The following is a 57,671-nucleotide window of genomic DNA, read 5'->3' as shown; positions in this document are numbered from 1 at the left end:
GTCAGGCCCACCGGCTTCATCGGGCCGTGGCGCAGGGTCTCGGGGCCGCGCTCGGCCATGACCTCGATCGGCAGGCAGCCGTCGAAATAGGGGGTCGAGGCCTCCCACTCCTTGAACCCGATCTTGTCCCCCTCGACGAGGGCCTGGATGAAGCGGTCGTACTGCGCGCGATCCATCGGGCAGTTGATGTAGTCGGCCCCGGTGCCGCCGGGCCCGACCTTGTCGTAGCGCGACTGGAACCAGGCCTTGCCCATGTCGATGGAGTCGCGGTGCACGATCGGCGCGATCGCGTCGAAGAAGGCCAGCGCCTCGGCGCCGGTCAATTCGCGGATCGCCTGCGCCAGCGTGGGGGCGGTGAGGGGGCCCGTGGCGATGATGGTCCGGCCCCAGGATTCCGGCGGCAGGCCCTCGACCTCTTCCCGCACGATCCGGATGCGCGGATGCGCCTCGATCGCGGCGGTGACGGCCTTGGCGAAGCCCTCGCGGTCGACCGCGAGGGCGCCGCCGGCGGGAACCTGATGCGCGTCGGCCGCGCGCAGGATCAGCGAACGTAAGGTCCGCATCTCCTGGTGCAGGAGACCGACGGCGTTGCCGTTGGCGTCGTCCGAGCGGAAGGAGTTCGAGCAGACCAGCTCGGCGAAGTCGCCCCCGTGATGGGCCTCGGTGCCGCGCACCGGGCGCATCTCGTGGAGCACCACGTCGTGGCCGCTCTCGGCGATCTGCCAGGCGGCTTCCGACCCGGCGAGGCCGCCGCCGACGATATGGATAGGGCTGTCCGTCATCGGCACGGGATAAACCCGCCGGGGACTTCGATCAATGGAGGCCGATCCGGGCAGGGTTCCGGACCCGGTCCGATGCGACGCAGCCGCGTGTTTCTCGCCGGTTCCGACAGTCACCCGGTCATTCCGGGGCGCCGCAGGCGAGCCCGGAATCCAGAGCCGCCGACGACAGCCAGGCCCGGCACGCCCTATGGGTCTGGATTCCGGGCTCCGCTGCGCGACCGTGGAATGACGGGGCCCGTGCAGGCCGGCCGAGGCGGCCCGGCGGACACCCGAGTTCGGAGCCCTGCCGATCCGGAATCCCTGCCGATCCGGAATCCCTGTCAATCCGGGAAGCCCCCGGGTCGAAGCCCCCGGGTCAATGCAGCTGGGGCGAGACCAGGAAGCGCTCGCGGTCCGAGGAGGTCACCGAGAGCTTGAGGGGCTTGCCGTCGCGCTGGATCGTCAGCGGCACCCGCACCCCGGCCTCGCCCAGCGCCCAGACCTGGCGGAAGAAGCCGGCCAGGTCGGCGACGGGCTCGCCCGCCACCGCCACGATGACGTCGCCCGGACGCAGGTCGGCCGCCTCGGCCGGGCCGTCATCCGCGAGTCCCATCACCACCACGGCGTCCTCGCCGTCGCTGGCGTAGAGGCCGAGCCAGGGGCGCACCGGCCGGTCGACGCGGCCCCGGGTGGTGAGGTCGTCGAGGATCGGGATCAGGAGGTCGATCGGCACGATCATGTTGATGGTCTTCGGGCCCCCGGTGCCGCCCTGCTGCAGCTGCAGCGAGCCGATGCCCAGCAGCGCCCCGTCCGGGCCGATCAGCGCGGCCCCGCCCCAGTGCGGGTGCGAGGGGGCGGTGAACAGGGCCTCGTCGAGGACGTATTCCCAGTAGCCGGCGAATTCCTGGCGGGCGACGATCTCCACGGCGAGGCTGCGAGCCCGGCCGCCGACCCCGGCCATCACCGCCCGGTCCCCGATCCGGACCGGGCCCGAGCGCCCGAGCTTGAGCGGCTTGATCTTCAGGTCGCCCAGGGCCTGGACGAGGCCGAAGCCGGTGACCGCGTCGAAGCCGACCACGTGCCCGGGCACCGAGCGTCCGTCATGGGTGGTGAGCCAGACCGAGTCCGCCTCGGTCACGAGGTAGCCGATGGTGAGGACGAGGCCGTCCTCGCCGATGACGACGCCGTTGCCGGCCCGCTCGGTGCCCAGGGTCTCGGCCGTGAAGGCCTCGGGCGGCACCCGCGTCGAGAGCGCCACGATGGCGGTCAGCGCCTGCTCGAGGTCGTAGCCGTAATCGGCGGCCCTGGGCTGGGCGGATGCGGGGATCTTCCAGTCTCCGGGCGAGGCCATGGGGGCGTCTTTCCTGCCGTCGTGTCGCGTCGTTGAGACGGGAGATAGGTCGCCGGCTCGGATTCCGACAGTCTCGTGGCCTTCGATCAGGGGCCGGCGCGCAGCACCTTGCCGGGGTTGAGCAGGCCCTGCGGGTCGAGGGCGTCCTTGATCCGGCGGGCGAGCGCCATCTCCTCCGGCCGGCGGTGGCGGACGAGCTCGTCGACCCGGTACTGGCCGATGCCGTGCTCGGCCGAGATGCTGCCCCCGAACCGCGCCACGGCGTCGTGGACGATGCGGTTGATGGCCTCCGATCCGTGCTCGGGACCGATCAGGACGTTGTAGTGGATGTTGCCGTCGCCCATGTGGCCGAAGATGTTCGGCCGGGTGCCCGGGGCGCCCGCGGCCAGGGCCTCGCCCGCCGCCGCCAGGAAATCGGGAATCGCCGGGATCGGCACCGAGACGTCGTGCTTGACGCTCTTGCCGGCCCGGGCCTCGGCCTCGGTGATGTGCTCGCGCAGGGCCCAGAGGGCGGCCGCCTGCTGGCCGGATTCGGCGAGCACGCCGTCGGTGGCGTCGCCCCGCTCCAGGGCCTCGCCGAGCAGCGTCTCCACCGCCTCGCGCAGGCCCTCGAGGCTCGAGCCCGCCTCCATCAGCACGGTCCAGGGGGCCGGCCCGATCGGGCTCGCGAGGCCGGCCTGCGCGGCCACCAGGGCGAGGGACTCGCCCGCGATCAGCTCGAAGGCCTGGATGGTGTCGCCCAGGGCGTCCTGGGCCGCCCGCAGGAGGCGCAGGGCCGCCGCCGGGTCGGGGACCGCGAGGAGGGCCGTGGCCGTGTGGCGCGGGCGCGGCACGAGGCGCAGGATGGCGGCGGTGACGATGCCGAGCGTGCCCTCGCTGCCGATGAAGAGCTGCTTCCAGTCGTAGCCGGCATTGTCCTTGCGCAGGGCCCGCAGGCCGTCGACCACGGTCCCGTCGGCGAGCACCACCTCGAGCCCGAGCACGAGGTTGCGGGTCATGCCGTAGCGCAGGACGTTGATGCCGCCCGCATTGGTGGCGATGACGCCGCCGAGCATGGCCGAGCCCTCCGCCGCCAGGCTGACGGGCAGGAGGCGCCCTTCCGCCTCCGCCGCGTCCTGCGCCACCTTGAGGATGCAGCCGGCCTCCGCCTCCAGGGTCAGTCCCAGGGGGTCGACCCGGCGGACCGCGTTCATGCGGGCGAGGGACAGCACGACCTGGGCCCCGGAGGCGTCCGGCGTTGCGCCGCCCGCAAGGCCGGTATGTCCGCCCTGGGGCACCACCGCGACGCCGGCGGCGTGGCAGGCCGCCATCACGGCCGCGACCTCGGCCGTGGTGCCCGGGCGTGCCACCGCGGCCGGCCGGCCGGGGAAGAGGCGGCGCCAGTCGATCGCGTAGGGGGCGCAATCGTCCGCGCCCGTGAGCAGGCCGCCCCGGCCGAGGCAGGATTCCAGGCGGCCGAGGAGGTCGGCGGACAGGGCGGTCTGGCTCATGGGCGGGGTCCTCGGCAGGGTCCTCGGAGGGGTCCTCGTGCGGGGGCTCGGGGGCGGGCCGCGGGCTCGAAAACGGGTCGCCTCGGCATCCCGGCGCCGGCCGCCCGGGTCAAGGGGGCGGCCTGACAATCGCCGCCGATGTTCAAGACCGGGCCTTGACCCGACCGGTGAACTGGCCTCTCACACGGCCTATTCGGGGACTCGCGCCGCGCGCCCGATGGCCGCGCGCAGCCCCAAGGCCCGCGCACGCAGCCCTCAAGGCCCGGCGCCGCATCCGCCCCGCCGGGCGCGACATCCAAGAAGAAGACGAACATGGCCGAAAGACTCTCCTTCCCGAAGGACAAGATCCGCGTCCTGCTGCTCGAAGGCATCAACGACAGCGCCGCCGAACTCTTCGCCGCCGCCGGCTACACCAACGTCGTGCGGGTGGCCAAGGCCCTCGATCGCGAGGCCCTGCACGAGGCCCTGAAGGGCACGCACATCCTCGGCATCCGCTCGCGCACGCAGCTCGACGCGGCGGCCCTGGCCCATGGCGAGCGCCTGCTGGCGGTGGGCTGCTTCTCGGTGGGCACCAACCAGGTCGACCTCGAGGCCGCCCGCCACCGCGGCATCCCGGTCTTCAACGCGCCCTACTCGAACACCCGCTCGGTGGCCGAGCTCGTCATCGGCGAGATCGTGATGCTGCTGCGCCGGATCGTGCCGCGCTCGGTGGGCGCCCATGCGGGCGAATGGGACAAGTCGGCCACCGGCTCGCAGGAGGTGCGCGGCAAGACGCTGGGCATCGTCGGCTACGGCAATATCGGCTCGCAGCTCTCGACGCTGGCGGAAGGCATGGGCATGCGGGTGGTGTTCTACGACCAGACCGACAAGCTGCGCCACGGCAACACCGAGCCCACCGACAGCCTGGAGACCCTGCTGGCCCAGAGCGACGTGGTCTCGCTCCACGTGCCGGAAACGCCCGAGACCCACAACATGATCGGCGAGGCCGAGATCCGGGCGATGAAGCCCGGCGCCTTCCTGATCAACAACGCCCGCGGCACCGTGGTCGACCTCGACGCCCTGGCCGCGGCGCTGCGCGACGGCCACCTGCGGGGGGCCGCCGTCGACGTGTTCCCGGTGGAGCCCGGCTCCAACCAGGAGCGCTTCGTCAGCCCCCTCCAGGGCCTGCCCAACGTGATCCTGACCCCGCATATCGGCGGTTCCACGGAAGAGGCGCAGGAGCGCATCGGCTCCGAGGTGGCGCGCAAGCTCGTGGATTATTCCGACATCGGCTCGACGGTCGGCACCGTGAACTTCCCGCAGGTGCAGCTGCCCGCCCGCCCCACCGGCACGCGCCTGATCCACGTCCAGCGCAACATCCCGGGCATGCTGGGACGCCTCAACGACACCTTCGCCCGGCGCGGGGTGAACATCGCGGCGCAGTTCTACCAGACCGACGGCGAGGTCGGCTACGTGGTGGTGGAGACCGACGTCACCGACGCGGATGCCGAGAGCCTGCTGGAGGAGATCCGGGCGCTGGACGGCACCATCCGCGCCCGCCTGCTCTACGAGCGCCGCTGACGGGGTGCCGGTGGCACGCCGGCGCCACCTCGGCTAACCTGCGTCGAGACGGTTCCACCCGAAGGACCGCAACCGGATCGAGCCGTCCTGGCGCCGGACACGGAGGAAGCCCAGCCGTTGCGTGCCAGTCCCCTGCGTAGCGATCCCCCGGCGGACGATTCCGCGCGCGCCGACGCCGCCCTCGCCGGGCTGATCGCGACCATCGCCCGGCGCGACGAATCCGCCCTGCGGACGCTGTACGAGCGGACGGCCCCGAAACTTCTCGGGGTGATCCTGCGTATCCAGCCGGATCGCGGCGCGGCCGAGGACGTTCTGCAGGACGTGTTCCTGCGCGTCTGGCAGAATGCCGCGTCCTACAGCCCGGCGGCCGGACGCCCCCTGGCCTGGCTCTGCGCCATCGCGCGCAACCGCGCGATCGACGGCCTGCGCCGGCGCCGCGAGGTCCAGGGGCCGATCACCGAGGACGGGGAGGATTGGGTGGAGCGGCTGGCCGACCCCCACGACAGCGAGGGCACGATCCTCGGGCGCAACGCCCTCCAGGCCTGCCTCGGCCGGCTCGAGGCGCTGCACCGCGACTGCATCGTGCTGGCCTATTGCGAGGGCCAGTCCCGGGAGGATCTCGCCCTGCGCTACGACCGCCCCGTCAGCACCATCAAGACCTGGCTGCATCGCGGCCTCGCGACCCTGCGCGGCTGCCTGGACGGTGCCCCATGACCCCCGATCCGGAGGAGCGCGACCTGCGCCTCGCCGAGTACGTGCTCGGCACCCTGCCGCAGCCCGAGCGGGCGGCGGTGGATCTCGAACTCGCCGTGGACCCCGCCGCCCGTGCGGCGCGCGACGCCTGGGAGCGCCGCCTGGCGCCCCTCGCCCTCGCGGCGCCCGAGGTGGCGCCGGGGCCGGATCTCTGGCCGGCGATCGCCCGTCGGCTCGGGACCGAAGCGCCGGCCGGCGCGCCGGCGGCACGCCCCGGTCCCGCCGCCAACGACGACCGCGTCGGGGCCCTGCAGGGGTCCCTGCGGCGCTGGCGCCTGGCCGCCGGCGCGGCGGCCGCCCTGGCGGCCGGGCTCGCCCTGTTCATCGCCGCCGGCGGGCCGCGCCCCGGCACCGGGTCCGCGGACGGGGAGGGGCGTTATCTCGCCGTGGTCAGCCGCGGCGGCGAGGCCCCGGCGCTCCTCGTCAGCATCGACACCCGGGCCGGGACCGCCCGGGTGCGCCCGGTCGCGGCGCAGGCCCCGGCGGGGCGCAGCCTGGAGCTCTGGTACGTCGGTGCCGGCCAGGCCCCGAAGACCCTCGGCCTCGTCGGCGGCGCCGCGAAGGCCCTGGTCCTGCCGGCCGCGGCCGATTCGCTCGCGGCCGGGACCTTCGCGGTCTCCGTCGAGCCGGAGGGCGGCTCGCCCACCGGCCAGCCGACCGGGCCGGTCGTCTATTCCGGCACGCTGGTCCGGGACTAGAGCCTCTTTCGGTGATCCCAGGATCACCGAACAGGCTGTCTCCTCTCGCGGGGTCACATCGTCCTCACGCGAGCCGCATCCGCCGCGCTGGAGAATGCCCTAGGCGCGCGGGGCGTCGACCGCCGCGGCGTCCCGTTCGGCGATGAGCCGCTCGGCGTAGCGCGCCGTCCGGTCCGCGAGGCTGCGGACCTCCGCGAGGCTGCGCTGGAAGGCCTCCGGGCCCTCCTGGGCGATCCGCTGCTCGTTGCAGCTCTCGAGGGCGCGCGCGGCCCGCGAGAGGGCGAAGAACCCCAGCGCCCCGGCCGAGGACACGCAGTGATGCGCCTCGAAGCGGAGCTGGTCGCGGTCCTCCCGCGTGCCGGAGGGGCCCGCGAAGCTGGCATCCAGCTCCTCGGCGAGGGTCCTCAGGGTGCCGGCGATCCGCCCGCCGCCGATCAGGCCGATCACGTCGTCGTAGGCGATCCGGTCGAGGAGGCTCGGATCGTCGCCGCCGGCCGCCCCCGGGCCGATCCCGGCCGGGCCCGGCTTCGGCGCATCCGTCTCCCGCTCCCGGCCCGGCTCCCGGCCTGGCTCCCGCGCGAGCCAGCGGTCGATGATCCGGTAGAGGTCCGCCCGCTCGAAGGGCTTGCCGACGTGGTCGTCCATGCCGGCCTCCCGCAACATCCGGATCTGGTCGGGCAGCACGTTGGCGGTCATGGCGAGGATCGGGATCGCGGCGGCGGCGCCGCCGAGCCGGCGGATCTGCCGGGCCGCCGTCAGGCCGTCCATGCCCGGCATCTGCACGTCCATCAGGACGAGGTCGTAGGCCCCCTCCGCCACGGCCCGGATGGCGGCGGCGCCGTCCGCGACCACGTCGACGGCATGGCCGCCGAGCTCCAGGACCGCCCGGGCGAGGTCCTGGTTGATCCGGTTGTCCTCGACGAGGAGCAGGCGCCCGGCCCGCCGGGCGACGGCGGCGCCGTCGGCCCGGGACGCCCGCTGCGCCGCGGCCCCGAGGGGCAGGGTCAGCGCGAACCAGAACGTGGCGCCGCTTCCCGCCTCGGACAGGACGCCGATCTCGCCGCCCATCAGGTCGATCAGCTGCTTGCAGATGGCGAGACCCAGGCCCGTGCCGCCGAAATCCCGCTCGATCGAGCCGTCGACCTGGGAGAAGCGCTGGAACAGCCGGCCCTGCTTGGCGCGCGCGATGCCGATGCCGGTATCCGTCACGCTGAAGCTCAGGCGCTCGCCGGTCTCGGTGGTCCCCACGCGCCGCACGTTGAGGGTCACGCAGCCGCGGGTCGTGAACTTGATGGCGTTGTTGAGGAGGTTCAGCAGCACCTGCCGCAGGCGGGTCTGGTCCCCGTACAGGCTGTGGGCCAGGGCCGGGTCGATCGTCGCCCGGACCTCCAGGCCCTTCTGCTCGGCCGAGCCGCGCACGATGCACAGGCTGGCGTCGACCAGGGCCCGCGGGTCGAAGGCCTGCCGGTCCAGCACCACGGCGCCGGCCTCGACCTTCGAGAAGTCGAGGATGTCGTTGACGATCGTCAGCAGCGCCGTCCCGGAGGTGCGCACGAGCTCGGCCTGGCGCAGCAGGTCGGGGGGCAGCCGGTCCGAGGCGATCATCAGGTCGGTGAAGCCCAGGATGGCGTTCAGCGGCGTCCGGATCTCGTGGCTCATGGAGGCCAGGAACTCGGTCTTGGCGAGGCTCGCGCGCTCGGCCTCCCGCTTGGCCGCCTCCGCGTCGCGGGTGCGGGCCTCCACCCGTGCGCTCAGGGTGGCGTTGAGCTCCCGCAGCTCCGCCTCGCTGGCGCGCAGGGCGCGCTCGGCCGCGTCGCGCGCGGTGTCGTCCCGCATGGTCAGGACGGCCCCGACCCGGTGCCCGTCGCCCCCGACCAGGGGGCGGGCGGAGCCGATCGCCAGGACCTCGACGCCGTCCGGGCGCCGGACCCGCCACCGGGCATCGAGGACCGTGGCGCCGGTCACCGCCCGCGCGAGCGGCAAATCCTCGGGCGGGTAGGGAACCCCGTCCTCGGTGTAGAGGTGGTAGGTCTCGCTGTAGGCGTCCGGCGCGACGTCGAGGCGCGCGACGCCGTGGATCGCGGCCGCCGCCTCGTTCACGAGGGTGATCCGGCCCGCCGTGTCGGTGACGATCACGCCCTCGGCGATCTGGCCCAGGATGGCGGCGTGCGTGGAGTCCAGCACGTCGCGGTAGCGGGCCTCGCTCTCGGCCGCCGCCGCCTCGGCCTGCCGGCGGCCGGCGATGTCGGCGGCGCGTTCCCGGGCCATGGCCTCGCCGGTCCGCAGGGATTCGTGCAGGCGCAGATGCGCGACGACGACCTGCGCCAGATCCTCGAGCCGGCCCGCCTCCGCGGCGCTGAGGTCGCGCGGCCGGGTGTCGATCAGGCAGAGGGTGCCGACCCGGATGCCCGGCCGCAGGATCAGGGGCGCGCCCGCGTAGAAGCGGATGCCGGGCGGGCCGGTGACGAGGGGGTTGTCCGAGAAGCGGGCATCCCGCGTCGCGTCCGGCACCACGAAGACCGCGTCGGACAGGATCGCGTGCGCGCAGAAGGAGACCGCGCGCGAGGTCCCCGACAGGTCCAGGCCGCAGCGGGCCTTGAACCATTGCTCGTGCTCCTCGACCAGCGAGATCAGGCAGACCGGGACCCCGAACAAGGCCTGGGCGGTCCGGCAGACGGCGTCGAAATGCGGCTCCGGCGCGGTCCCGACCAGGCAGAGGGCACGCAGGGCCTCGAGGCGGTCGCGCTCGATCTCGGATTGGGGCAGGGCTGACATGTCGCGCGCGCTTGAATCTGGACGGCCGGGACGGGGCTCAAGTCCGTCGTGGCGATCCTGATCTTACGTAGTTAACGACTCGCGCGTTTCAGGCCGTGGTCAAGCTTTCGTGACGGCGCCCGGACCGGGCGCCGCCGCGCGCTCCGGTCTCAGCCCAGCAGCCGGTCGAGGGTGATGGGGATGTCGCGCACCCGCACGCCGGTGGCGTGCCAGACCGCGTTGGCGATGGCGCCGGCGGTGCCGGTGATGCCGATCTCGCCGACGCCCTTGACGCCGAGCGGGTTCACGTGCGGATCGTGCTCCTCCACCAGGATCGCCTCCATCGCGGGCACGTCGGCATTCACCGGGATGTGGTACTCGGCCAGGTTCCCGTTCATCACCCGGCCCGAGCGCGGATCGAGCAGCGCGTGCTCGTGCAGGGCCAGGGACACGCCCCAGATCATGCCGCCGTAATACTGGCTGCGCACGAGGTGCGGGTTGATGATCCGCCCGGCCGCGAAGGCGCCGACGAGGCGCGTCACCCGGATCTGGCCGAGATCGGGATCGACCTTGACCTCCGCGTAGACCGCCCCGTGCGCGTGCATCGCGTAGGTCTTCTGCGCGGCCGGGTCGCCCTGGCCCTGTCCCTTCGCCTCGACGGAGACCTTTCCGGCGCGGGCCAGGATCTCGCCGAAGGATTCGGAGCGGGCGGGGTCGTCCCGGCGGGCGAGGCGGCCGTCGGCGGCGGTGACGCCGGCATTGCCGGCGCCGTAGAGGGGCGAGGCGCGGTCGTTGACGGCGAGCTCCGCCAGGGCCGCGATGGCGGCCTTGGCGGCGTTGTCCACCGCCGTGCCGCTGGTGGCGGTGCCGGTGGAGCCGCCGGCCAGGCCGCCGTTCGGCAGGTTGGAATCGCCGATGCGCAGCTCGACCCGCTCGATCGGGAGCCCGAGCCCGTCGGCGCCGATCTGGGCCAGCACCGTCCAGGCGCCCTGGCCCATGTCCTGGGCGGCGGTCTCGATCAGCGCGCTGCCGTCGGCCCGGATCGTGGCCCGGGCCTCGCCCTGCATCATCCCGGCCGGGTAGGTGGCGGTGCCGAGGCCCCAGCCGACCAGGAGCCCGTCGGCGTCGCGCATCTGGCGCGGCCGGCGCGGCCGGGCGGCCCAGCCGAAGCGCTCGGCCCCTTGCGCGTAGCATTCGCGCAGGGCCTTCGAGGAGAACGGCCGATGGCTGATCGGCTCGACCTCGGCGTAGTTGCGCAGGCGGATTTCCAGGGGGTCGAGGTCGAGCGCCAGGGCGAGCTCGTCGAGGGCGCTCTCCACCGCGACGCTGCCCGAGGCCTCGCCGGGGGCGCGCATGAAGATCGGGGTGCCGATATCGGCCCGGGAGACCGCGTGCGTGGTCGCGATCGCGCCGGCCGCGTAGAGGTGGCGCGAGAGGATGCCGGAGGGCTCGACGAAGTCGTCGTGCCGGCTCGTCAGGGTCAGGGTGTGGTGGTCCAGGGCCGTGAGGGTGCCGTCCCGGGAGGCGCCGAGCTTCAGGGTCTGGCGCGTGGCGGCGCGGTGGCCGACAGGACCGAACATCTGCTCGCGCCGGGTCACCAGCTTGACCGGGCGCCCGACGAGCTTCGCCGCCATGATCCCGAGGATCTGCGGCGCCGCGATGAAGCCCTTCGAGCCGAAGCCGCCGCCGAGATAGTGGCAGACCACGTGGATGTTCTCCGCCGGGATGCCGAACAGGCCGGCGAGCCGGCCCTTGGCGATCCAGAGCGCCTGGGTCGGCGTGTACAGGGTCAGGCGGTCGCCGTCCCACTGCGCCACGCTGGCATGGGGCTCCAGGGCGTTGTGGTACTGCGAGGCCGTGTCGTAGGTCGCCTCGATCCGGGTCTCGGCCGCCGCCATGCCGGCGGCGAGGTCGCCGGAGCCCTCGTCGGTGGCCGAGCCGGCCCCGATGCTCTCGGGGCGGAAGATCTCGCCGGCCCCGAGGGCGACGCTGACGGGCTCCGATTCGTAGCGGGGCGCCAGCAGGGCCGCCCCCTCGGTGGCGGCTTCCAGCGTCTCGGCGATCACCACCGCGATCGGCTGGTTGGCGTAGCGCACGCCGTCGTTCTGCAGGAGGTCGAGGCGGAACGCGAAGGGATTGTCCTTCAGGTCCGGCGACTTGGCGAGCGCCGGGGCGTTCTCCGGCGTCATCACCGCGACGACGCCGGGATGCGCTTCCGCCGCCGCGACGTCGAGGTGGGTGACCCGGCCGCGGGCGACCGAACTCACCGCCATCACCGCGTGGGCGAGGCCCTCGGGCCTGACATCCGCGCTGTAGCGGGCCGCTCCGGTGATCTTGGCGTGGCCGTCGCGCCGGGTCAGCGGCTGGCCGATGGAGGCGCCGTGGCGCTGACGCTCAGGCATGGGCGGGGGCTCCGGCCGGGGGGGTGAGGGGGGCGAAGGGGCTGGCCGCAAAGGGACTCGCGGGAAGCGCGGGGACGCGGTCCGGGGTGCCGGCGGCCGCCAGGGTGAGCGCGCGGACCACGATGCGGCGGGCGAGCTCGATCTTGTAGGCGTTGTCGCCCGAGGGCCTGGCCTCGACCAGGGCCGCCTCGGCCGCCTTCGCGAAGGCCTCGGGCGTGGGGGCGGCACCGGCCAGCAGATCCTCCGCCGCCCGGGCGCGCCAGGGCTTCAGGGCGACGCTGCCGAGCGCGATACGGGCCTGCCCGATCCGGTCCCCGTCCATCCGCAGACCCACGGCCGCCGAGACCACCGCGAAGGCGTAGGAGGTGCGCTCGCGGACCTTGAGGTAGCGGCTGTGGCCGGCGAAGGCTTCCGCTTCGGGCGGCAGGGTGACGGCGACGACGAGGTCGCCCGGCTCCAGCACGGTCTCGCGCTCAGGGTGGTCGCCCGGCAGGCGGTGGAAGGCCTCCAGGGGCACGGAGCGGGTGCCGCCGGGGCCCGCGATCTCGACGCTGGCGTCGAGGGCTGCCAGCGGCACGCAGAAGTCCGACGGATGGGTGGCGATGCAGTGCTCGCTCCAGCCGAGCACCGCGTGGCTCCGGGTGACGCCGCCCAGCGCCGCGCAGCCGGCGCCGGGGTCGCGCTTGTTGCAGGCGCTGGCGGTGTCGTAGAAATACTGGCAGCGCGTCCGCTGCAGCACGTTGCCGGCGGTGGTGGCGGCGTTGCGGAGCTGGCCCGAGGCCCCCGAGAGCAGGGCTTCGGCGAAGGCCGGGTAGCGCCGGGCGATGGTCGCGTCGTGCGCCAGGGCGGCGTTGCGCACCAGGGCGCCGATCCGGGTCGACCCGTCGGCGCCGTGCTCGATCCGGTCGAGGCCGGGCAGGCGGGTGATGTCCACCAGGATGTCCGGCCGGCTGATCCCGCCCTTCATCAGGTCGACGAGGTTGGTGCCGGCGGCGAGATAGGCGGCGCCGGGCCGGGCGGCAGCCGCCACCGCCTCGGCGACGCTGGTCGCGCGGATGTAGTCGAAGGCCTTCACGCCGCATCCTCCGCGAGCTGGCGGCCGGGCAGGACGTCCGGTCCCGTGATCGCCGTGTGGGCGGCGAGCACCGCCTGCGTGATGCCCGCATAGGCGCCGCAGCGGCAGAGATTCCCGCTCATGCCCTCGCGCACCCGCTCGGGGTCGCCCCCGGTCTGGCCCTCCTGGATCAGGCCGACCGCGCTGAGGATCTGGCCCGGGGTGCAGAAGCCGCACTGGAAGCCGTCATGCTCCAGGAAGGCGGCCTGGACCGGGTGCAGGGCGTCGCCCGCGGCGAGCCCCTCGATCGTGGTGATCGCGGCCCCGTCGTGGCTGACGGCCAGCGCCAGGCAGGAATTCACCCGGACCCCGTCGACCAGGATGGTGCAGGCGCCGCACTGGCCCCGGTCGCAGCCCTTCTTGGCCCCGGTGAGGTCGAGGCGCTCGCGCAGAAGATCGAGGAGGGTGACGCGCGCATCCTCCAGGACGACGCTGCGCGCTGCCCCGTTCACGGTCAGCGTGATGGAAAAGCTCATGCGGGGGACACCTCCGGCCGGCTTGTCTGGAAAGGCTCCAGATAGAACCGGCGCGGGGCCCGACCAGGGGGGCCCTCAGCGCCCGGCCGCCTTCGCCTCCGCCTCCTTGCGCGCCAGGATGGCCCGCATCTGCGCGATCTCGGTGTCCTGCGCCTTGACGATGCTCTCGGCCAGCGCCCGGACCTCCGGGTCCTTCGAGTATTGCAGGGCGACCCGCGCCATGGCGATGGCGCCCGCATGGTGCGGGATCATGCCGGCGGCGAAGTCGCGGTCGACGTCGCCGGAATAGCGGATCTCCATGTCGCCGTGCATGCGCATGGCGGCTTCCTGGAAGGCCCTGGTGGAGGGCGAGGCGGCCCCGGCCTTCGCCGCGTGCTGGTGGCCCGGCGTGCCGTGGCCGTGGTCGTGGCCGTCCCCCGCGGGGTGATCCTCATGGGCCGGGGCCGCGCCCGTCAGGGCGAGGAGGGCGAGGGCGGCGAGGAAGGCGGTCGCGGTCTTCATGGGGTCGCTCTTCATGGGGGTCATCTCCGTGGAATCAGAACAGGGCCGGGGCGGGGGCGCCCGCGGCAGGGGGCGGAGCCGGAATCTGCGCCGCCTGGAGGCGGGCGAAGGCGCCCCGGCCGAAGCGCAGGACGAGGACGGGGGTGAGCGCCGCGTCGAGGAGGGTGGCGCTGAACAGGCCGCCGAAGATGGTCACGGCGACCGGGTGGAGGATCTCCTTGCCGGGGGCGGTGCCGTCGACGAGGAGCGGCACCAGGGCGATGCCGGCGGCCAGCGCCGTCATCAGCACCGGCACCAGCCGCTCGTTGCTGGCCCGCAGCACCAGGGCCGGCCCGAAGGGCAGGCCCTCGGTCAGCCCCAGATTCAGGATGTGGCTGATCTTCAGGATGCCGTTGCGGGCGACGATGCCGGTGAGGGTCACGAACCCGATCATCGAGGCGACCGAGAGGGGCAGCCCCGCGACGAACAGCGCCGCGACGCTGCCGATCAGCGCCAGCGGCACGTTGCCCATGACGATGAGGGCGAGCACGCCGGAGCGGTAGCGGCTCGCCAGAAGCGCGAAGACCAGGGCCAGCGAGACGAGGCTGAGGAGCCCGATGGTGCGGGTCGCCTCCCCTTGCGCCTGGAACGCGCCCTCCAGGCTCGCGGTGATGCCCTGGGGCAGGGCGGTCCGCGCCAGGGTCCCGGCCATGGCGGCGGCCACGGCCGAGCCGTCCGCCCCCGCCTGGGTGTTGGCCTGCACGACCAGCCTGCGCCGGCCGTTCTCGCGAAGAATCTGGTTGGGGCCGTCGCGCTCGGTGATGTCGGCCAGCGCATGGGCCGGGACCCAGCCGGTGGGCGTCTCGATGAGGAGTTCGCGCAGGGCCGCCACCGAGCGGCCGGATTCCGGCAGCCGCAGGGTGACGTCGTAGCGGCGCAGGCCGTCGACCAGGGTGGAGACCACCCGCCCGTTGGCCAGCCGGCTCACCGCCTCGACCACGGCGCCGGGGGCGACGCCGTAGAGGGCGGCCCGGCCGGAATCGACCCGGACCTCGAGCTGCGGGATGCGGACCTGCTTCTCGATGGCGAGATCCGCGATGCCGGGGATCGTCTCGAACGCCGTCTTGAGGGCCTCCGCCGTGCGGCGCAGGCCGTCGAGGTCCTCGCCGAACAGCTTCAGGGCGATCTCGGCCCTGACCCCCGAGAGCATGTGGTCGAGGCGGTGCGAGATCGGCTGGCCGATATTGACCGAGACCGGCAGCACCCCGAGGCGGGCGCGCAAGTCCGCCACGATCGCCTCGCGCGGGCGCCCCTTCGGCTTCATGCCGATCTCGAGATCGGTGGAGTGGACGCCCTCGGCGTGCTCGTCGAGCTCGGCCCGGCCGGTGCGGCGCCCGACCCGGTCCACCTCCGGGATGTCGAGCACCAGACCCTCCGCGATGGCGCCGATCCGGCTCGACTCGGCGAGCGAGATGCCCGGCGTGAAGGCGAGGTTGACGGTGAAGGAGCCCTCGTTGAACTGCGGCAGGAAGGCCCGCGGCAGGGTGGTGGCGGCGAAGGCCGCGAGGGCGACGCCGGCCACGGCGCCGGCCATCACGAGACGCTGGTGGCCGAAGGCGAAGCCCACCAGCCGGGCGTTCCCGGCCTTGAGCCCGCGGATCAGCTGGCCCTCCGGCGCCTCGAGGCCCTTGAGGCCGGGCAGCAGCCAGGAGGCCAGGGCCGGGGTCAGGGTCAGGGACACGAGCAGGCTCGACAGGATCGCGATGATGTAGGCCTGCCCCAGCGGCGCGAAGAGCCGGCCCTCGATGCCCGAGAGGGCGAAGAGCGGCACGAAGACGAGGCAGATGATCACGGTCGCGTAGACGATGCCGGAGCGGACCTCGTTGGAGGCCGCCACGATCACCGCGAAGGCCGAGCGGGGCGCGCCCCCATTCAGGATCTCCTGCCGGTTCTCGCGCAGGCGCCGCAGGATGTTCTCGACATCCACCACCGCGTCGTCGACGAGCTCGCCGATGGCGATGGCGAGGCCGCCCAGCGTCATCGTGTTGATGGACAGCCCCAGGGCGGAGAAGATCGCCGCGGTGGCGAGGATCGAGACCGGGATCGCGGTGAGCGAGATCAGGGTGGTGCGCGCGTTCATCAGGAAGGCGAACAGCACCAAAGCCACCACGGCCACGGCCTCGAGCAGCACCTGCACCACGTTGTGCAGGGAGGTCTCGATGAAGTCCGCCTGCCGGAACAGGATCTTTTCCGCCGCGATGCCGGGGGGCAGGCTGGGGCCGAGCTGGGCCAGGGCGTCTTCCACGGTCTTCGTCAGCCGCACGGTGTCGACGCCCGGCTGCTTCTCCACCGAGACGATCACGGCGGACTTGCCCATGTAGCCGCCGTCGCCGCGCCGCGGGCGGGGGGCGAAGTCCACCTCGGCGACCTGGCGCAGGTAGACCGGCCCGGCCGGGGTGCCCACCACGAGGTTGCGCAGGTCGTCGAGGTCGATGGTCCGGCCGATGGCGCGGATCAGCACCTCGCGGGCGCCCGCATCGGTGAAGCCGCCGCCCGCATTGGTGCCGAAGCCTTCGAGCGCCTGGGTCAGGGCGGCGTGGCTGACGCCCAGCGCCCGCATGGCGGCTGGGTTCGGCGCCACCCGGAACTGGCGCACCTCGCCGCCGATGGGGATGACCTGCGCCACCCCCGGGATCGCCAGGAGGCGCGGCCGGATGGTGAAGTCGGCGGTCTCGCGCAGCTGCATCGGCGTCGCGGTCTCGGAGGTCACCGCCACCAGCAGGATGCCGCCCATGATGGAGGAGACCGGCCCCATCTGGGGCATCACGTTGGCGGGGAGTTCCGAGCGGGCCAGCGCCAGGCGCTCGGCCACGAACTGGCGGGCCCGGTACAGGTCGGCCTCCCAGGCGAACTCGACGGTGACGATGGACAGGCCGATGCCCGAGACCGAGCGCACCCGGGTGACGCCGGGCAGGCCGTTCATCCGGGTCTCGATCGGGTAGGTGACGCGCTGCTCGACCTCCGGGGGGGCGAGCCCCTCGGCCTCCGTCATCACCGTGACGGTGGGGCGGTTGAGGTCCGGCAGCACGTCCACGGGCAGGCGGGTGAGGGCGAGGAGCCCGGTCAGCACCAGGGCGGCGGCGAGCGCCAGCACGAGCAGGCGGTTGCGCAGGGACTGCGCGACGATGGTCTCGAACATCGGGGGCTCCTCTCAGCGGATCTGGTCGAGGAGCTCGGCGCCCTGGACGACGACGCGGTGCCCGGCCGCGATCCCGTCCTCCACCAGCATCCGGTCGGCATCGAGCGGCGCCACCCGCACCGGGCGGCCCATGAAGCGCTCGGCGCTGACATGCTCGTAGACGAGGCTGCCGCCCTCCGCCCGCACGACGCCGGAGCGCGCCACCGGCAGGCCGGGGCGGGCCTGGCCGATGGGGGCCAGCACGGTCACGAACTGGCCGAGACGCAGGCCGCGCCCGTCGCCCTCGATGGCGAACTGGACCGGGACCGCCTGGTTGCGGTCGGCGAGGCCCGTGCCGCGATAGGCGAGCCGCAGGGTGCCGCCGTCGCCGAGCCGGGCGGTGGCCCGGCTGCCCTCGGCCAGCGCCTCGAAGCTCAGGGCCTCGACCCAGAGCTTGGCCGGATCGACGATGCGGTAGACCACCGTGCCGGGGGCCGCCATGGCGCCCGCCACCGCGTTCGCCTCGGCGACGACGCCGTCGACGGGGGCGACGAGGGATTCGGGCTCGCGCCGGATGGCGTCGAGGGCGGCGCGGCGGTCCCGCAGGCCGCCGAGTTCCGAGCGGGCGTCGTCGAGCTGGGTCTGCGCCACCGCGCCAGTGGTGGAGAGCCGCTCGAAGCGCCCGACCCGGCGCTCCAGGATGGCGATCTGCTGGTCGAGCTCGCCCTGGCGCTGGCGCATGTCGGAGACGTCCACCGCCTGGACCGGCGGGGTCACGGTGGCGAGCACGTCGCCGCGGGCCACCCGCGTGCCGAGGCGGGGGAAGCCCCGCTCCGGCGGGGCGAGCCGGCCGCCCACGGAGGATTGCACCACGCCGCTGGCGTTCGGGTCGGGGATGATCCGGCCCGGCAGCTCGGCGCTGCGGGTGACGGAGGCCTCAGCGGTCAGGCCGGTGCGCAGGGCGAGCAGGCGCTGGAGCGATTTCGGCACGAAGACCGAGCCGTCGGGCAGGCGGCGCGCCCGCTCCATCAGGGTGCCGCCGGTCAGTGCCGCCGGGGTGACCGGCGGCTCCGTCGCGTCGGGCCCGTGGCCCTCGTGCGCCTGCGCGGCGCCGCCGAGGAAGAGGGCGAGCACCAGCGTCGCCCCGACCGCCAGGAGGGCGACCAGGACCGGCCCCCCCCGCCGTCGGCGCGCCAGGGCGAACGCCCCGAGCCCCATCAGGAAGCCCCCGGCCGCCAGCGCCGCCGGGTTCTGCCGGGCGAGGCGGTCGGCCAGGGTGGCGGCCCCCTGGGCCGAAGGCCCGGCGGCCGGGCCCTCCGCCGGCCCGGGCAGGTGGAGGTCGAGGTTGAGGAGGTCGGTCCGGCCCTCGGCCGAGACGCCGACCACGAGGTCGTGGTCGTCCCCGGTCGCGAGCCAGGGGGCCGCGAGCCGGTAGGTGCCGGGGGCCGTCTCGGCCGCCTTGCGCCGGCCCTCCGGCGTCATCACGGCGACGCCCGCCTCCGGGACGGGGGCGTTGGTGGCGAAGGCGTCGAGGTAGAGCACGAGGTCGGTGCCCTGCACCACGGCGACGAGCTCGAAGCGCTCGGAGACGGCCTCCGCCCGCGGGGCGGTCGCGGCCGGGGCCGGCGGCGCCTCCGCGCCGTGGTCGTGGCCCTCGTGGGCGAGGGCCGGTCCGGACAGGACGGGCAGGGCGGGGGACGCTAGGAACGCCGGGAGCGCGAGGGCGACCAAGAGGGCGAGCGCGCGCAGGGCGGCCGCGAGGAAACGGAACATGGACCGGGATTCTTTCGCCGAGGAGCACGGAACGGCGTCCCGGCCTCGAGCCTCCGTCGGGAGTCTCGAGCGCCTGCCGGACGCGGGGCAGCGTCAGGCGTCGAATCTGGGGGGTTCGGGGAGGGCTTCCGGGACGACGTCCGTCCGGGCGGGGAGGGCGCGCGCCAGGGCGCGGTCGCCGGGCCTGCGCGGACCGGCCGCGACGTCGCTGTCGGGGACGAGTCCGGCCCCGGTGCAGCAGGAATTCGGGCTGCGGCAGCCGGCATTGCAGCAGCCGCCCTCGCAGGCGCCGCTGCTCAGGGCCCGCACCGGAGCGGGCGCCAGCGCGACGACCGTCCGGACGGCGGCCTCGGGCAGGAGCATCCGCGCCGCGCCGCCGGTCCGGATCTCGGCGGCGGCGGCCGGGGGGAGGGCGGCCGCGGCGACGCCGGCGGCATGCGCGTGACCGCCATGGGCCTCGGCGGCGGACGGCACGAGGCCGACGGCGATCAGGAGGATCACCGCCGCGAGCCAGAGTGCCATGTGCCGGACGCGAGTCATGTCGGGGCGAGGCATAGCACGCGCGGCCGGGCGGCGACAGGCCGGTTTTCGCGCGCGGCGTGCCGGCGGACACCCCGGCGCGCCCTAAGGGACTGGGAACGCAGGGGGTTTCTCGCCGCCACGGTTCCCCTCGCCCGCCGCATGGTCTAAGCGGGCGGCCCGGGGCCCGCCCCGGGCGGAGCGGAGGACGGCGCGCGATGAGAACTCTCCTGGTGATCGGGATCGGCACCGGCAACCCCGAGCACATGACGATCCAGGCGATCCGCGCCCTGAACACCGCCGACGTGGTCTTCGCCCTCGACAAGGGCCGCGCCAAGGCCGACCTCGTCGACCTGCGCCGGGAGATCTGCGCCCGCTACCTCACCGAGAAGCCCTATCGCTTCGTGGAGGCGCAGGACCCCGAGCGCGACCGCAATCCGTCCGATTACGGGGCCACCGTCGAGGCCTGGCACGCCGCGCGGGCGGCCCTCTACGAGGCGATGATCGCGCGCGAGCTCGGCCCGGAGGGCTGCGGCGCCATCCTGGTCTGGGGCGACCCCTCCCTCTACGACAGCACCCTGCGGATCATCGACCGCATCCTGGCCCGCGGAGCCATGGACCTCGCCGTCCGGGTGATCCCGGGGATCACCAGCGTCCAGGCGCTCGCGGCCGGCCACCGCATCCCCCTCAACCGCATCGGCGGGCCGATCACCATCACCACCGGCCGGCAGATCGCCGGCGGCCTGCCCGCGGGCGCCGACGCCACCGTGGTGATGCTCGACGGCCGGCCCCGCTTCGACCACCTCGACCCGGACCTGACGATCTACTGGGGCGCCTTCCTGGGGACCGCCGACGAGATCCTGGTCTCGGGCCGCCTCGGCGACGTCGCCGCCGAGATCGGCGCCGTGCGCGAGGCCGCCCGCACCCGCCACGGGTGGATCATGGACACCTATCTCCTGCGTCCGCCCGAGCGGCCCGGCCCGGACTGACATCGCCTGCGACATGGTCGCCCATCCGCCGGAAGGATACTCCGGCCTCCGGCCCGCCCGACAGGGGATTCTCCCGCGTTGCGGCGGGGACACATCAACAAAAATCCCTTTCCTCCAATCCAGACGCGACCCGTGACTGTCCGAGAGCTGGCAGGGTGTTTGCGTGAGACTTCGCGGGGCCAATAATCGGCCGATCCTGCCGGGACGACGACTGTCGCCGGCCGGGATCGGGAGGGCTTGCGGATGGCGGTGCACGGGGTTCGGGCCGACGGGTTCGGGGGACGGGGTCTCGTGCGGCCGCTCGGCGCGATGCTGGTCGCGGGCGCCGCCGTCCTGGGAGTCGCGGTTCTGGGGGTCGCGGTCCTGGGCGTTGCCGGGGCGCTTCCCGCCCTCGGTTCGGCTTATGCCGCCCTGTCCCTGCGCCTGGAGGACCACTTCCGCACCCAGCTGCCCGGGCCTCCGGCGCGCATCGCCCTCGGGCCGTACGGGCGCGACATCCGGTTCGCCGGGGAGATCGGGACGGGAACGGCCGTGCGCCTGGCCGAGCTGCTCGCCGCCCATCCGGAGGTGACGCGCATCCATCTCACCAGCGAGGGCGGCCTCGTGGAGGAGGCGACGGCGATCGGCGATCTCATCGCCGCCCGCAGGCTTGACACCTACGTGCCCGATTACTGCGTCTCCGCCTGCACGCTCGCCTTCGTGCGGGGCGCCGAGCGCTACCTGGTGACGAGCGGCCGCCTCGGCTTCCATGCGCCCTACGATCCCGGCCTGTTCGGGCAGGTGGTCCAGGCCGACGCCTCGGCCGAGCGGGCGGCCTACGTGGCCGCCGGGGTCGACCCGGCCTTCGCCGCGCGGGCGCTGGGCGTCGCCTCCGACAGCCTCTGGATCCCGGAGCCCGCCAGCCTGGTCCAGGCCCGGGTCGCCACCGAGCTCGTCGACACCGACCGCTTCCCCGATTCCACCCTCGACGATGATCCGAGCCCCGCCGGCGCCCGGGCGGCGATCCTGCGCGCGCTGCCGCTCCTCGACGCCCTCGCGGGGCAGGGCGACGTCCTCGACGCCCTGGCGGCCGCCTATCTCGACGGCTACCGGGCCGGACTGCCCGAGGGCGCGGCCCTCGACCGTCTGCGGGCCCGGGCCAGACGCGCCGTCGCCCGCATCCTGCGCGGGGCCGACGACGCCACCTGGGTCGAGGCGGGCCGGGTCCTGCTGCGGGCGATGCGGCACGCCGGCCCGGAGGCCTGCCTCGCCATCGGCGGGGAGGGCGACCTGCTGGCGGCACAGGAGGTCCTGGCCGACGACGCGGCGGCCCGCGTCCTCGCCCGCGCCGCCGGGCAGGAGGCGGGCGACCGGAGCGCCCCGCCCCTCGCCCCAGCCCGGATCGCCCGCGACTGCGCCGGCCTGATCGCGGCCTACCGCGAGGCCCTGGCGCGGCCCGGGGCCGGAGCGGCCCTGCGCGCCCTCGCGAACCACCGGGTCCGCCCCGCGCAGGAGGCCGCGGCCCTGCCCCGCTGATCCTGCCTCGCAAATTCTGCCTCGCAAATTCTGCCTCGCGGCTCCGGGCGGCGGCTCAGTGCCGCTGGCCGTCCGGGGCGTCCCGGAGGTGGCGGGCGAGTTCGTGGCCGATCTCGACCATCAGGCGGTCGAGGAGCCGCGACAGGCCGGGCCGGGCGAGATCGTCGGCGAGGCCGCGCAGGGCGATGGCATGCTCGGCCATCCGGTTCACCGCGTGCTGATCCCGGGCGCCGTCGACCCGGTCCTCGGCCAGTTCGAGGACGATGCCGAGCGCCCGCGCCGGCCGCCCGGCGGCGTCGGGCTCGATGCGTCCGCGCAGGTTCAGCCAGCGCGGGGCCCGGGTGCGGAAGGCCACCGCGAAGGCCCCGCCCCGGGTGATCGCCGCCTGGAGGGCGTTGTCGAGGCGGGCGCGGTCCTCGTCATGGGTGCCGGAGAGGAGGGCGGACAGCGGCACGCCCCGCGCGCCCTCCTCCGGCGACCACCCGAGGGCCCGGGCCACCGGGGCCGAGACGACGAGACGGTCCGCCCAGATGTCGTGCATCCAGGCGCCGACCACGCCCGAGGCTGCGAGGGCCGCCCGCAGGCCGCCGGGGATGTCGGCCTCCGGATCCGGCGGCGGGGATCGCGTCATGGGCCTCCTCAACCGGCGGGACCGAATCCGTTATAACGACTTGAGGTTGCCGATCCGACAACGCGCGGTGCTCGGCACGCCGGCATCGTAGAGCGGAAAGCCGGATCGCGAAAGAGCATCGGGCCAATTTCACGGTAAAAAATCAACTTGAGATTGCTATCTCGCGGTTCGGCCGTCCGGTCGGGCTTAACCGTTGGTTAACCATGATCGGCGACATCCGGGATCGCAGCATCCTTGGGTCACAGGACGGAAGGCCCCCGCCCCGTCCGCCGGCGATCCAGACTGCCGGATCCGTCCGCCCCACCGTCACCCGAACTCGTCGACGCTCGCGAAGGGACGCCAGGATGAAAGCCATCACGTTCGTCACCCAGAAGGGGGGGAGCGGCAAGAGCACGCTGTGCATCTCCCTGGCGGTCGCCGCCCAGGAGCGGGGCCTCTCGGTCTGCATCCTCGAGATGGACCGCCAGGCCACGATCAGCGACTGGCTCGACCATCGCACCGCCGAGGGCCCGGAAGTGGCCCAGATCGACGCGACGCAGATCGAGGGCGTGATGGCCCAGCTGCGCGAGTCCGCCTACGACTACGTCTTCATCGACACGCCCGGCGTCGATTCCGCCGGCACCCTCTCGGCGATCCGCGCCGCCGACCTCTGCATCATCCCGTGCCGCCCGACGCCGGCGGACCTGCGCGCCTTCAAGCCGACCCTGGCGGCGATCTACCGCCTGGAGAAGAAGTTCGCCTTCGTGCTGAACCAGACCCCGCCGCGCTCCTACCGCATCCGCGACGCCGCCGACGGCCTCGCCGTGCTCGGCATCCTGCCGGACGTGAACATCGTCGCCCGGACCGACCACCAGGACGCCATCGGCGTCGGCCAGGGCGTCACCGAGTTCAACCCCAAGGGTCAGGCCGCCTCCGAGGTGCGCAAGCTCTGGGGCTGGATCGAGAAGCGCATGCAGGTGAGCAAGCATGCCAAAGCCGCCTAAGCTCAGCCTCGCCTCCATCGTTGCCGCCTCGACCCCGCCGGGCAAACCCCAGCAGACCGCCGAAATCGTCCAGCTCGACACCGGAGCGCCCCCGCTTCGCCGCCCCAACGCCACGCTGAAGCAGCGTGCCCGCCAGATGTCGGTCTACCTGGAGCCGCCGGTCTACGATCAGCTGCGCGACATCGCCCATGCGGAGCGCGCCAAGATGCACGGCCTGATGCTCGAGGCCCTCGACCTGCTGTTCAAGCAGCGCGGCGCCCGCTCGATCGACCAGCTCAACGAGCCGGACGGGCGCTGAGGCCGAAACCCGAGCCCCGGCAAGGGTTTGCCGGGAGTTCTCGATGTGTCGGATCGCGCCCTTTCCACGCGGACGACCGACTGGTCTCGAGCGTCGGTGAGACCGTTTCGCGTAGCTGGGCCAGGCACTTGCGGCCTTCGCCTCATCCAGGGCATGAACTCGATCCGGCGACCCGTCGCCGAGCCCGGGGCCTGCCGCGAAGACCGGCCGCGTTCAGCCTTCCTTTACGTCATCCGGACATTCCTGACCGTCTCGGAGGCGGCGCCCGGCGCCGCGTCCGAGGGGGTACGTCCGGTCCTGCTCTCGCCCGCCGGCGGTCCCTTCCAAGCGTAGCGTGTGGATCGGGGCGGGGGCTGGGGCGGATCATCGCGATGGCGCGTAAGACGAAGCCGGGACATCCGGGACCGGCCCCGCTGCCGCTCTGGCGGCTGCTGGCGGTCTCGGCCGTGGCGCTCACCACCGCCAATTGCGCGCAGAATCCCCAGAAGTTCGCCGGGCCCGCGGGGAGCGGCTCCGGGGTCGACCCGAAATACGGCGTCAAGGCCAGTCCGCGCCTCTACAACGAGGGCGACGTGATCCCGAAGGGGGGCGGGCGCCGCTTCTCGGGCAAGCCCTACGTGGTGGCCGGGCGCACCTACGTCCCGCGCGAGGACGCCAAGGGGTATGTGCGCGAGGGCCTGGCCTCCTGGTACGGCTCGGCCTTCCACGGGCGCATGACCGCCAACGGCGAGGTGTTCGACCGCCACTCCATCGCGGCGGCGCACCCGACCCTGCCGCTGCCGAGCTACGCCCGCGTCACCAACCTCGCCAACGGCCACTCGATGATCGTGCGGGTGAACGATCGCGGCCCCTATCACGCCAACCGCCTGATGGACGTCTCCGAGGAGGTGGCCGAGGCCCTCGAATTCCGCCGCAGCGGCACCGCGCGGGTCCGCGTCGAGTATGCCGGCAAGGCCTCCACCGCCGGCAGCGACGACCGCAAGCTCCTCGCCACCCTGCGCACCGACGGCCAGCCCGCCGCCATCCGCGGCGCGGCGCCGGTCATGCTGGCCGATCTCGGTCCGGATGCGCCGCAGGGCTCCTCCGAGCGCCTCGCCCGGGCGAGCCGGCCGGCCCTGGCCTTCAAGGAGGCCGAGGATCGGCCGGCCGTCGAGGAGACCGCCGCGACCGAGACGGCGCCCCGCCCGGTCAAGCCCGCCCCCATCCTGGTGGCGAGCGCCGCCACCGTCGCGGTTCCGGCCGCGCTGCAGCCGACGGCCGCGCGGGCCGACGGGTTCCGGCCCGTGCGGCACAGTCCGTCCGAGCCGCGCGAGACCCTGGCGGCCGCCCGGCCCGCGCCCCTCAGCCTGACCCCGCCGCCGCTGCGGCTCGCCGGGGCGCGGCCCGAGCCGCAGGCCGCGAGCCGCCTCGCCGCCGCGCCGACGACCGGCAAGGGGCCGGGGCCGGGAGCGCCGAAGCTCGCCCAGGCCGGTGCCGGCCCGGGCAAGGCCGACCCGCGCGGCGCCGCCCGCTTCGCCGCCGCTCCCGTCAGGCCGGCGGCCGACGCGCCCTCGTCCCGCACGGGCGCTCATGCCCAGCCCGCCGCCCGGATGGCGGACGCCAGGGTGATGGCCGGCACCAGGACGGCCGGCACCAAGGCGGCCGGGCCCGTGCTGCTCGCCAAGGCCGCGCCTCTCGCCAAGGCCGCGCCTCTCGGCAAGACCGCGCTTCTCGGTAAGGCCGCGCCCTCGGGTCCGTCCGCCGCGGCGGCCAAGGTCGCCTCCGCCGCCAAGGTCGCTCCGGCAACCAAGGGCGTCTCCGCGGAGCGGGCGGCCGTCGCGGCCAAGGCTCCGGCCCGGACCCGCGCTCAGTTCGCCGAGGCCCGCTGAGCCGCGCCGCGGCGCGTCGGCGGTCGTCGGGACGCATCGACGCGCGATGGAAACCGCACGCGATTTGGGTTCGATCTCGGCGCCGAATGCCTGTAACGTCACGCTTGATCGTGGGGGCGATGCGCGGGTCGGCGTGAGGCGGGGCGTGAGACAGGGTATGAGTGTGAGAGTGGTCCTCGCGGGTCGGAACGGATCGGGCCGCGCGGCGGTGTCGGGCCTCGTCCTCGCCGCGGCGCTGAGCCTGTTCGCGGCGGGGTCGGCCATCGCCCAGAGCTTCCAGACGGCGGCGCCCCACGCGATCCTGATCGATGCCGATTCCGGCTCGGTGCTGTTCGAGAAGGGGGCCGACGAGCTCTTCTCCCCGGCCAGCATGGCCAAGCTGATGACCACCGAGATCGTGTTCAACGAGATCCGGCAGGGCCGGCTGACCATGGACTCGGAGTTCCAGATCACCGAGGACGCCTGGCGCCGGGGCGGGGCGGGGGGCGGCGGCTCCTCGATGTTCGCCCAGCTCAACAGCCGCATCAAGCTGTCCGACCTCCTGCGCGGCCTGATCGTGCAGTCGGGCAACGATGCCGCCATCGCCATCGGCGAGGGCATCGCCGGCTCGGAGGAGAATTTCGGGCGGATGATGACGGCCCGGGCCCGGGAGATCGGCCTGACGCGCTCGACCTTCCGCAACGCGACCGGCTATTCGGCCCCCGACCAGAAGGTCACCGCGCGCGATCTCGCCAAGCTCGCCCTGCACCTGATCGAGACCTATCCGGACCTGTACAAGATCTTCGCCGAGCGCGAGTTCACCTGGAACAAGATCAAGCAGCAGAACCGCAACCCGCTGCTCACCCTCGACATCGGCGCCGACGGCCTGAAGACCGGCTACCTCGAGGAATCCGGCTACGGCCTGACCGGCTCGGCGGTGCAGAACGGGCAGCGCCTGATCATGGTGGTGAGCGGCCTGAAGACCGCCCGCGACCGGGCGGCGGAATCGCGCAAGCTGATGGAGTGGGGCTTCCGCGCCTTCGAGCCGCGCCAGGTCTTCGGCGCCGGCGAGACCGTGGCGGAGGCCTCGGTCTATGGCGGCGCGGCCGGCAGCGTGCCGCTCGTCGCCAAGAAGGCCGTGCGGGTGCTGCTGCCGCGCGGCTCCGGCGACAAGATCACCGCCCGGGTGGTCTATCAGGGGCCCCTGGTCGCCCCGGTGGAGCAGGGCCGCGAGGTCGGCCGCCTGCGCATCACCCGTGGCGACACCCAGGCCCTCGACCAGCCGCTCTATGCCGGCGACGCCGTGGAGGCCGGGACCCTTCCGCAGCGGGCGCTCGACGCGGCCTGGGAGGTCGGCACCGGCCTGTTCCGCAAGGCGTTCGAGAAGGCCGGCGCGAAGTCGTGACGGCGCCCGGGACGCGGGGAGGGACCTTCATCACCTTCGAGGGCGGGGAGGGGGCCGGCAAGTCGACGCAGATCCGCCGCCTCGCCGCGCAGCTCCGGACCGAGTCCGGCCGCCCCGTGCTGACGACGCGCGAGCCCGGCGGCTCGCCCAAGGCCGAGCGCATCCGCGAGGCGCTGCTCGCCGGGCTGGCCAAGCCCTACGGCCCCTTCGCCGAGGCGCTGCTGTTCTCTGCCGCGCGGATCGACCATCTCGACACCCTGATCCGCCCGGCGCTGGCGCGGGGCGAGATCGTGCTCTGCGACCGCTTCGCCGACTCGACCCGGGCCTACCAGGGCGCGGCCGGCGGCCTCGACCCGGCCGCTCTGCGCGCCCTCGAGGGCGTCGTCGTCGGCCAGACCCGGCCCGACCTGACCCTGATCCTCGACTGCGACCCGGAACTCGGGCTCGCCCGGGCGAGGGCGCGCCGCGACGCGGGGTCCGACGACGCGGTCGACCGCTTCGAGGCCGAAGCCCTGGCCTTCCATGCCCGCCTGCGCGCGGCCTTCCTCGCCGTCGCGGCGGAGGAGCCGGGGCGTTGCGCGGTCGTCAACGCCGCCCTGCCCGCCGACGCCGTCGAGGCCGCGATCCGCGCCGTGGTGGCCGAGCGCCTGCCCGGGCTGCTGCCGGCCCGCTCCGGCGACGCGCCGGGCGGCCGATCCGGGACGGAGCACGGCGATGCGGCCTGAGCGCGCCCCCGAGGATGTCGAGCCCGGCGACCTGACCGAGGTCCCGCGCCCGCGCGAGCAGGCCGACCTCGTCGGCCATGCCGAGGCCGAGGCCGCCTTCGTCGAGGCGATCGCCTCGGGGCGCCTGCACCATGCCTGGCTGATCGGTGGCCCGCGCGGCATCGGCAAGGCGACGCTGGCCTACCGGGTCGCCCGCTGGCTCGTCGCCAACCCGGCGGCGCGGGGCGCGCCCGCGAGCCTCGCCGTCGATCCCGACCACCCGGCGGCGCGCCAGGTCGCGGCCCTGTCGCATCCCAACCTCGTGGCCCTGCGTCGGACCCGGGCCCCCACTGCCAAGACCCTAGCGACCCGGATCTCGGTGGATGCGGCCCGCGGCGCCCTCGCGCTGTTCGGCTCCACCGCCGGCAATGCGGGCTACCGCATCTGCATCGTCGACAGCGCCGAGGACCTCAACGCCAACAGCGCCAATGCCCTCCTCAAGATGGTGGAGGAGCCCCCGCCCCGCTGCCTGTTCCTCATCGTCAGCCACGCGCCGGGCCGGCTCCTGCCCACCATCCGCTCGCGCTGCCGGGCCCTGACCCTGCGCCCGCTCGCGGAGGCGGACGTGGCGCGGGTGATCGGCGGCTTCGCGCCGCCCTTCGTGCAGCCTGGCGCCGAGGCGCTCGCCCGGGCGGCGCGGCTCTCGGAGGGCTCCGTCGCCGAGGCCGTCGCCCTGCTCGATCCGGCCCGGGCCGGCCTCGTCGCGGAGGTCGAGACCCTGCTCGCCCGCCTCGACCAGCCGGACTGGCGCCGCATCCTGGCCCTGTCCGAGAAGCTCTCGGCCCGCGAGTCCGACGAGCTCTTCGCGGCCAGCCTCGACACGGTCTTCCGCTTCGTCTCGGCCGAGCTCGACCGGCGCCGGCACGAGCCGCCCGCCCGTCTTGCGGCCCTGGTCGAGGTGTGTGACAAGATCGCCCGCGCCGCGCGGGAGGCCGCGACCTACAATCTCGACCGCCGGCCGCTGGTCCTGTCCCTGTTCGGCGACCTGGCCGGCGCGCTCCGCGACGCCGCCTGACGCGGCATGCTAAGCAGATTTCGCAAAAGTGGCCGCCGGTTTTGCGACAAAAATCTGCGACACAACAAGAGCCTAAGCTGACTTGCGTTGGTACCCCAACGCAAGTCAGCTTAGGCTTCCGCCGTCCTGTGATCCCAGGACCCGATTCCGGGGCCTGATCCTGTGAACCCTGTATCCGGGGAACCCCTCGACGTGACCGCCACCGACCCGGCAACCGCGAAGACCTTCGGTCTCTCCACCGCGATCTCCTATCCCAACGGCGCGCCGCATATCGGCCATGCCTACGAGGTGATCGCCACGGACGCGATCGCCCGCTTCAAGCGCCTCGACGGCTACGACGTGCTGTTCTCCACCGGCACCGACGAGCACGGCATCAAGATCCAGCAGACGGCGGCCAAGGCCGGGATCACCCCGCGCGAACTCGTCGACGACATGTCCGCGCGCTTCCGCGCCATGGCCGAGGCCCTGGACTGCAGCCACGACCGCTTCATCCGCACCACCGAGCCCGAGCACTCCGCCGCCGCCCAGGACCTGTGGCGCCGGATGGAGGCCAACGGCGACCTCTACCTGTCGAAATATGCCGGCTGGTACTCGGTGCGCGACGAGGCCTACTACGCCGAGGACGAGACCGAGATCGGCCCCGACGGCGCCCGGCGCTCCCGCGAGACCGGCACGCCCCTGACCTGGATGGAGGAGGAGAACTTCCTGTTCCGGCTCTCGGCCTACCAGGACCGGCTGCTCGCCCTCTACGAGGCCGAGCCCGATTTCATCGGGCCCGAGACCCGGCGCAACGAGGTGGCGAGCTTCGTGCGCTCCGGCCTCAAGGACTTCTCGGTGAGCCGCACCAACTTCGACTGGGGCGTGCCGGTGCCGGGCCACCCCGACCACGTCATGTACGTCTGGGTCGATGCGCTGACGAACTACCTCACCGTCACGGGCTTCCCCGACGCGGCCGACCCGCGGAAGAAATTCTGGCCGATGGACCTGCACGTCATCGGCAAGGACATCGTCCGCTTCCACGCGGTGTACTGGCCGGCCTTCCTGATGTCGGCCGGCCTGCCGCTCCCCAAGCGCGTCTTCGGCCACGGCTTCCTGCTCTCCAAGGGCGAGAAGATGTCGAAGTCGCTGGGCAACGTCGTCGATCCGATGGACCTGATCGCCACCTACGGCGTCGACGCGCTGCGCCACTTCGTGCTGCGCGAGGTGCCCTTCGGCGGCGACGGCAACTACAGCCACGAGGCGATCATCACCCGCTACACCGCGGACCTCTCCAACGGGCTGGGCAACCTCGCCCAGCGCTCCCTCTCGATGATCGCCAAGAACCTCGGCGGCACGGTTCCCGAGCCCGGCGCCCTCACGGAGGACGACCGGGCGCTGCTGGCGCTGGCCGACGCGCTGCCCGACACCGCGCGGGCGGCGATGGACAAGCTCGCCCCGCACACGGCGCTAGCCGAGATCTGGGCCGTGATCACCGCCGCCGATCGCTACTTCGACGCGCAGAAGCCCTGGGTGCTGCGGAAATCCGATCCGGCCCGGATGGCGGCCTCGCTCTACGTCGTGGCCGAGACCCTGCGGGCCATCGGCATCCTGGTGCAGCCCTTCATGCCGGGCTCCGGTGCCAAGCTCCTCGACCTCCTGGCCGTGCCGGCGGACCGGCGCCGGCTGGCCGATGTGGGGGAGGGCGGCCGCCTCGTGCCCGGCACGGCGCTCCCCGCCCCCGTCGGCCTGTTCCCGCGCTTCGTCGAGCCGGAGGCGCCGTCGGCGTGACGACGGCGTCCTGAACGATCGCGTCTTGAGTGATCGCGTCTTGCCCACCCCACCGTTTTCCGAGCCCCGTTTCATGCTGGTCGACAGCCATTGCCACCTGGATTTTCCGAACTTCGCGGAGGATCTGCCCAACGTCCTGGCCCGCGCCCGGGCGGCCGGGGTGACCCGGATGGTCACGATCTCCACGCGGGTCGCCAAGGCCCGGACCTACGAGGCCCTCTCCGAGGCGCATCCGGAGATCTGGCACACCATCGGCACCCATCCGGACGGGGCGGGGGCCGAGCCCGACGTGCCGACCGAGGCCATCGTGGCGCACACGCACCATCCCCGCTGCATCGGCATCGGCGAGGCGGGCCTCGACTTCCACTACGACAACGCCGCCCCCGAGGCGGTGCAGGCGCGGGTGTTCCGCCGTCACATCGCGGCCGCCCGCGAGACCGGCCTGCCGCTCGTCATCCATTCCCGCGACGCCGATGCGGAGATGGAGGCGATCCTGGTCGACGAGATGGGGCGCGGCGCCTTCACGGCGGTCCTGCACTGCTTCTCGTCGGGCGCCCGCCTCGCCGAGGTCGGCGTCGAACTCGGCTTCTGCGTGTCCTTCTCCGGCATCGTCACCTTCCGGCGCTCGCACGACCTGCGGGCGATCGCCCGGTCGGTGCCGCCCGACCGCCTGCTGGTGGAGACCGACGCTCCCTTCCTGGCGCCCGAGCCGCATCGCGGCCGCACCAACGAGCCGGCCTACACGGCGGACACCGCCCGCTCCCTCGCCCAGACCCTCGAGATGGATGTGGCGGACTTCGCCGCGCTGACGACGGCCAATTTCCACCGCCTGTTCCACAAGGCCGCGGCCTGAGCCGGGCAGGGGGGCCGGATCGGGCGTGACAGGCCCCGGCCCGCTCCGGTACCAACGGGGGCGGAGGTGCCGATGGGCGCATTGCGATTGACGATCCTCGGCTGCGGCTCGTCCGGCGGCGTGCCCCGCGTGGGCTACGGCTGGGGGGCCTGCGACCCGGCCGAGCCGCGGAACCGGCGCCGGCGCTGCTCGCTCCTGGTGGAGCGCCAGGGCGAGGCCGGGGCGGCCACCACCCTCCTGGTCGACACCGCGCCGGACCTGCGCGAGCAATTGCTCGACGCGGCGGTCCAGCGCCTCGACGCCATCCTGTTCACCCATGCCCATGCCGACCACACCCACGGCATCGACGACGTGCGGGCCCTCGTGATCCACATGCGCCGGCGCATCCCGGTCTTCGCCGATGCCCGGACGCGCGGCCTCCTGGCGGCGCGGTTCGGCTACTGCTTCGAGACGCCGCCCGGCAGCGAGTACCCGCCGATCCTCGACCTGCACGACCTGGCGGAGGGGGAGGCGATGCAGGTGGAAGGCCCGGGCGGTGCGCTCACGGCCCTGCCCTTCGGCATGGAGCACGGCAACGAGGCGGCCCTCGGCTTCCGCTTCGGCCCCGCGGCCTACGCCCCCGACGTCAGCCTGATGCCGGAGGCGTCGCAGGCCCGGCTGCACGGCCTCGACCTGCTGATCATCGATGCCCTGCGGGAGACCCCGCACCCGACCCATTACTCGGTCTCGGATGCCCTGGCGCTGATCGAGACCGTGCGTCCGCGCCGGGCGATCCTGACCAACCTGCACACGGATCTCGACTACGCGACCCTGGCGGCCAAGCTGCCGCCGAACGTCGTGCCGGCCCATGACGGCCTGAGCGTCACGCTGGATTTGTGAGGCGCGCGGAGGAGGGCGGTCCCGGCCGCCTCCCCGGTCGGGCCTCAGTTCTGGGTGCCGGCGTCCTGCGGCAGGCCCGCATTGGCCAGGATCTGCGCCGTGGCGGCGCGGGCCAGGCGGTCGTAGCCCGCATCGGTCATGTGCAGGCCGTCCGGACCGATCATCTGGGTCGGGGACAGCAGCCCCTGCGCGGCCCAGGCCCGCATCATCGCGTTGCGGCGGATCACCGGCACGTTGAGCTCGGTGGCGATGGCGTGCAGGGCGACGCCGTAGGCCTCGGCCCCGTCGGTGGTCGAGAGCTTCTTGCACCATTGCTGGTCCATCAGGACCACGTCCGCCCCGGTGGCCCGCATGGCGAGGATGCCGGCGCGGGTGAGTTCGGTGAAGCGCTCGACGCTGACGCCGCTCATCGGATCGTTGCTGCCGGTCTGCCAGATCACGAGGTCCGGCTTGTCGGCGAGCACGTCGCGCTCCAGCCGCCGGGCCATGGCCTCGGAATCGTCGCCGCCCTTGCCGCGGTTCAGCACCGTGACGGAGGAGTGCTCCTCACCCGCACCCGTCGCACCGAGCCGGGCCGCGAGGTCGCGCTGGAGCTGGGCCGGGTAGGTGGTGGCCGGCGAGGAGGCGCCCGAGCCCTCGGTCGAGGACGAGCCGAAGGCCACGATGCGGATGGCCTGACCCTGGGCGATGAGGCCGGCCAGACGGGGCAGGCGGGCGAGGGCGCGGCGCGGGATCGCCGTCCGGACGACCGGCCGGGCCGCGCCCTCCGTCGCGATGGCCTGGGGGTGCTGCACCAGGGCGGTGCGCTGCGGCTCGGCCTGCGTGCCGGTGGCGAACGTGACGGACCCGAAGGCCAGCAGGGCCAGGCTCAGGGCAGCGGAGGGGCGCGCAAGGATCGGCATCGCGTTCGCTTTGGAGAGGATCGATTCGGACGAGCGACCGTTCGGACGGCGCCCGGTATCATGTATTATGGGGAGGAATTATGACGTCCGCCAGCGGTTTAGCATCGCTGGCGGCCGCGATGGCCCGGGAACTGGCAACGGCGTGAATCGCCGGTGTGGAGATTGCATGAATACCCGGTGTCGGGAATGGGTGAACTCTTCGTCTGTCCGTGCCCCCTGCCCCGGATTCACGCGGCGCAGGTTCCATAATATATCTTATGCGAACGGCGTTCCCAGGCTGTCGGATGGGGTCTTTGGGGCGGCGCTGCCAAGTTGGCGGTGTGCTTGTAATCAATAATTGGCGGCGAACGTGCAAAAGCGTGCAGATAGAGAGGCTTGTGCCAGCAGCATTGCGGGCCCTCGGCGACCAAGAGGGCGGTCGCCAATTATGCGTAACACCCTGAAAAGAATCACGTTCTTGCGGACACCGTCGTCAAGCGATTGTTGATTGCGGACCCTATTGCGGACCCTAGGCGCTACCGGGCGGCTCAATCATCCGCGCTTTGATCAACAGGGCTGAGACGTGGTCCGAACAAAGTCCCGTCAGAGGAGATGAGTTCGGTTGCCGCTACGGCTACAGCTCGGGCTGCCTCGGCATCCAGGCCGTCGTTTTGCTGAAGGTGTTGAGTCGCCTCAGCTGCCCGCTTGTATTGGAACGCTATGGCTTTAGCCATTTCATTCAATTCAGAAACTGTATCTCCGCCTATGATCTTGATGCGATCGAAGGCCAGAAGACTGAGAAGTATCGCTCGAAGAAGCTTTATATCAAGTTCTGGAGCTGCCCCCTGCCCTCGTTCTCTGCTGCCGCGACCCGTCAGAATATAATCTATAGAAACGTTTCGCATGTATGAGGCAGCTACCGCCTCAGCATACGGAATGGAATTACGCGATCTCCACTTTGATACATTTTGTCTAGTGGTATGCAGCGCATCGGCTAGTGCAGTATCTGTATCAACTCCATAGACCTCTTTCATCCTATCAAGGACGTCGGCAGCATTTAGCTTCTGGGCCTCCGCGCTAGGCGGAACCGATAGGTCTTGATCGAGCGGTGTTGACATATTGGCTACAGACGTGTTTCCGTTTCGGCTACATCGTCGGAGCCTATCATGGACATCGTGTTGCACGATACCGAGCAAGCCTATGAGGCTGAGTATGCGCGGGTGCGTTCGGTCCTTATTTCGCGGGGCAGTTCCCTTAACACGTACCTCAAGAGCCGCGGCATCTGTCGTCAGCTCGCCTACAAGGCCCTTAAAGGCCGGTCTCTCGGCCGCAAAGCTGTAGCCCTCAGGGCGCAAATCATTCGGGACGTTCTGGGTACGGCTGCCTAATATGGATGGCTGGGTCACCGCTTCCGAAGTAGCTCAGGCCGCTGGGATTTCTGAACGTAAGGTTCGGCACGCCTTCGCTCGGATCGGCTCGGGAAAAGCGCAGCTGTGGCGGGGCTTTTGTCTGACGGTTCGCGTTTGCCACGGACGGGGAGGGAGGGCCGGGGCTTCGTGGAGAGTCCTCGCAACCACCCTCCCCCCGGCACTTCAGCTCCGCATTCAGACTACGCAAACGCCTGTTGAAGGGCAGTTGAACGCCTCAGCAAAGGCCGTTCAAGCGGCCGAGTGGTGGGCTCATTTTCTCCGTCCCGCTCTGACGCACCCGAAGGGTTCACGTGAGCGACGCTCCGCGATGGAGGTGCTGGCTAGTGCCGAGGTTTGCGGCCCGCATGGCGAGTGGTTCACGCCGAGCCTCCGCGACATCGAGCGCAAGGTCAGCAAGGCGACGGCCGGCGGCTTAAAGGCGCTGATGCGCAAGCGCCGCGAGACGAAGCCGGAGAGCCGGCTGATCCTCACCAAGCGTTGGGATGCCGCTACTGCCGGCTTGGATGACGCCCTGCGCGCCGAGATCGCCCGCAAGGTCCACCAGCGCATCCGCGACCTATGGGGCGGCGGCGCAGCCTACAGCGTCGTCCAACGCCTTGCCGGCGAATACCTCGCCGACCTCACCCTCAAGGCCGGGATCGGCTCTGCTTTCGCCGACATCATGCCGGCCTGCGAACTGCCCAAGGGCGTCGTTGAGGCCGGCCGCAGCGCCCGGCGCGTCCATCAGTACCGCACGGACATCAAGGCTTGGGAAGATCAGCGCTCACGCCTCCGTCTCACCTCGGCCGGGTTCGCGCCAATGGAACTCGTCTACGGCGATGTCCACCATTTCGATGTGTATGTTGCCCGCCCGGACGGCACGCTTGCGACCCCCAAGGGCATCGCCTGGCTCGATGCCGGCACCAGGCGCGTGCGCATCGACCTCGTGCTCTGTGAGCCCGGCACGGCGATCCGCAACAGCGACGTGATCGACAGCTTCATCCACATGACGCAGGACCCGCACTGGGGCATGCCGGCGAAGCTCTATCTCGACAACGGCTCAGAGTACGGCTTTGCCGATTTCCTGAAGGACGCTTTGCGCCTCGGCGGCCTGGACTGCGAGGAGTTCGGTCGGGGCAGGGCGCTGATCCGGGCGACCGCCTACAACGCGGCAGCCAAGGGCATCCTCGAAGGCTCGTTCCGCGTCATCGAGCAGACGATCCTCTCGGCGGTGCCCGGCTACATCGGCGGCGACCGCATGAACTCCCGGCGGGCCAACCTCGGCAAGGCGCCCTCCCCGTTCGACGGCAGCTTCAACGACTTCGCCCACGACTTCGTTGGGCTGCTCGCCTTCTACAACACAAAGCGGCAGACCGGCGACCTCGCTGGGCGCTCGCCCGAGCAAGCCTATGCGCAAGCGGTCGCCGCCGGCTGGCAGCGCACCGACGTGGACGAACTGGCGCTGATGACGGCCTTCTCGGAGGAGGCCACGCGCACGGTCCAGGACGGCAAAATCAGCGTCGGCGGGGAATGGCTCTATTGCGACGAGCTGGCTCGCCACACCGGCGATAGGGTCAGCATCCGCCTGCCGAAGTACCTGTGCTGGCCAGCCGTGCCGGTGTTCACGATGAAGGGTGAGCTCATCGGCATCGCCCTCCCCGACCCGGTTTATTCGCGCCTCGATCCGGCCGGGGCCGCAGAGGCCGCCCGCCGCAAGGGCGTGGCCCGGGACGCGATCCGGTCCGAGGCGGCCGACCTCAACCGGATCGATGTGGTGGCGGAGATGATCGCCTCCGGCCGCCGTCAATCCGCGCCGCCGGTGCCGGCGAGCAAGGGCACGATCGAGCTGGGCAGGGACCGTGCCGAGATCGGCCGGCGCATCATGGAGAGCCCGACCGAGCGGCGCGATCGCGACCGCGAGGAGAAGCAGGCCAAGCTCAAGGCCACCCTGGCACGCGTCGAACGCTTCAGAGGCTTGTGATGAACGACCTCACCCCCACGCTCGACCCCAAGTATGCCCACCTCCCTCTCTACCTCCAGCGCGGCATCCTCCAGCGCAAATTAGAGCGCGAGGAGGAAGAGCGCGAAGAGCGCATGTGTCAGGAGCGCTGGGCACAGAAGCGTGCAGAGATTGCTGCCAAGCGTGCAGCCGAAGCCGCCCAGAAGGAGGCGTTCGAGGCGCGTCGTCAGGCGCAAGTCAGCCGTGACACCCCGTTCGTGATGACCTCGGCGGCCAGGGTTGTGCTCGACACGATCGACCGCTGCGACCGGTTCGGACATAACGGGCTCGTCACCGGGGCACCCGGCGTCGGCAAGACGCGTGCGTTGGAGGAGGCGGTCCGCCGCTCGGGCACGATGGAAGGGCCGCTCGTCGGCCTCGTGACCGTCACGGGCGTGATGGGCAACTCGACCATGGCGCTGCTGGAGGAGGTCGCTCCTCACCTAGGTGTGCGCACCGTCTACGGCGTCGCCGCGACACTGAAGGTTCTCTGCAGCCGGGCCAGCGCCTTCCCTGTCCTGCTGTTCGATGAGTCGCAGAACCTTGCCGACCGCGTGGCGCGCGACCTGTTGGCGATCAGCGAGCAGGCTCGCGTTCAAATGCTGTTCCTCGGCAACGACGAGGCACTGAAGTTCGTCAACTCGCAGAAGGCCGCGATCCGGCAGATCGCCCGGCGCCTGCCGATCCGCGAAGAGATCGACTGCATCCTCGACGCGGACGCGGACCTGATCGCCGGCCAGTATGCCGTCGAGGATCCGGAAGCGCTCCGACTGTGCCGCACCCTCGCTGAGACCCATCACGCGGACGGCATCGGCAAGGTGCTGCCCATCGCCCGCGCCGTCGCCGAGGCGGCGGGCAGCCGAACGGTCGATGTCGATCATCTGCGCGAAGCGCTGGCGCTCTTCCCGCACTTCTTGCGTGACATCGTGAAGGCCAAGGCACCCCCACAGGTCGAGCGCCAAAGCAGCTTCAAGCGTCTGCCGAAGCGGCGCTGACCCCCCTCCCCCATTTTTTGTGTTTCCTATGCCGACCCTGAGCCGGCCGGTCTTCCTCCTGTCAGAAAGGCCGTCTCCGATGAACCAATACGTTAATCTGAAGCATACTCATCATGACGATCAACGAGGCGGGCGAGCGCCATCCGCTTCGGTTCGGTCCCAAAAAGCGCCACACCGCCTGCACGCTTCATACGAGCGACGGTCCAAGGGTCAGGAAGCCTGCGTGCTCGTGATGCGTCGCTCGGTGGGGGGAAGCCAGCGGCATCGGCGACGCCTTGAACGACCTCGCCGGATTGTTCAACATGGCATTGCACATCCCGGCTCCTCGTATGCCTTTTCGACATCAAGCCGCCTCAGTGCCCCAAAATGGGTTTTCCCGTTTGAGCAGCGTTTGCGCTCCGTATATGGCTTGTAATGCGAGCGCAAAATTCGCCTCCGGGCGGCCGTTCGGCCATCCCCGCGTATGCGGGGCGTGGGAGGGGATTACGGCCCACCGCTCGCATTCATTGCTTTGGAAATCCTTTTAGGCGATGGAAAGGTTTCTTTCCAGGTTGCCGAGTAATACGGAGAGTGCGGCCAGGCTGAGTGGCATTATACTGTCTACTTCCTAGCAGAGCGGGAAATGAATCCGCTGTTCGTCCCTGGCCCACCTTGACCAAAATGTTTTACTATTGTGCAAAATGGGCAAAGTGGAAAAGGCTCTTGCCGATGTCTTAGAACTGATTGTCCGCCACCCATTCCCTGACATATGAAAAGCTGACGCGGTTACCGGACGGCAGTTCCCTTTTCGGTCGTCGATTTATGCTGAGTAGCCTCGACAGTCAGAAAAACGATCGGATACCCGACAGTGTTGAGCTATGCGTGGGGTGTACGTGTAGGAGAGCAGGCTTGCCGACGCCAGTGCTTCATTCGGCAGACAAATGGCCGATGTTGATCACTTGTATGACGGCCCTAAGCTGTTGCTGAATGCCCGCCATAGCTCCAGCGACGTGCCCGGGTCGATAGCGTCAGCCCTGGTTCTACGAACACGGAACTAGCGCAGTAAACCGGGATCGCGCGCTACCTTGGCGCTTGCACGTAGTTTGACCGGGTCATCTTGTTTGTTGAGGTATATTAGCAGAGTTCTCACGATTGGGTGAGGCCGACGCAACCTCCTTCACTTGCGAAAGTCTTTAATGCATCTGGCGCTCATGACGCGCCTGGAATTTGCCCTGATTTTTACCCTACTCATATGCGGAGCTATGGTCCTCATACATGCGCTCTTCTCACCCTAACTATCTTCCTACGTTACTTCAGAGTCGTACCAGAAGTGTGCGTCGTCAGACTGATATGGGAACGGACAGTCCTCCAGGCTCGATCCATCGTTAAAGGCGTACAGCTCCTGCCAAAATGGGTTGGAAGACGGTTCCATAGCGACCTGCGGGCGATAGGTATTGGACGAGGCAATGTCTGTGCCCAGGAAGCCAGCGCCCATATTTCAAACGCTCGGCTCCGTTGAGGAATGGACCACGCGCGACACTTCGCCGAGTAGGACAGCACACGGATTTGGCGAAGGCGGGCCGTAACGAGTTAGGAGGGCGGTACAAGCATCCCTCGCAACCCACTCCGGAAAATAGCATAGATTAATACTTCATATTGCTCACGGAACCGTGTCTAGAAATATTTTTTCGCGTAAACGGATTAGAATTACCTTGTCGTCAAACCTAGCCGAAGTCCCTGAAAGCTTTGTTGTTTCGGCATTGAGACAACTCCAGGGCGTTTCGCCGAGGCCCTCATGCACGCCAACCTCTCTATCAAGACCACACTGGCCACCGCCTTCGGTGCGCTCGCTCTGATCAGCGCCGCACAGGGCGGTCTATCCATCGCGAAGCTTACCTCCGTCCGCCATGGCATCACGGAGGTCACCACCAATTGGCTGCCATCCGTCATCGCGATCAATGACATCAAGGCGGCAGCCGCAGAGGTTCGGATCAAGCAGCTGCGGCTGCTGGCCTTGTCGGCAACGCCAGCCCAGTTGGCAGAGAACGAGGCGCAGCTAGCGACGACGCAGGCCAAGGTCGTAGAAGCGCGCAAGATCTATGAGCCCATGATCGCGACCCCCGAAGAGCGCAAGCTGTATGAGACCTTCAGCGTCGAGTGGAGCCGGTACGAGGCCATTTCTAGCGAAGCCGCTCGTCTGGTGGTAGCCAATCAGCGAGACGATGCCCTCGCACTGATCGGCAAGTCAGAAAACGTCAGGCTTTATAACGATATCCGGGACTCGCTCGCACGGGACGTGGCTTTGAATGAGCGAGGCGCGCGTCAGGAAGCGGATGCCGTTGGCGCCGACGCTGATAGCGCAAAACTTGCCGCCTACCTCGCCGTCGTTCTCGCCGTCGCGGCTGCCCTCGGCGCGATGGCGTTCAGCTGGCTGCGGGTATCCCGTCCCATTCAGACGATGACGGATGCCATGGCCCGGCTCGCCGAGGGCGATGCGACGATCATCGTGCCTGGGGTGGCCCGCAAAGACGAGATCGGAGCGATGGCCGGCACCGTCCAGGTCTTCAAGGACAACCTCATCCGCACGCGTCAACTGGAGGGCGAAACGGCGCAGGCTCGGCTTGCGGCCGAGGAACAGCGCAAGGCCGGCATGCGCCATATGGCTGACAGCTTCGAGGCGGCGGTTGGCGGCATCATCGGAATGGTGTCGTCGTCCGCCACCGAGCTGCAGGCCACCGCCCAGACCATGACCGCCACGGCGACGGAGACCGCCTCGCAGTCCACGACCGTCGCTGCTGCGGCCGAGGAGGCTTCCTCGAACGTCAACACCGTTGCCGTCGCTGCAGAGGAGCTCGGCTCGTCCGTTCAGGAGATCGGTCGTCAGGTCAACGGCTCGGCGACACTGGCGCAGAGTGCCGTGGCTGAGGCCGATCATACCGCCTCCCTGGTGCAGGAGCTGAGCGGTGCCGTCGCGAAGATCGGAGACGTGGTAACGATGATCTCGACGATCGCCGGTCAGACCAACCTGCTGGCGCTGAACGCCACCATCGAGGCCGCGCGTGCCGGCGAGGCCGGCAGGGGCTTCGCCGTGGTGGCCGCCGAGGTCAAGGAATTGGCCAATCAGACAGCGAAGGCAACCGCTGAGATCGGACAGCAGATCACCCAGATCCAGGGGGCGACTGGCCAGGCAGTCCAGGCCATCGGTGGCATCACGACGCGCATCCAGGAGATCAGCAGCGTGGCCACGTCGATCGCTGCGGCGGTGGAGGAACAGGGGGCGGCGACCCAGGAGATCGTGCGCAACGTCGCGCAGGCCGCAACCGGAACCGGTGAGGTCACCAGCAACATCACGGGGGTTGCTCGAGCCGCCGAGGATACGGGCGCAGCCGCCTCTCAAGTGTTGGGTGCTGCCGGTGAGCTGTCCCGACAGTCCGAATACCTGAATGTGGAAGTGGCACGCTTCCTCCAGACTGTTCGTGCCGCTTAGAACGAGCGGAGTCGGCCGAAAAAGCTCAAGGTATGAAAACTGGTTAATATCATGCGGGATTTGCCATGGGCGAACTGATGATTATCAGTGACGACCTGCATCGTACGGAACGACTACTGCGCGATCTAAAGCTGTCAATTCCGTCGACGATATACGATCTCTACGACTATGCCCCGCCTACAAATCCCCCAGCTATCGTCCTGAGTGATGTTAGAGAGTTGACGTCCGACGCCATTGCCCGGCTGAAGCAGCTTTTCAGCCGGGCCGGCATCGGCAAGAGACCGCACGTCTTCGTCGTGCACGAGGAAGGCCCACGGACTCAGGCTCATGCTCAGATGCTGGGGGTGACCGCGATGGTCACCGCTGCGGCCTTCTCGACACTTCCGCGTATCATCGAACGCGTCGTGGTCCAGGCCGGGATAGTGCCTTCGTCGGCACAGAAGCATGCGAGTCGGGCGCGGCAGTTTCTGCGCGACACCATCATGGCTGGCGTGCTGACACCAGCCGAGGTCGCGAACGGGACGGAGATCGTTGCGACGGCCATCGGCGCCCACGGGATCTACGATTGGATCCGCGCGGTGCGCGACTTCGATGATGCCACGCATCAGCATATCCTGCTCGTAGCAGGATTGGCGGCCGCCTTCGCCGGCACCCTCGGAATGTCGAGGGCTGATCGGCATCGATTGGCTCAGGCGGCCCTTCTTCACGACGTCGGTAAGACCAGGATCCCTGTTGCCATCCTGAACAAGCCGGGCAAGCTCGATGCCTCCGAGATGGCCGTGATGCGAACGCACGCCGTCGAGGGCTATCGCATGCTTGTCGGGCTAGGGTTCGAGGAGGCCATGCTGAGCGTTGTTCGATCTCACCATGAGATGCTGGATGGATCTGGCTATCCAGACGGGCTGTCGGGGGCGGCCATTCCGGACCTCGTCCGGCTGGTCACGGTCTGTGACGTCTATGGCGCCCTGATCGAAGAACGACCTTACAGGGCGCCAATGGCTGCATCGGAGGCGTACCCGATCCTTGAAGGTATGAAGGGCCGGTTGGACCCCGATCTGGTGCATGCTTTCAGGCCCGTCGTGATGACTCCCGCCGCCAACGCTGACCTGACCGGTATTTTGGACCGAGCCGATTGAGAGGCTACTGCATGGTCGCGGCCATGGGTAGCCGGAAGGCCAGATCCGGGTAGCTGACGGGCGCGGGCGGCCGATAGCCCAGCGACGAATGCAGTCGGACGCAATTGTACGTGGTTTGCCATAGACCGATCACGATCTGCGCCTCCTTCAGCGAGTAGAAGATCTCCTGGCGCAGGCACTCGTCCCGAAGCTTGCTGTTGAAGCTTTCGCAGTGCCCGTTCTCCCACGGGGATCCTGGTGCGATATACTGGATCTGTGAGCCAGCTTTGGCGACCCATTTGCGCAGCGCCTTCGAGATCATCTCTGGGCCATTGTCGCAGCGGATGTTCTCCGGGATGCCGTGCAGGCACATCGCATCGGCCAAAGCCTCGATCACGCCGAGGCTGTTGATGCGCCGCGCCACCTTCAGCGCCAAGCAGGTCCGGCTGTGCTCGTCGATCAGCGTCAGGATGCGCAGGCTCCGGCCGTCGTGGGTCTGGGCCTGCACGAAGTCGAAGCTCCAGACGTGGTTGCGGTGGAGCGGGCGCAGGCGCACGCACGAGCCGTCGTTCAGCCACAGGCGGCTGCGGGGCTTAGGTCGGCTGGGGACTTTTAGCCCCTCACGACGCCAGATGCGCTGGACCCGATCCTTGCCCACCTGCCACCCCGCTGCCTGCAGCAGCGCGGTGACGCGGCGGTAGCCGTAACGTCCGTGACGAAGACGCCAAGGTTATGATGGCGCCGGTCAGCGCATCCTCATCGGCCGGCACGGTCGGCACGTATCGCTGCGTGCCGCGGTGCTGGCCGACGATCCGGCAGGCGTGACGTTCCGAGAGACCATACTTTTCTCGGATGCCGTCGACCGCCTGCCGGCGTCGTTCGGGGGCTACAAGTTTCCCGAGGCGACATCCGCCAGCACTTGCTTCTCCAAGGACAGATCAGCCACGAGCCGCCGCAATCGCGCGTTCTCACGCTCAAGATCCTTCATCCGGCGCGCTTGGTCGATCTGCAGGCCGCCGTATTCCTTGCGCCAGCGATAGTAGCTTTGCTCGGAAATTTCGGCCTCCTTGCAGGCGAGGGCCAAACTCTTGCCCTGGGCTGTCTGCACCTCAATCTGGCGCAGCTTCAACACGACCTGCTCCGCACCCGTCTTCTGACCTCGCCGCATGTCCAACTCCTTTGGTCCTGACTGATCCTCTCAATCAGCCCGGTCCAAAGCCAGCCGGTCAGGTCAGACTGTACGGCGTAGGTCCGTTACCGCGACCATACCCTTCCAGATCGTGACGCTCTGGTGCGCCAGTTCGCCGTGGAAGCCACCGGAAATGTAAGCTTGCAGGAGCAAAGGACCAGGAGTGGCGGCGATGAGGGCCTCATCCCGGGTGAGATGTTGAGCAGTGAACACACTACGGTTGGCAATGACCTCACCGATCAAGATGCTTTTCGTACTCCCACGCGGCAGATGTCCGTGAAAGCGGGCCTGTTCGACGTGGAATAGGGCCGCCATGGCTGCCTGCCATTCCACGAAGGCGCGATCCTCGGGCAGGCCCTTGGTGCTATAGGTGAGGAGAGGGAGATTTGCCACGTGCGCTTTGAAGCAACAATTACAAGAAAGCACAAGTCGAAAGAGGTTTTGTTGCCCACCACCAAGGGAAAAGAATGCAAATTGGGGTAACTTCGTCAGCTTTTACAGGAAGCCGCTCCCTGAATGATCCTTGAAAGCGTTCGCCCGTCTAACATGACCAATGATAAATGCAGAGCTCGGTGGGCGCTCTGATCGACGATCCGCGTGAGATCTCCGCCCCAGCCAGCGGCTTACCGTGATGCCGCCAACTTACACCATGGGTGAGCAGAACCAACTGCTTGCCGTCTGCTTCGAACTTGAGGCGGTTATCAATACCGAGAACCGAGGCAGATCCGGCGCCACCTGCGGCCTACGGCGCGGCTTGCGACAGGCCCAATCGATTCAATGGGATACCGAGGAGCGTTTAGCCACCGACGATGCGCAAGCCCATTTTGACGACGGGTCTCACGCCGGCGGATGTCGCGGCCCGAGTCTGATTGCGCCCGCCGGCCTTGGCCTCGTACAGCGCCGTGTCGGCGCGGCGATAGAGGTCAGCAGCGTCGGAGGTGGCCGAGGCCAAGCCGATGCTCACGGTGACGGCGCCCGGCCCAATGCCGGCGGACCCTACCACCAACGTCGACACCTGGGCATGCACCTCCTCTGCCACCCACAAGGCGCCGGCCTCGTCGGTGCCAGGCAGCAAGAGCACGAACTCCTCGCCACCGACCCGGCAGGCGAGATCGGAAGGTCGATGCACGCTCGCGGTCAGGCAGCGGGCTATGCCCTTCAGAACCTCGTCGCCAACGGCGTGACCGTAGCGGTCGTTGAAGCGCTTGAAGTGGTCCGCATCGATAACGAGCAGGGAGAGCGGCTGTCCTGTTCGCCCAGCCTCTGCGCAGGCTCGGGCATACGCCTCCTCGAAGCGACGCCGATTAGGCAGCTCGGTCAGGACATCGGTCTGTGAAAGCCGGGCGAGTTCCACCTGCATGGCGGCACGTCGGCGAAGCTCTCGTCCGAAGAGAAGGGACAGGATGACGGTCAGGCCGCACAGGACCAGCACGAGCGAGCCGATCACCATCGCCTTCGCCCGCCATTCAGCCTCGAGCTCGTCGACCGAGAGCGCCACGTTCAGGATCAGGGGCAGATCTCCCACGCGGCTGAAGGTGTAGAGCCGCCGCACGCCGTCGCGGACGGAGATTTCGGCGAACGTGCCAGACCCCTCGCGCGCAAAACGGTCGAAAGTCCGGGAGCCCGCGATATTCACCCCAACGTCGGCCTCTAGGTAGGGGTGGCGCGTGATGCGGGTACCATCCCGAAGGTAGAGGTTGATCGCGCCCTCGTTGCCGAGGCCGATCTGGTCGAAGAGACGACCGAAGTAGGCAAGCTTCAAGCTGCCCAGTACCAGCCCGCCAAAGGAGCCGTCGGGCTTGTCGATGCGCCGGCTGAAGTTGACCATACGCTCGCCTGTCAGACGCGAAACGATGGGCCGTCCGACGTACAGGCCGAGATGCCGGTTCGCCTTATGGGCCTGGAAGTAGTCGCGGTCGGCATAATTGCCCTTGCGGGGCGGGGAGGCTGCGGCGTCCTCTACCACATCGCCGTTCTCGTCGAGGACGAACATGACACCAAGGTCCTTGGCGGTCGCCGCGCGGTCAAACAGGACGAGTTGGCGCATAGCCGGATCGAGCTTGGCCAAGCCCGGCGCATGCAGGTTGTCCTGCACAGCCTGAAGTGTCAGGTCGATGACCTCGACGTTCCGGGCAATGTCACGCTCGATGACCTGCAGGAGGTTGCGGGAGGTCTGCTCGGCCTTGTCCCAGGCGTCTCGCCGTAGGTCGAGCAACATCAGACCCGAGACGACGAGCATGCCGATGGGCGCAAGCACCCCGAGCGCAATCCACGTCTGGGCGGAGCGAAGCTGTCGCGCAAGACGGGGCTGTGGGAACATCAACGGCCTTTCGCAACCATGGCTCTCCTGGCCTGGTATCTTGTACGCGCAGGCCTACCGGAGGTTTGCGTGCACCGATAAAAGGTTTCCTCTTCCGAGCTATGGAAAACAGTTCGTGACAGATCGTGGATGGCAGGACGTTCGCGGGGAAAAGTCTGTCGAGTTGAGGGTTTGGCAACGTGCCCTGTCCACGGCGTCTTCGTTCGTCACCGCTGCATCGCCAGAAGGCCCGACGGACATGGGGCGATATAAGGCCTGAAACACCGCTTGATGTTGGTCCTCGTCCTCGACGACGCCGAGATGAGCAATCTGCTAATGGTCGCCGCCATGCGGCCCATCGCGGGTTGCCGGGCGCACGACTTCACCATGCCGGCCGAGGCGCTCGACTTCGACCGGTCACACTTATGCCCCCCGGGAGGTCGGCTTCTCGACAATCTGCCTGCGTATTGGGGGTCAATTAAACAAAGCAAATCGCGCTTCGAGCAGCCGGATCATAGAGGACGCGACGCTATTAGACGGGTGCGGCGTAGATCTCACTGTTATGATCCACCAGAGGAAGTGCCACGGCTCAAGGACAGTCTCGGCCACTGACCTCATCGCGGGGCTTCATTTGCGCTCCGCAACCGAGAAACTACGCGCGTTGGCGATCAGCTTCTGGAGCTGCTCGCGCATGGTTTCAAAACCAGAGTCCCGCAGAAGCACGTGGATCTCACTTGGCGACAAAGTCGTCTGGAGACCCAGAACCTCACGGTCGAGATCCTTCAGCGTTCGTTCGAGCGTTTCGGCTAAGGCACGGATATGTGAAGCTCGGGAACCAAGATCTTCACCAGCCTCGAAGGCAGACCTGAGCTTTTCGGTTAGACGCTTGACTGCCTCCGCGCCGGCCTTTGTAGGAAGCGGATGAACTTCGGCCATTTTACGCTGCTATACTCGTCGCTTGATCGCGATTGGCTTGATACCAGATTGTGAATGCCTCGGCCTGCATGGGTCGTCCGAAGAAGTACCCCTGGCTCTCGTCGCAGCCCATGGCGAGGATCAGGTCGACTGTTTCCTGTGTCTCGATGCCTTCGGCCACAACCCGATAGCCGAGATCGTGGGACAGGGTGATCATCGTACCCACAAGGCTGCGCTGCCGAGGATCCTCAGCGCAGCCGGTGACGAAGGAGCGGTCGATCTTGACCACGTCGAAGGGGAGGGCCTGGAGGTACGACAGCGAGCTATAGCCCGTGCCGAAATCGTCGATGGCGAGACGAATGCCGGTGGCGGACAGCCGCTTGAGCTGCTCGAGGGCATGACCCGCATCATCCATCACGGCGCTTTCCGTCACCTCAAGTTCGAGGCGGTGGGGTGGAATGGTGTGCCGAGCCAGGAGAGCCATGACGCGCTCGACGAAGTCCGGCTCGTTCAGATTGCCGGCCGAGACGTTCACCGAGAGAACGAGATCCATGCCGTCGGCCAGCCAAGTCGCGAGCTGGGTCAGGGCCAGGTCGAGGACCCATGTCGTGGTCGGCTTGGCGAGTGTCGTCCGCTCGATCAGCGGGATGAACTCTGCCGGTGAGATGCTGCCCAACTCGGGGTGGGTCCAGCGGAGCAGCGCCTCGGCGCCGAGGCAGAGTCCCGTGTCGAGGGCGACACGCGGTTGGAACACAAGGTGCAGTTGCGACGCTTCTTCCAGGGCCTGACCAAACCCGTTCAGGAGCTCGAAGCGCCGACGATGCAGGGCGTCTTGGGTGGAGGAGTAGAGGCTGACCTTGGTGTGCGTAAGGCGGGCGTCATCCGCCGCGCAATGCGCAAGACGCAAGACGTCGCTGGGGTCTGTTTGACCGAGCGTGAACGGAACGACGCCGATCGCCACCGTGGTAACGAAGCGCGAGCTGGCATTCGCCCGGATGGCGCCAAGCATCGAGGCGAGCAGGCTGACGTAGATGTCCTCGACGACGTCCCGCGGCGCCAGGAACGCGATCTGGCTCATCCCGATCATGTAGGCCGTACGCGCCGGTCCGAGGGCGGAGCGCAGCACGCGAGCCGCCTCCCGGACGAGTTCGTCGAGGAAGCTCGCGCCGATCACCCGCGCGGCGTGGCTGAGTTCGTCCGGCGACGCCAGGTCTACGAACACGACCAGCCGCTGCGAACCCGCAGGATCCGTGAGAACCAGATCGCTCAGGTCCTCGATGCACTGGGTTCGGTTGGGAAAGCCACTGACAGGGTCGATCCGACCATGGGCGTGCTGCAATTCGACCTGCGCCATCACCATGCTGGCCATGTCGCGCAGCATCGCCGTCTCAGCGACCGAAAACTGCCGCGGCTCGGGACCTACGACGCACAGGGCGCCGATGGCCAATCCATTCTTGGTGAGAAGTGGGGCTCCGGCGTAGAAGCGAGCTCCGGACCGAGCCAGTGGTGTATCACGGTAGGCAGGATCCTGGGCAATGTCCGGGAGCACGAGGGCATCCCGGGTGTCGGTGACCTCTCCGCAAGGTGCACCCTCGCGGGGCATCGAGACGACGTCGATGCCGACGCGGGACTTGAACCATTGTCGGTCCTGATCGGTCAACGAGACGGCAGCGCTCGGAAGGCCGAAGAGCTGGCTGGCCATGCGCGTGATGCGGTCGAAACTCTCACTGGCTGGCGTGTCGAGTAAGCGCAGGTCCTGTAGCGCGGCGAGCCGTACGGCCTCCTGCGGCGTGGCCTCATCAGATGGTGACATGGCAAGTTCCGGGGTAGATACGACTACGGCAGATCGAAAATGCCGGTCCGTTGAGAGGGGTGCGCTCGGATACTCAAGTGACGGCCGACGCGCGACGCACCTTGGTCGTCGAGCGGTCGACCTGCTCGGCTGCCTGGGCAATCGCCTCCATGCTGCCGGCAAGGCTGCTCGCGCCCCGTGAGGCGGTCTGCATCGAGGCCGACATCTCCTGCGTCACGGCTGACTGCTCCTCGACCGCCGCGGCAATTGCCGTGGCAACCTGATCGAGCGTGCGAATGGTGCCCTGGATCGCACCGATGGCGTCCACGGCCTGCTGGGTCGCCCCTTGCGTCGCGCCGATCTGCTGGCGGATCTGAGCCGTTGCCTTGCTGGTCTGCTCGGCAAGCTGCTTGACCTCCTGCGCGACGACCGCAAAGCCGCGCCCGGCCTCACCGGCGCGAGCCGCCTCGATGGTCGCATTGAGCGCCAGAAGGTTGGTCTGACTGGCAATCGCCTGGATCAGGGCCACGACCTCGCCGATGCGCATGGCCTGCTCGCTCAGGCCCGCGACGATCGCACCGGTCTGCTGGGCCTGCTCGACCGCCTGTCCCGCAATCTGCGAAGCGTGCTGCACCTGCTGGCTGATCTCGGACACGGAGGCCGACAGTTCCTCGGCGCCCGAAGCCACGGCATGGATGTCGCCGGAGACCTGATGCACCGTTCCAGCGGCCGCCACGGTCTGCTGGGTCACGCCGTGCACGGCATCGCTGATCGCGTTGAGGTCGAGGCTAATGGCCTGGGCCTTCTCGGCACGTTGCCTGCGTTCATGCACTTGGGCCGTCACGTCGGTGGCGAACTTCACCACCTTGACGAGCCGCCCATCATCGTCGCGGATCGGATTGTAGGTCGCCTGAATGAAAATCTCGCGTCCGCCCTTGGCGATGCGGCAGAACTCGCCCGCCTGATACTCGCCTCGGCCAAGGGCCTGCCAGAAGGCCTGATAGGCAGGCATCTCCCGCTCGCTGGGATGAACGAACAGGCTGTGTTTGTGCCCAACGATCTCGTTCAGCGCGTAGCCGAGGACGGACAGGAAGTTGGCGTTGGCGTCAAGGATGGTGCCCTCCGGAGAGAAGGCGATCACGGCCTGCGAGCGGTGCAACGCGGCGACCTGACCGTTGGTGTCGATGCTGCGCGCCTTCTGCGCCGTGATGTCGGAGGCGAACACGACGATGCGCGCGGGCTTGCCGCTGCGCCCCAGCACCGGATTGTACGAAGCGAGGATCCAGATCTCACGACCGTCCTTGGCCAAGCGCTTGAACTCGCGCGTCTGCGGCTTGCCGGTCTGTAGGTCGGCCCAGAAAGCCTGGAGTTGCGGGCTGTCACGCTCGGCTGCCGGCACGAGCACGCTGTGCGCCTTGCCGATCAGTTCCTCCCGGCTGTAGCCGACGAGGTCGAGAAAGTTGGCGTTGGCGTTACGGATGGTGCCGTCGAGATCGAGGTCGAGGCAGCCACGCGAGCGGTTGATGGCGTCTGTGAGAGCGCGAAGCCTGGACCGAAACAGAGACATGGGGGTTACCAGCGAACACCAACAGCGACCTTGCAGGTCGACACATCTAACCCGTTAGGCCTGAAACAAGCATTAAATCTGCCCCCGGTTGCGGAATGGGCAGCGTAATTCGGCTAAAATGCCGCAAACCGACATACAGATGGTGGATCGAATCTCACGGCTGTTGCACAGCCTTCACATCGTGGCTGATGGGTCGGGCCGGATCGCGAGCGTTACGGGAACGATCGGCGTTGCCTGGTCTGGGGACGCCTCGCACGATCGGGAGCAACTCCTGCGGCGCGCTGATGCTGCCCTCTACCAGGCGAAGCGAACCCGCAAAGGGACCGTCTGCACCTTTGCGCCGCCGCCGGACAGCCGGCAGGTCTGTTGATCGATAGCGCCCTGATCAGGCCTATTTGGACTTTGCGGATGTATTCCTTCGTCCGTAAAGAAGACGGGGTCGCGATCGTCGAATTCGCCCTGATCGTGCCGGTGCTGCTGATCATCTATTTCGGAGCCGTGGAAATCACGAGCGTGATGCGCAACGTGCGCAAGGTCGACATCCTGTCCCGCACCATCAGCGACACGCTGTCCCAGCGCACGATGGCGACGGCGGACGAGGTGAACGACGTGTTCCAGGTGGCGCCCACCGTGCTCGCGCCCTTCGACGGCACCGGGGTGCAGATGACGGTGAGAGCGGTCGGGGTGGTGGGCGACGCCGAGACGGGCCCGCTGCAGATCTGCTCCAGCGTGGCCGCGGCAGGATCGCCGGTCCGTGCCGCCGGGGCGCCGGCCCCCGTCGCCAATGCCGAGAGCCTGCAGCCGAAGGGGACGCGCCTGCTGCTCGTGGAGATCAGCGCCCCCTACAAGCCGGTGACTGGCTCGTCCCTGTTCGGGGATGGCGGCCCGGGCTTCCTCATCACCCGCAAGACCCTGTGGCCGGTCCGGTACGGCCGGCGCTACGCGAGCATGAGCCCCAAGGTCGTCCTGGGCAGCGGCACCTCCTGCCCGCCGCGCTGAGCGGCGGGCCCCGGCCGCGGGCCCGCGGCCATGCGTCGGGGTGCTCGACCTACTGCGTGAGCTGCGTGTCGGCCGAGCTCGGTCCGACGCCGGCCGGCACGGGCACGTCGGTGCTGCCGTAGCGGGCGTTCAGCATCAGGTTCGGGCCGTCGTAAAGGTTGATCAGACGGGCTACGATGACCGTGTAGGCCGATTGATCTGCAATCGTTCGCTTCGAATCGATGATCAGGCGCCCGACGGGCAGATAGATCGTCCCAAGTAGATTGCGCGCATCATCGCTGATGATCCTATATTCGCGTAAACCAGGCGTTTTCTGTCCTGGCAGCAGGATGTTGAAGATCGAACTTAGAGGAGGAACTGCTGCTTTTCCACTTGGGGGTGAAGGTAGCGATAAGGCGCTTGCAACGTTGCGGTCCTCGAAGAACAAAAGGCCACTCATTGCCCCATCCTTCGGCGCCGTGAGGCTGATTACGCTATCCTGATCGAAGAGGAGTCCTGGGCTGCTGCCTGAGAAGTAGAAGCCGACGTTCGAACCATTCATCGAAGCCTTCTTATCAACCACAAGAGGGCCATCCTTCATGATATAAACGCCCGATAGTAGCGTGACCTGAGCTTTCTTCGTGAGGTGCAGACCGCCGCAGTATGTTCCCGGATCCAACGTCACCGATCCGCTGACGACGTTTGACCCATACTTAGGGTTGTCAGGATCGCCCTCTCCTTTCTTAGGATTGGTGTAGTTGCTCAGATTGACACATGATCCAATTGGGGGACCAACGCGATTCGCCAAGGGATCACGCAAAGTAGGGCAGCCTGTAGCCGGAGGCGGCGTAAAGTTCGCTCTCGACCCAGAGTAGCCTCCGGCCGAACAGGTGGTCAGTGCCGTCGCCACTGCAGCATTCTCAGCTTGGATGCCAGAGGGGCTTTTCGAGTTCGAATAGATCGAACAATCGCTTGCCGTAATGCGAGCGGCGCTTTCGAGATGGAAGGCACCAGATGATGACGGGTCGAGTGCTAGGAGGCACAGACGAGTTGTGCCCGACAGCTTTGCCGTTGAGGCGACATTTACCTCTACCGTAGGCATATTGAGAATCTTGCCAAAGCTAAGAGGGATTTGCTCGGAGACAGTCACGCGAACCGACGTATGATTTGCTAAGACCTGAGCCTTAATAATCGTCGTTGAACCAATACCATTCTGCGATTGAGCGCGGGCCATGGCTTCAGCAGTTCGGATGGCTCCTGCATCATCAGCATTAGCAAGCTTGAACTGGTTCACACCCGCGATGCTCGCGCTGTCTGCTGCGCGCTGAAGCTCGGTGCGACGCTTGACCAAAGAAGCATAATCGATCGCGGCTGCGCTTAACCCGGTCAGGACCGGAAAGAGCAAGGCAACAAGGACGAGTACGCCACCGCCTTGATCAGCACGAAACTCGGATCCGCGCGCGGTCGTTTCAGGGATTGCCATGACCAGAATTTCCCCCAAAACTCCTTACCACAATCCTTATCGCGCATGACAAAGCATTTTTCCGATTGCTAAAAAGCTAAGCTGAACGAAAAAATACGTCCTGTATAACATCAGGCTTACACTGAAATCTACGTTTCAAATGCCAGTTCTATTTCTTTATGAACCAAAAATTGTACGCAGCGCAATCGTGGCGACCGATATTCACATCGAATTAGAAAAGAATACGCTGATACTTAAAGTATAAATGTCATATAAATTAGATAAAAAAGATTTATACTAGCAATAAAACACCCAAATCTAAAGATTTTTTGCTACTTACCGCGAGGCTGCAGCGATCATTGAGATTTTAGGATGCTCTAAACACATGTGCGGTTAGGATATGGCCGTAGTTACTATTGACGGATACGGAGACCAGGATGAGCGTGGGTGTCAAAGACGGTGAAGTTTCGGGTCTTACCGCCACCGAATGGGCTATCGTCGCCGCCTCCGTCGTGTCCGACCTGCGGAAGGTTCTGGAAGCCTGGCGTACCGCGTCGGGCGTCGACGGTGCCACTGTCGCGCGGCTGCACGCCGAACTCACGGCGGCAACGAGAAACAGCACGTTTGAGGGCTTCCCAATGGATCGTGAGAAGCGAGTCATCAATTTCGCGATCGGGCTTACGGATATGGCTTTCATGGCTTAGAGCGATCTTCTATTCGCTGACTATGAGTGACCATTTGAATGTCTAAAGGTTGTCGACAAGACGTGCCTTGCGCGTCGCTTGATCGAACATTGCGTTCATTGCTTCCTGTATCTCTGTCGCCGAACTTGCAGTCCGGAAATAACCTGATGAAGCACAACTTTTAAGTCGATCTGGAACATTCGGGATCAGGTTATTGACTGTGTTGTTTTCATCGCCAACATTTGTGTTGAACGGTTTAGCTAGAGGAACATAAGGAATGTAGAGTACGGAGATCGTTATGCCCCTATCTTTCAGAGGCTGACATAAACTACTATCCAGCAATTTCGGCTTAGAACCATCAAATCCATTATTATAATACTGGCCGTTCGCCATTCCATCTGTGATTAGAAAAACGAAAGCTTGAGGCTTTTGCGCGCTTGACCCGTCCCCGACATACAAAACCTTTTTGTTGATTGCAGGAATGACATTTTCGTAATGAGTCCCACCACTCCCACGAGGTACTTTTGCGCTACCAATATCCATATAGTCTTCAAGGTTTACAGGCGAAATCGAATTGAAATCCTTAGTGATTTCTGCGGCCGACTCTAAGTAACTAACAAATGGGTACAGTCCAACTCTGTACTGATTATCAAAAGTTTGGCTTGAGTTTGCTTTGCTGATTAGTTTTTGCACCGAGTCGCTTACGGTTTTAATCCGCAATTCGATATTATAATTTTTAGAAATATCAAATCCTTTGTAGCCCGGAAAATGGCAGGCAAAAGCGCAATTATTTCCAGACTTATCTTTATTATCAGGGTTTAGTTTTGCGAATTGAACTTGGGCAGCACTGGAAGTTGGGAAGCCCATCGATCCAGATGTGTCGAGCAATAGGTAAAAATCTGCAAAGCTTCCAAGTGTCAAGCTTGAAAGAGACTTACTACTAATTTGGATATCTGCCGTGTTTCCCAGCAGGCTAGCAAAAGGCGAGGCGTAGGATGTCTCATAGCTTCCTTCAGCTGTGATAGTGCCGCTTGTTCTGGACACCGCTAATCTAGGTAAAACTGATAGCTGACTCAGAAGAACTCCAGCGTTTACACGAAACGTTGCTAAGCCTCGACTCTCTCCAAGTTTCTTGGCAGAATTTGTCGGATCTGACTCACCCCTAGGATTTGTGGAAATGTAGTCTCGGGCAGTCGCAATTGCAGTTATGGTTGCGGCATCCATAGCGCGATCTAACTGTGTTCGATAATAGAGCGCCCGTGAATACTCTAGTCCGAGACCGGTAAGACCAATGAGGGGCACGGCAGCAAGGGTAAATAATACCAATACATTCCCGCCTTCCGCTTTGGGAAATTTATTGAGTGCGCGGGCGAAAAACTCGGCTGAGTGCTGTCTTACGGTAGACATGGGCAGGATCTCAGGGTTGGACGCGTGTCGGATCGAAACCCCGGGCGTCTTCGTAGTTTTACGAAGCAAGCTGTTAGCAAATCGGAAATTTCATCGTTGTGTTGTGGTGGCTGTGCCGCAGCTAGTTTTACCTCGGCACGACCTACTATGGTCAGAAACTTTTACATTTTATGCTAAGAGGGACATGAAGTATATTCATGATCTAGGGAATGATTTTAGTCTTAGATTTATCTTTTCTAAGGCAGGCAATTATTGGCTTAGTGCCAGACAAGCCGCTCTTTGCTACCCCTTGAAGAAGCCTCCTAATCGTCTCCATGGCAGAAGTATTAAGACGTCCTGTATCTGGAAATTCAGCGATGTAAGGTTCCTGCCAAGGATTTCGGGCCGGCTTCCTTAGCATAAAGTTAGGTGTTATCGGGCAAAGACGTCGTCGGCCTGGACGGAACGATTTCGGCCAAGATAGCGGATTGCTTTGATATGGCTGCCCCCTTCAGCGCCGTCCTGGACTTCGACTCACGCTTCAGCACAGCACTCGACTCCGGATCTGCAGCGAGAGCCCTCTCCTCTTCCGCGGGCCTGCTGCCCTACTTGAACGCGATCCGCTATGGCCTGCTGTTGATCGATGAGCACGGGCGCGTCATCCTCGCTTCCGGCCAAGCCCAGCGCATCCTAGGCTGCCAGGAGGCCTCAATTTTGAACGGGGCCTCCCTGCGGCAGATCCTGCGCATGGTGCGGCGCCGGACCGGAGACACGTGGGGCAAGGTGCGCCAGCAGATGCCACGCTCCGTCACCGAGCAGACATCCCACACCTTCGAGGTCACGCTTCAGGAGCGACTCTTGGAGGTGCATCTCCACCCCATCGAAGGCAATCGATGGGCCGTCGCGCTAGAGGACGTCACCGCACGCCGCGCCGCCGAGGTTCAGGCTGCCGAGATGGCCCGGCACGACCCTCTCACGGGTTTGCCGAACCGCCTTCTCCTGCGCGAGCGCCTCAAGGAGGCCGTTGTCCGCCTGCAGCGCTCCGGGGAAGCTTGTGCCGTCCTCCTCATTGATCTGGATCGCTTCAAACCCATCAACGACACGTTGGGTCATCCGATGGGGGATGCCCTGCTGAAAAAGGTCGCCGATCGCCTGCGCTCCACCGTGCGTCCGACTGATACGGTGGCGCGGATCGGCGGGGACGAGTTCGTTATCCTCCAGACTGGCGTTCGCGAAGCCGCCGATACGCAGGCGCTCGCGCGTCGGCTCGTGGACCTGATCGGACGGACCTATATGGTCGATGGGCACTTGCTCACCATCGGCGCCAGCGTAGGTGTCGCGTTGGCACCGAACGACGGCATTGAGGCCGATGCGCTGTTGAAGAACGCTGATCTGGCGCTTTACCGGGCCAAGCTCGATGGACGAGCCACCTACCGCTTCTTCGAGCCGGAGATGGATGCACGTATGCAGGCGCGTCGGCGCCTCGAACTCGATATGCGCCAGGCACTCGCTCGCCGAGAGTTCCAGCTCCACTACCAGCCGCAGCTGCAGTTGGAGGGCAATCGCCTGGTGGGTTGCGAAGCGCTGATCCGCTGGCAGCATCCCGAGCGCGGCATGGTTTCGCCCCTCGACTTTATCCCGCTGGCCGAGGAGATCGGCCTTATCGTCCCGATCGGCGAGTGGGTCATGCGCCAGGCCTGCCGTGATGCGGTCACTTGGCCCGCTCCTCTCTCGGTCGCCGTCAATGTCTCACCGGCACAGTTCAAAAACGAGCGCCTCGTCGAGATGGTGATGTCGGCCCTCTCATCCTCGGGGCTTCCAGCCACCCGCTTGGAGGTGGAGATCACCGAGGGCGTCCTGCTGCAGGAGAACGAGAAGACTTTGCAGACCCTGCACCGCCTGCGGGAACTCGGTGTTCGCGTTTCAATGGACGATTTCGGCACAGGGTACTCGTCGCTGAGCTACCTACGCTCATTCCCGTTCGACAAGATCAAGATCGACCGCTCCTTCGTCAACGACCTCTCGGGCAAGCGCGATGGCGGGGCGATCATTCGCGCCATTGCAGGCTTGGGTAAGAGCCTCGGCATGACAACCGTGGCCGAGGGCGTCGAGACGGCCGACCAGATGGAGCGCATTCGTGCGGAAGGCTGCACGGATGTCCAAGGCTACCTCATCAGCAAGCCCGTCTCCGCCACTGAAGTCCTGAAGTTCCTCTCAGCCGATCGCATCGCCTACTAAGCCGACCTCCCGTTCCTGGAGCCCCGTCGTGAGTGACCTCTACCGCCTCGTTTATGCCAGCAAAAACCTTCTGCAGGGCTCGGACGCCGAGATCACCCAGGCAGTATCTCAAATCCTCGACGCTTCTCAGCGCAACAATGCCCGTGTGAATGTGACGGGCGCCCTGATGTTCAATGCGGGTGCGTTCGCGCAGGTCCTTGAGGGTCCTCAGCACGGGGTGGAAAGCACGTTCGAGCGGATCCAATGCGATCCCCGCCACGGTGACGTGACCGTCCTGCAGTGCGGCCCGGCGGAGAGCCGCAGCTTTGCGAACTGGTCGATGGCCTTCGTCGGTCAGTCCGATGCGGGTCGCGCTCGTTGGGAGGGGATCGCGGCGACGAGCGGATTTAATCTATCGCGGCTCGACGGCGACGCCGTCTTCGCCATGCTACATGGACTTGTGCTTGACGAGGAAGGCCTGCCGCCGGTTGCCGGCACTGCACAAGAGCCGCTCAAGGCCCCTGACAAGCCCGCTTCTGGATTGGATCCAGACCAAGTTCGCGCAGAACTATCGCAGCTTGGCCAAGCTCGACAGCCCGGGCGTGACGCGTCTCTGATGCCAGCTACTCGAACGGCTGATACTCTACCCCTAGACAAGGATATGTCTGCGCATACGGCTCAGCCCAAAGCAGCAGTGACCATCCTGCGCGTTGCCCTCGCACAGGAGCGTCAGCGCACGACCGAGCTGCGCAACGAACTCGATGAGGTTCGTATCTCTCTTGCTGTCCAAGCAGAGCAGTTCGATGCCCTGAAGCAGGAGCGGGATCTCTGGGCCAAACGTGCCGAGCTACTGGCAACTGTCATCAGTGACGAGGCACACGAGCTAATTGGAAATTCCGGCTTGAAGGAAAGGAATGTATCTACATCGCAGGCTCAAAGCCCGTCGCCACCCTCAATCCAAATCGTGGCCTAACAGGTGATGAGATAGCGCGCCGTAATGGCCTGCCCCTATTCTGTGGCCCAGGATCGAAGTTAGTGCATCGTCGGTCTTGGAGTTGACCCC

44 protein-coding genes and 1 pseudogene (1 of these 45 cut by a window edge) are annotated in these 57,671 nt (G+C 68.1%); 23 read left to right on the top strand and 22 right to left on the bottom strand.

The window, feature by feature from the left end; genetic code table 11:
- The 3 genes from trmFO to ACXJY8_RS07240 form a co-directional block, all read right to left on the bottom strand.
- On the bottom strand, positions 1 to 782 hold the 5' portion of the coding sequence (gene trmFO / locus ACXJY8_RS07250; protein WP_463778073.1) for a methylenetetrahydrofolate--tRNA-(uracil(54)-C(5))-methyltransferase (FADH(2)-oxidizing) TrmFO. Its footprint begins 637 nt before the window's first position; only the first 782 of its 1,419 coding nucleotides appear in the window; the start codon lies at positions 780 to 782; its stop codon lies off the left edge, out of view.
- A gap of 355 nt (positions 783 to 1,137) precedes the next feature.
- Positions 1,138 to 2,112 carry a S1C family serine protease gene (locus tag ACXJY8_RS07245; RefSeq protein WP_463778071.1) on the bottom strand — a complete coding sequence of 325 codons (975 nt, stop codon included), beginning with the start codon at positions 2,110 to 2,112 and terminating at the stop codon, positions 1,138 to 1,140.
- A gap of 86 nt (positions 2,113 to 2,198) precedes the next feature.
- Positions 2,199 to 3,602 carry an FAD-binding oxidoreductase gene (locus tag ACXJY8_RS07240; RefSeq protein ID WP_463778068.1) on the bottom strand — a complete coding sequence of 468 codons (1,404 nt, stop codon included), beginning with the start codon at positions 3,600 to 3,602 and terminating at the stop codon, positions 2,199 to 2,201.
- 312 nt (positions 3,603 to 3,914) lie between these two features.
- Here ACXJY8_RS07240 and serA point away from each other — a divergent pair, with 312 nt between their 5' ends.
- The 3 genes from serA to ACXJY8_RS07225 all read left to right on the top strand — a co-directional run bounded on the left by serA (position 3,915) and on the right by ACXJY8_RS07225 (position 6,613).
- A complete protein-coding gene (serA, locus tag ACXJY8_RS07235; protein WP_463778065.1) occupies positions 3,915 to 5,162 on the top strand; it encodes a phosphoglycerate dehydrogenase in 1,248 nt (415 codons plus the stop codon).
- A gap of 117 nt (positions 5,163 to 5,279) precedes the next feature.
- On the top strand, positions 5,280 to 5,876 hold the full coding sequence (locus ACXJY8_RS07230; RefSeq protein WP_463778063.1) for a sigma-70 family RNA polymerase sigma factor: 597 nt from the start codon (positions 5,280 to 5,282) through the stop codon (positions 5,874 to 5,876).
- On the top strand, positions 5,873 to 6,613 hold the full coding sequence (locus ACXJY8_RS07225) for an anti-sigma factor (protein WP_463778060.1): 741 nt from the start codon (positions 5,873 to 5,875) through the stop codon (positions 6,611 to 6,613). Before ACXJY8_RS07230 ends, ACXJY8_RS07225 begins: the two co-directional genes overlap by 4 nt.
- 99 nt (positions 6,614 to 6,712) lie before the next feature.
- Here ACXJY8_RS07225 and ACXJY8_RS07220 read toward each other — a convergent pair whose 3' ends face one another.
- The 8 genes from ACXJY8_RS07220 to ACXJY8_RS07185 form a co-directional block, all read right to left on the bottom strand.
- A complete protein-coding gene (locus tag ACXJY8_RS07220; protein ID WP_463778057.1) occupies positions 6,713 to 9,388 on the bottom strand; it encodes an ATP-binding protein in 2,676 nt (891 codons plus the stop codon).
- Positions 9,389 to 9,537: 149 nt separating this feature from the next.
- Positions 9,538 to 11,769 (bottom strand): xanthine dehydrogenase family protein molybdopterin-binding subunit, encoded by a 2,232-nt coding sequence (locus ACXJY8_RS07215; protein WP_463778054.1) that lies wholly within the window; start codon positions 11,767 to 11,769, stop codon positions 9,538 to 9,540.
- Positions 11,762 to 12,844 (bottom strand): FAD binding domain-containing protein, encoded by a 1,083-nt coding sequence (locus ACXJY8_RS07210; RefSeq protein ID WP_463778048.1) that lies wholly within the window; start codon positions 12,842 to 12,844, stop codon positions 11,762 to 11,764. Before ACXJY8_RS07210 ends, ACXJY8_RS07215 begins: the two co-directional genes overlap by 8 nt.
- Complete coding sequence (locus ACXJY8_RS07205) at positions 12,841 to 13,359, bottom strand: (2Fe-2S)-binding protein (protein ID WP_463778043.1); 519 nt, start codon at positions 13,357 to 13,359, stop codon at positions 12,841 to 12,843. The genes ACXJY8_RS07210 and ACXJY8_RS07205 overlap by 4 nt, the downstream gene beginning before the upstream one ends.
- A gap of 75 nt (positions 13,360 to 13,434) precedes the next feature.
- Entirely contained in the window at positions 13,435 to 13,860 is a 426-nt protein-coding gene (gene copM / locus ACXJY8_RS07200) for a CopM family metallochaperone (protein WP_463780456.1), read from the bottom strand.
- A 34-nt stretch (positions 13,861 to 13,894) separates the two neighbouring features.
- A complete protein-coding gene (locus ACXJY8_RS07195) occupies positions 13,895 to 17,038 on the bottom strand; it encodes an efflux RND transporter permease subunit (protein ID WP_463778038.1) in 3,144 nt (1,047 codons plus the stop codon).
- 12 nt (positions 17,039 to 17,050) lie between these two features.
- On the bottom strand, positions 17,051 to 18,790 hold the full coding sequence (locus ACXJY8_RS07190; protein WP_463778034.1) for an efflux RND transporter periplasmic adaptor subunit: 1,740 nt from the start codon (positions 18,788 to 18,790) through the stop codon (positions 17,051 to 17,053).
- A gap of 93 nt (positions 18,791 to 18,883) precedes the next feature.
- Positions 18,884 to 19,312 (bottom strand): hypothetical protein, encoded by a 429-nt coding sequence (locus tag ACXJY8_RS07185; RefSeq protein ID WP_463778032.1) that lies wholly within the window; start codon positions 19,310 to 19,312, stop codon positions 18,884 to 18,886.
- A gap of 215 nt (positions 19,313 to 19,527) precedes the next feature.
- On the opposite strand from ACXJY8_RS07185, the gene cobF reads away from it, so the two are divergent.
- Both cobF and ACXJY8_RS07175 read left to right on the top strand, forming a co-directional pair.
- Positions 19,528 to 20,298 carry a precorrin-6A synthase (deacetylating) gene (gene cobF / locus ACXJY8_RS07180; protein WP_463778029.1) on the top strand — a complete coding sequence of 257 codons (771 nt, stop codon included), beginning with the start codon at positions 19,528 to 19,530 and terminating at the stop codon, positions 20,296 to 20,298.
- Between the two features lie 243 nt (positions 20,299 to 20,541).
- Entirely contained in the window at positions 20,542 to 21,813 is a 1,272-nt protein-coding gene (locus tag ACXJY8_RS07175) for a COG3904 family protein (RefSeq protein WP_463778026.1), read from the top strand.
- A 55-nt stretch (positions 21,814 to 21,868) separates the two neighbouring features.
- Here ACXJY8_RS07175 and ACXJY8_RS07170 read toward each other — a convergent pair whose 3' ends face one another.
- Positions 21,869 to 22,444 carry a PAS domain-containing protein gene (locus tag ACXJY8_RS07170; protein WP_463778024.1) on the bottom strand — a complete coding sequence of 192 codons (576 nt, stop codon included), beginning with the start codon at positions 22,442 to 22,444 and terminating at the stop codon, positions 21,869 to 21,871.
- A 344-nt stretch (positions 22,445 to 22,788) separates the two neighbouring features.
- Here ACXJY8_RS07170 and ACXJY8_RS07165 point away from each other — a divergent pair, with 344 nt between their 5' ends.
- The 9 genes from ACXJY8_RS07165 to ACXJY8_RS07125 all read left to right on the top strand — a co-directional run bounded on the left by ACXJY8_RS07165 (position 22,789) and on the right by ACXJY8_RS07125 (position 32,255).
- The gene (locus ACXJY8_RS07165) at positions 22,789 to 23,427 is read left to right on the top strand and encodes a division plane positioning ATPase MipZ (protein WP_463778020.1); all 639 of its coding nucleotides are present in this window, start codon (positions 22,789 to 22,791) and stop codon (positions 23,425 to 23,427) included.
- Positions 23,411 to 23,725 carry a ribbon-helix-helix domain-containing protein gene (locus tag ACXJY8_RS07160; protein WP_463778015.1) on the top strand — a complete coding sequence of 105 codons (315 nt, stop codon included), beginning with the start codon at positions 23,411 to 23,413 and terminating at the stop codon, positions 23,723 to 23,725. Before ACXJY8_RS07165 ends, ACXJY8_RS07160 begins: the two co-directional genes overlap by 17 nt.
- A 371-nt stretch (positions 23,726 to 24,096) precedes the next feature.
- Complete coding sequence (locus tag ACXJY8_RS07155; RefSeq protein ID WP_463778011.1) at positions 24,097 to 25,593, top strand: septal ring lytic transglycosylase RlpA family protein; 1,497 nt, start codon at positions 24,097 to 24,099, stop codon at positions 25,591 to 25,593.
- A gap of 157 nt (positions 25,594 to 25,750) precedes the next feature.
- On the top strand, positions 25,751 to 26,977 hold the full coding sequence (locus ACXJY8_RS07150) for a D-alanyl-D-alanine carboxypeptidase family protein (protein ID WP_463778008.1): 1,227 nt from the start codon (positions 25,751 to 25,753) through the stop codon (positions 26,975 to 26,977).
- The gene (gene tmk, locus ACXJY8_RS07145) at positions 26,974 to 27,702 is read left to right on the top strand and encodes a dTMP kinase (protein WP_463778005.1); all 729 of its coding nucleotides are present in this window, start codon (positions 26,974 to 26,976) and stop codon (positions 27,700 to 27,702) included. Before ACXJY8_RS07150 ends, tmk begins: the two co-directional genes overlap by 4 nt.
- Positions 27,692 to 28,756 carry a DNA polymerase III subunit delta' gene (locus ACXJY8_RS07140; protein ID WP_463778002.1) on the top strand — a complete coding sequence of 355 codons (1,065 nt, stop codon included), beginning with the start codon at positions 27,692 to 27,694 and terminating at the stop codon, positions 28,754 to 28,756. Before tmk ends, ACXJY8_RS07140 begins: the two co-directional genes overlap by 11 nt.
- A gap of 192 nt (positions 28,757 to 28,948) precedes the next feature.
- Positions 28,949 to 30,523: a methionine--tRNA ligase gene (gene metG / locus ACXJY8_RS07135; RefSeq protein ID WP_463777998.1), complete on the top strand. Its 1,575-nt coding sequence runs from the start codon at positions 28,949 to 28,951 to the stop codon at positions 30,521 to 30,523.
- Between the two features lie 73 nt (positions 30,524 to 30,596).
- Complete coding sequence (locus tag ACXJY8_RS07130) at positions 30,597 to 31,376, top strand: TatD family hydrolase (protein WP_463777994.1); 780 nt, start codon at positions 30,597 to 30,599, stop codon at positions 31,374 to 31,376.
- 72 nt (positions 31,377 to 31,448) lie between these two features.
- A complete protein-coding gene (locus tag ACXJY8_RS07125) occupies positions 31,449 to 32,255 on the top strand; it encodes an MBL fold metallo-hydrolase (protein ID WP_463777991.1) in 807 nt (268 codons plus the stop codon).
- A gap of 44 nt (positions 32,256 to 32,299) precedes the next feature.
- On the opposite strand, the gene ACXJY8_RS07120 is transcribed toward ACXJY8_RS07125, so the two are convergent.
- Both ACXJY8_RS07120 and ACXJY8_RS07115 read right to left on the bottom strand, forming a co-directional pair.
- On the bottom strand, positions 32,300 to 33,157 hold the full coding sequence (locus ACXJY8_RS07120; RefSeq protein ID WP_463777989.1) for an SGNH/GDSL hydrolase family protein: 858 nt from the start codon (positions 33,155 to 33,157) through the stop codon (positions 32,300 to 32,302).
- A 527-nt stretch (positions 33,158 to 33,684) separates the two neighbouring features.
- A complete protein-coding gene (locus ACXJY8_RS07115; RefSeq protein ID WP_463780454.1) occupies positions 33,685 to 34,254 on the bottom strand; it encodes a helix-turn-helix domain-containing protein in 570 nt (189 codons plus the stop codon).
- A 271-nt stretch (positions 34,255 to 34,525) separates the two neighbouring features.
- Between ACXJY8_RS07115 and ACXJY8_RS07110 the strand changes: the two genes are divergently transcribed.
- The 4 genes from ACXJY8_RS07110 (at position 34,526) to ACXJY8_RS07095 (ending at position 42,141) form a co-directional block, all read left to right on the top strand.
- Positions 34,526 to 36,526 (top strand): Mu transposase C-terminal domain-containing protein, encoded by a 2,001-nt coding sequence (locus ACXJY8_RS07110; protein ID WP_463777986.1) that lies wholly within the window; start codon positions 34,526 to 34,528, stop codon positions 36,524 to 36,526.
- Positions 36,526 to 37,539 (top strand): AAA family ATPase, encoded by a 1,014-nt coding sequence (locus ACXJY8_RS07105; protein ID WP_463777983.1) that lies wholly within the window; start codon positions 36,526 to 36,528, stop codon positions 37,537 to 37,539. The genes ACXJY8_RS07110 and ACXJY8_RS07105 overlap by 1 nt, the downstream gene beginning before the upstream one ends.
- A gap of 1,774 nt (positions 37,540 to 39,313) precedes the next feature.
- Positions 39,314 to 41,005 carry a methyl-accepting chemotaxis protein gene (locus ACXJY8_RS07100; RefSeq protein ID WP_463777980.1) on the top strand — a complete coding sequence of 564 codons (1,692 nt, stop codon included), beginning with the start codon at positions 39,314 to 39,316 and terminating at the stop codon, positions 41,003 to 41,005.
- A 65-nt stretch (positions 41,006 to 41,070) separates the two neighbouring features.
- A complete protein-coding gene (locus ACXJY8_RS07095; RefSeq protein ID WP_463777977.1) occupies positions 41,071 to 42,141 on the top strand; it encodes an HD-GYP domain-containing protein in 1,071 nt (356 codons plus the stop codon).
- A 4-nt stretch (positions 42,142 to 42,145) separates the two neighbouring features.
- On the opposite strand, the pseudogene ACXJY8_RS07090 reads toward ACXJY8_RS07095, so the two are convergent.
- The 6 genes and pseudogenes from ACXJY8_RS07090 to ACXJY8_RS07065 all read right to left on the bottom strand — a co-directional run bounded on the left by ACXJY8_RS07090 (position 42,146) and on the right by ACXJY8_RS07065 (position 49,882).
- Positions 42,146 to 43,288: pseudogene (locus ACXJY8_RS07090) on the bottom strand (IS3 family transposase).
- Positions 43,289 to 43,351: 63 nt separating this feature from the next.
- Entirely contained in the window at positions 43,352 to 43,702 is a 351-nt protein-coding gene (locus tag ACXJY8_RS07085) for a hypothetical protein (protein WP_463777975.1), read from the bottom strand.
- Between the two features lie 403 nt (positions 43,703 to 44,105).
- On the bottom strand, positions 44,106 to 45,629 hold the full coding sequence (locus tag ACXJY8_RS07080; protein WP_463780450.1) for a sensor domain-containing diguanylate cyclase: 1,524 nt from the start codon (positions 45,627 to 45,629) through the stop codon (positions 44,106 to 44,108).
- 606 nt (positions 45,630 to 46,235) lie between these two features.
- Positions 46,236 to 46,544, bottom strand: coding sequence for a hypothetical protein (locus ACXJY8_RS07075; RefSeq protein ID WP_463777972.1), 309 nt, complete (start codon positions 46,542 to 46,544; stop codon positions 46,236 to 46,238).
- Position 46,545: 1 nt separating this feature from the next.
- On the bottom strand, positions 46,546 to 48,336 hold the full coding sequence (locus tag ACXJY8_RS07070; RefSeq protein WP_463777970.1) for a putative bifunctional diguanylate cyclase/phosphodiesterase: 1,791 nt from the start codon (positions 48,334 to 48,336) through the stop codon (positions 46,546 to 46,548).
- A 73-nt stretch (positions 48,337 to 48,409) separates the two neighbouring features.
- Positions 48,410 to 49,882 carry a methyl-accepting chemotaxis protein gene (locus ACXJY8_RS07065; protein ID WP_463777966.1) on the bottom strand — a complete coding sequence of 491 codons (1,473 nt, stop codon included), beginning with the start codon at positions 49,880 to 49,882 and terminating at the stop codon, positions 48,410 to 48,412.
- A gap of 118 nt (positions 49,883 to 50,000) precedes the next feature.
- On the opposite strand from ACXJY8_RS07065, the gene ACXJY8_RS07060 reads away from it, so the two are divergent.
- Positions 50,001 to 50,252, top strand: a complete 252-nt coding sequence (locus ACXJY8_RS07060; protein WP_463777963.1) for a diguanylate cyclase domain-containing protein — start codon at positions 50,001 to 50,003, stop codon at positions 50,250 to 50,252.
- Between the two features lie 38 nt (positions 50,253 to 50,290).
- The gene (locus tag ACXJY8_RS07055) at positions 50,291 to 50,881 is read left to right on the top strand and encodes a TadE/TadG family type IV pilus assembly protein (protein ID WP_463777961.1); all 591 of its coding nucleotides are present in this window, start codon (positions 50,291 to 50,293) and stop codon (positions 50,879 to 50,881) included.
- A gap of 49 nt (positions 50,882 to 50,930) precedes the next feature.
- Here ACXJY8_RS07055 and ACXJY8_RS07050 read toward each other — a convergent pair whose 3' ends face one another.
- Positions 50,931 to 52,343, bottom strand: a complete 1,413-nt coding sequence (locus tag ACXJY8_RS07050) for a pilus assembly protein TadG-related protein (protein ID WP_463777958.1) — start codon at positions 52,341 to 52,343, stop codon at positions 50,931 to 50,933.
- Positions 52,344 to 52,759: 416 nt separating this feature from the next.
- Between ACXJY8_RS07050 and ACXJY8_RS07045 the strand changes: the two genes are divergently transcribed.
- Entirely contained in the window at positions 52,760 to 53,026 is a 267-nt protein-coding gene (locus ACXJY8_RS07045) for a hypothetical protein (RefSeq protein WP_463777956.1), read from the top strand.
- Positions 53,027 to 53,068: 42 nt separating this feature from the next.
- Here the strand turns inward: ACXJY8_RS07045 and ACXJY8_RS07040 are convergent, their stop codons facing one another.
- Positions 53,069 to 54,412, bottom strand: a complete 1,344-nt coding sequence (locus ACXJY8_RS07040) for a pilus assembly protein (protein WP_463777953.1) — start codon at positions 54,410 to 54,412, stop codon at positions 53,069 to 53,071.
- A 477-nt stretch (positions 54,413 to 54,889) separates the two neighbouring features.
- Between ACXJY8_RS07040 and ACXJY8_RS07035 the strand changes: the two genes are divergently transcribed.
- Together ACXJY8_RS07035 and ACXJY8_RS07030 are read left to right on the top strand one after the other, a co-directional pair.
- Positions 54,890 to 56,629, top strand: coding sequence for a putative bifunctional diguanylate cyclase/phosphodiesterase (locus ACXJY8_RS07035; RefSeq protein WP_463777950.1), 1,740 nt, complete (start codon positions 54,890 to 54,892; stop codon positions 56,627 to 56,629).
- Between the two features lie 28 nt (positions 56,630 to 56,657).
- Positions 56,658 to 57,581 (top strand): BLUF domain-containing protein, encoded by a 924-nt coding sequence (locus tag ACXJY8_RS07030; RefSeq protein WP_463777948.1) that lies wholly within the window; start codon positions 56,658 to 56,660, stop codon positions 57,579 to 57,581.
- Positions 57,582 to 57,671: the final 90 nt, after the last annotated feature.

This window comes from Methylobacterium sp. TK31, from assembly GCF_055361545.1.
The sequence above is the reverse complement of the archived record's forward strand: the minus strand, read 5'-3'. Positions and strand labels throughout refer to the sequence as shown.

Bases quoted from the DNA above. Each gene is read 5' to 3' on its own strand.
- ACXJY8_RS07065 (WP_463777966.1), bottom strand. From the start codon at position 49,882: ATGTCTCTGTTTCGGTCCAGGCTTCGCGCTCTCACAGACGCCATCAAC.
- ACXJY8_RS07100 (WP_463777980.1), top strand. From the start codon at position 39,314: ATGCACGCCAACCTCTCTATCAAGACCACACTGGCCACCGCCTTCGGT.
- ACXJY8_RS07225 (WP_463778060.1), top strand. From the start codon at position 5,873: ATGACCCCCGATCCGGAGGAGCGCGACCTGCGCCTCGCCGAGTACGTG.
- ACXJY8_RS07140 (WP_463778002.1), top strand. From the start codon at position 27,692: ATGCGGCCTGAGCGCGCCCCCGAGGATGTCGAGCCCGGCGACCTGACC.
- ACXJY8_RS07150 (WP_463778008.1), top strand. From the start codon at position 25,751: ATGAGTGTGAGAGTGGTCCTCGCGGGTCGGAACGGATCGGGCCGCGCG.
- ACXJY8_RS07215 (WP_463778054.1), bottom strand. From the start codon at position 11,769: ATGCCTGAGCGTCAGCGCCACGGCGCCTCCATCGGCCAGCCGCTGACC.
- ACXJY8_RS07045 (WP_463777956.1), top strand. From the start codon at position 52,760: ATGAGCGTGGGTGTCAAAGACGGTGAAGTTTCGGGTCTTACCGCCACC.
- ACXJY8_RS07035 (WP_463777950.1), top strand. From the start codon at position 54,890: ATGGCTGCCCCCTTCAGCGCCGTCCTGGACTTCGACTCACGCTTCAGC.
- ACXJY8_RS07055 (WP_463777961.1), top strand. From the start codon at position 50,291: ATGTATTCCTTCGTCCGTAAAGAAGACGGGGTCGCGATCGTCGAATTC.
- ACXJY8_RS07075 (WP_463777972.1), bottom strand. From the start codon at position 46,544: ATGGCCGAAGTTCATCCGCTTCCTACAAAGGCCGGCGCGGAGGCAGTC.
- ACXJY8_RS07245 (WP_463778071.1), bottom strand. From the start codon at position 2,112: ATGGCCTCGCCCGGAGACTGGAAGATCCCCGCATCCGCCCAGCCCAGG.
- ACXJY8_RS07160 (WP_463778015.1), top strand. From the start codon at position 23,411: ATGCCAAAGCCGCCTAAGCTCAGCCTCGCCTCCATCGTTGCCGCCTCG.
- ACXJY8_RS07115 (WP_463780454.1), bottom strand. From the start codon at position 34,254: ATGTCAACACCGCTCGATCAAGACCTATCGGTTCCGCCTAGCGCGGAG.
- ACXJY8_RS07185 (WP_463778032.1), bottom strand. From the start codon at position 19,312: ATGGCACTCTGGCTCGCGGCGGTGATCCTCCTGATCGCCGTCGGCCTC.
- ACXJY8_RS07060 (WP_463777963.1), top strand. From the start codon at position 50,001: ATGCCGCAAACCGACATACAGATGGTGGATCGAATCTCACGGCTGTTG.
- serA (WP_463778065.1), top strand. From the start codon at position 3,915: ATGGCCGAAAGACTCTCCTTCCCGAAGGACAAGATCCGCGTCCTGCTG.
- ACXJY8_RS07040 (WP_463777953.1), bottom strand. From the start codon at position 54,412: ATGTCTACCGTAAGACAGCACTCAGCCGAGTTTTTCGCCCGCGCACTC.
- ACXJY8_RS07130 (WP_463777994.1), top strand. From the start codon at position 30,597: ATGCTGGTCGACAGCCATTGCCACCTGGATTTTCCGAACTTCGCGGAG.
- copM (WP_463780456.1), bottom strand. From the start codon at position 13,860: ATGAAGACCGCGACCGCCTTCCTCGCCGCCCTCGCCCTCCTCGCCCTG.
- ACXJY8_RS07170 (WP_463778024.1), bottom strand. From the start codon at position 22,444: ATGACGCGATCCCCGCCGCCGGATCCGGAGGCCGACATCCCCGGCGGC.
- ACXJY8_RS07095 (WP_463777977.1), top strand. From the start codon at position 41,071: ATGGGCGAACTGATGATTATCAGTGACGACCTGCATCGTACGGAACGA.
- ACXJY8_RS07080 (WP_463780450.1), bottom strand. From the start codon at position 45,629: ATGTTCCCACAGCCCCGTCTTGCGCGACAGCTTCGCTCCGCCCAGACG.
- ACXJY8_RS07190 (WP_463778034.1), bottom strand. From the start codon at position 18,790: ATGTTCCGTTTCCTCGCGGCCGCCCTGCGCGCGCTCGCCCTCTTGGTC.
- ACXJY8_RS07125 (WP_463777991.1), top strand. From the start codon at position 31,449: ATGGGCGCATTGCGATTGACGATCCTCGGCTGCGGCTCGTCCGGCGGC.
- ACXJY8_RS07165 (WP_463778020.1), top strand. From the start codon at position 22,789: ATGAAAGCCATCACGTTCGTCACCCAGAAGGGGGGGAGCGGCAAGAGC.
- ACXJY8_RS07205 (WP_463778043.1), bottom strand. From the start codon at position 13,359: ATGAGCTTTTCCATCACGCTGACCGTGAACGGGGCAGCGCGCAGCGTC.
- ACXJY8_RS07120 (WP_463777989.1), bottom strand. From the start codon at position 33,157: ATGCCGATCCTTGCGCGCCCCTCCGCTGCCCTGAGCCTGGCCCTGCTG.
- ACXJY8_RS07155 (WP_463778011.1), top strand. From the start codon at position 24,097: ATGGCGCGTAAGACGAAGCCGGGACATCCGGGACCGGCCCCGCTGCCG.
- ACXJY8_RS07070 (WP_463777970.1), bottom strand. From the start codon at position 48,336: ATGTCACCATCTGATGAGGCCACGCCGCAGGAGGCCGTACGGCTCGCC.
- ACXJY8_RS07050 (WP_463777958.1), bottom strand. From the start codon at position 52,343: ATGGCAATCCCTGAAACGACCGCGCGCGGATCCGAGTTTCGTGCTGAT.
- ACXJY8_RS07105 (WP_463777983.1), top strand. From the start codon at position 36,526: ATGAACGACCTCACCCCCACGCTCGACCCCAAGTATGCCCACCTCCCT.
- ACXJY8_RS07220 (WP_463778057.1), bottom strand. From the start codon at position 9,388: ATGTCAGCCCTGCCCCAATCCGAGATCGAGCGCGACCGCCTCGAGGCC.
- cobF (WP_463778029.1), top strand. From the start codon at position 19,528: ATGAGAACTCTCCTGGTGATCGGGATCGGCACCGGCAACCCCGAGCAC.
- ACXJY8_RS07175 (WP_463778026.1), top strand. From the start codon at position 20,542: ATGGCGGTGCACGGGGTTCGGGCCGACGGGTTCGGGGGACGGGGTCTC.
- ACXJY8_RS07110 (WP_463777986.1), top strand. From the start codon at position 34,526: ATGGATGGCTGGGTCACCGCTTCCGAAGTAGCTCAGGCCGCTGGGATT.
- ACXJY8_RS07195 (WP_463778038.1), bottom strand. From the start codon at position 17,038: ATGTTCGAGACCATCGTCGCGCAGTCCCTGCGCAACCGCCTGCTCGTG.
- ACXJY8_RS07240 (WP_463778068.1), bottom strand. From the start codon at position 3,602: ATGAGCCAGACCGCCCTGTCCGCCGACCTCCTCGGCCGCCTGGAATCC.